Source organism: Azospirillum brasilense (assembly GCF_001315015.1).
In the GTDB taxonomy this organism is placed as follows: domain Bacteria; phylum Pseudomonadota; class Alphaproteobacteria; order Azospirillales; family Azospirillaceae; genus Azospirillum; species Azospirillum brasilense.
Window position 1 is genome coordinate 519,679 of sequence record NZ_CP012917.1, and the last position, 56,745, is coordinate 576,423.

Sequence of the window (56,745 nt, forward strand, 5' to 3'; positions counted from 1 at the left end):
GGCCAACGCCCCCAGCATCATGGCGGTGCCCAGCCGTCCGGTCAGGGTCAGGATGACGACCGTCACGGCCGCCAGCGCGATGCCGCCATAGCGCACCGCCGTGGCCAGCGTGCGCGGGTCCGCGGACACGAAGACGCGGGCCAGCATGGCAAGGCCGGCCACCAGCGCGATGCCCAGGAGGAAAAACCCAAACATCCCGCTCTGCCCCATCTCTAGCCGAATCCTGCCTTATGATGCATGGGTTTGGCCCCCGCGTCCCCCCTGACCACTCCCGAGCTGGCTGGTGAGCAGCCGCACCGCGTCGCCCCGCCCGCGGCTGTAGTGCTCCAGCGCCGCCCGGCCGCCCGCCGCATAGACGGCGACCGCGCTCAGCAGGTCCCGCAATTGCTGGGCGGACGAGCCGTCGAACGGGCAGTAGGCGCCACCGCTCAGCCGCGCGATGGTCTGGAAAGCGCGTTTGGCGATCAGGTCCCCGCGTTCGTGGAAGATGAAGACCGGGACGCCCAGCAGCCCCAACTGGCCCGCCTGATGGGCGAGCTGATCGACGTCCTCCTCCATGCAGTCACCGACGAAGACCAGCGCGTTGACCTTGCGGTCCCGCGTCTGCTTGATGCAGTGACCCAGCACCCGCGCGATCTGGGTCTGGCCGGCCATGCAGGACACCGCGGTCATCCGCCGCAGCAGGTCCTGCGCGTTGCCCACCCAGGGGCTGGCCTGGCATTCGCGGAAGCCACGGTAATAGACGAGCTGGATGTCCAGCCCGCCCAGCGCGGAGGTCGCCTGGAACATCTCTCCCTGAATCTGGCAGGCGCGGTCCCAGGTCGGCTCGCGGCTGGCCGTGGCGTCCATGGCGAACATCAGACGCCCGCGCGGCCCCCCTGTTGCCCGTGGAAGGGCCGCCACACGGCTCAGGAAATCGTCCACCTCGGTCTGGGTGGACCGCTGCTGCGCCGGCAGATTGTCGCGTTCAGCCATCGCCCGTATCCCTTCGCCACGGTGATCCGTCATTCCGTAAAGATGGGCGGCGCGGCGGCATGGGTCCAGACTTGTCCAAGACTTGTCCACGGCGCCGCCCGTTGGGCAACAGGGCGTCCGCCGATGTGGTTCCGCGACGCGGAATCCGCCGGCGGGCTTGCCCCTCTCCCCGCGCCGTGCTTGGGTGGCGCCCATGAGCGACGCCGGTACCACCTTCACTCCCGCCACGCTGCGCGCCCGAATCCTGCACGAGGACGAGGACGTCTTCATCATCGACAAGCCCGCCGGGCTGGCCGTGCACAAGGCCGGGCGGATCACCGACCATCTCGACCTCTACCTGCCCTTCCTGGCGGAGGGGGACGGCACGCCGCCGCGGCTGGCTCACCGGCTGGACCGCGACACGGCGGGCTGCCTCGTGCTCGGGCGGTCCCTCTGGGCGCTGAAGCGGCTGGGCGACATGTTCGCCGCCGGCCATGTCGAGAAGACCTATTGGGCGGTCAGCGAGGGCATTCCGGAGGCGGCGGAGGGGGTCATCGACTACCCCCTGCTGAAGCTGCTGATCCCTGGCGCCTGGAACATCGTGACGCACCCCACTGGCCAGCCCGCCGTCACCGAGTACAAGGTGCTGGGAACCGGCAACGGGCGGGCATGGCTGGAGCTGAGGCCGCGGACCGGGCGCACGCACCAGCTCCGCGTCCACAGCGCGGCCATCGGCTGCCCGCTGGTGGGAGAGCCCTATTACGGCCCGGTGCGCGTGCCGCCGGGGAATCTGCACCTGCTGGCGCGGTCGGTCACCTTCACCATGGCCTTCGACCGCAAACCGGTCACCGCCGTGGCACCGCCCCCGCCGCACATGCGGGACGCGCTGACTGCCTGCGGCTGGACCGAACAAAGCGGGACGTAACAGTCAGCGCCCGACCTCGGTGACGCCGTCGGCCAGCCAGACCATGCGGCCAAGCTCCGCGTCGCCGCCGCGCAGGGCCTTGCCCTTGGCGACCACCGTCCGCCCGGTGTTGTCCTGGATCGGCCCACGGAAGACGGCGGCGTTGCCATTGGCGAGCTGCATCCGCGCCGCGTCGGCGTGGGCCCGCGCCTCCACCCCCACCGCCGGACCATAGGCGGTGTTGCGCACGAAGCCCTGGTCGAAGCCGCCCTGGCGCAGATGCTTCCACGGCTTACCCGCGGCGATCAGCGCGACGGTCTCGGCGTAGGCCTTCTCCCAGGCCCATTCGGCCCCGGTCAGGAAGCCCTGCGGGGCGAAGGCCGACAGGTCGGTGTGCAGGCCGCAGCACAGGATGCCGTGGGCCTCCGCCACCTCGCAAACCGGGCGGGCCCCGTCGAGCTGGGCGGCCAGCACGTCGGCGCCGCCGTCGGCCAGCGCGCGGGCGGCCTCGGCGACCTGCCGCGGCGTCGCCGCCTCGCCGACGAAGGCGACGCGCAGCGCGGTGGCGGAATCGGCGCGCCGGGCGCCCAGCGCGAAGGCGTTCACGCAGCGCAGCACGTCCGGTGCGGGGTGGGAGGCAACGAGGCCGATCGTTTTGCCCCGGCTGGCGTAGCCCGCGACGAGGCCGGAGATGTGCTGCGCTTCCTCCAGATAGCCTTCGAAGAAGCCGGTGTTGATCGGCAGCCGGTCGCGGTCCAGCGGCGCGCCGGAAAACAGGAACACCGCGTCGCGGTGGGCGTCGGCCTGGGCCAGCAGCCCCGGCAGAGCGCCGCCCGCGGCGGTGACGATGACGATCCGGCAGCCCTCGGGGCCGACCAGCTCCTCCGCCGTGGCGGCCAGCGTGTCGGCGGCGTGCTCCCGCTCCTCCAGCCGCAGGCCGGGCAGCCCGGTCAGGGCGCGGGCGGCCTCCGCATGGGCCTGGTTGAAGCCGAAATCCGCGCGGTCGCCGCAGTAGAGGACACCGACGCCCAAGTCGGGCGATCCAAGGGTGGACGATGCCGAGGGTGCCGATTGCCCCAACGCCTGGGGCGCCGTCAGAAGCATGGCCGCGGACCCGAAGGCGCCTCCGAAAGCCCGGAGGATATCCCGGCGGTTATGGGTCAATGTCTTCATGCCCGCCTCCCGATGACGGGGGACTATAACCCTTGGAGGATGGTCAAACCAAGCAATTCGCCTCAATTCCCGCGCCGGAGCCCGTCCGGAGCCTCAAAACGGCACATTGCGCAGCGGAATCGACGCCCCATCCGGCCAATGCAGCAGGTGGCTGACGCAGTGGCGGCAATCGCTGCTGCCGAAGCCGGGGACGGGCACCGGCAGGCCGGACAGCGCCGCGACCAGGGCGCATTCGTCTCCGCCGGGATCGATCCAGGCGCCGAGCATCCGGCCGGCTGCGGTCAGCCGGTCGACGTGCCAGCGCTCCGGCTTGCCGCGACGGAAATGGCGCCCGACCCGCGCCCGCAGGCCCCCCGGCCCCCGCGCGCTGCCGCAATAGAGGTAGCGGCCCGGTGCCAGCACACTTTCCGGCTTGCCGGGCAGGCGAAGGGTCAGCGCACCGTCCAGGGCGATCAGCAGCACATAGGCGCCGGGCTCGGGCGGCAGGGCGTCGGGGCGGTCGTGGAATGGCGGATCGGACGGCATGGCCACGCAGTCTACGCCCGCCGGGGCGCCAGGGCACCTGTGCTATTCGGACCTTTCGCCCCAGCGGCGCGCTCTGCTATCACGCCCGCATCATGTCCCTGCTCGACCCGCTGTTCCGCCAGCATCTCGACCGCCTCACCCAGCGCCACACGCGCCGCACCCTGCTGCCCGTGCGCCCGGAAGGGGCGGGGCGCATCCGGCGCGGCGGGCGGACGCTGCTGAACTTCTCCAGCAACGACTATCTCGGCCTCGCCTCCCACCCCCTGCTGGTGGAGCGCGCCAGCGACTGGGCGCGGCGCTGGGGTGCCGGGGCGACGGCGTCGCGCCTCGTCTGCGGCACGCTGGAGCTTCACACGGAGGTCGAGGCGAAGCTCGCCCGGCTGAAGGGGACGGAGGCGGCGCTTCTGTTCAACTCCGGCTGGCAGGCCAACGCCGCGGTCCTGCCGGCGCTGTTCGACCGCGAGCTTCTGGGCGGTGACGCGCTGGTCTTCACCGACCGGCTGAACCACGCCAGCCTGCACCATGGCTGCGCCGCCGCCGGGGTGCGGCAGATCCGCTTCCGCCACAACGACCTCGACCATCTGGAAACCCTGCTGGCCCAGCGCGCGGGGGAGCCGGGCACGCGCTTCATCGTGACGGAGAGCGTCTTCAGCATGGACGGCGATCGCGCCGACGTGCCGGCGCTGGCCGCGCTGGCGGAGCGGCACGGCGCCTTCCTGTTCCTCGACGAGGCGCACGCGACCGGGGTGCTCGGCCCGCGCGGGATGGGGCTGGCGGCGCTGGGCGAGGGGCGCGTGGACCTTGCCATGGGCACCTTCAGCAAGGCGCTGGGCGGCTTTGGCGCCTATGTGGCGGGGTCGAGGGCGCTCTGCGACTATCTGGTGAACCGCTGCGGCGGGCTGATCTACGCCACCGCCCTGCCGCCCGCCGTGCTGGGGGCGATGGACGCGGCGCTCGACCTCGTGCCGGCGCTGGACGCCGAGCGCGACCGGCTCCAGGCCATGGCCGAGCGGCTGCGCGCCGCCTTCCACGGGCTGGGCATCGCCACGGCGGGGTCGAGCACGCAGATCGTCCCGGCCATCACCGGAGCGGAGGAGGACGCTCTTGCGCTCAGCCGGCGGCTGGAGGAGCGCGGCATCCTGGGCATCGCCATCCGCCCGCCGACCGTGCCGCCGGGCACCAGCCGCCTGCGCTTCGCCCTGTCCGCCGCCCACACGGACGCCGATCTGGAGACGTTGGTGGGTGCGGTGGCCGACGCCTGGACGCCGGCATGACCGCGCCGCTGTTCGTCTTCGTCCATGGCTGGGGATTCGGCCCCGGCGTCTGGGACGGTGTGCGGGAGGCCCTTCCGGAGGGGGAGAGCGTGGCGGTGGATCTCGGCTTCTACGGCCCACCGTCGATTCCTGAGCTTCCCGCCAAGCGCCCCATCGTCGCGGTCGGCCATTCCTTCGGGGCGCTGTGGCTGCTGCACGAGCGGCCCTTCGCCTGGGACGGGCTGGTGCTGGTCAACGGCTTTCCCCGCTTCACCGAGGGCGACGGCTTCGCCCCCGCCACGCCGCGCCGGCTGCTGGACCGCATGATCGCCCGCTTCGACACGGCGCCGGAAGCGGTCACCGCGGACTTCCTGCGCCGCTGCGGCTGCGAGGCCCCGCTGCCTGAGGGCCTGGATGCGGCCCGGTTGGGTGAGGCGTTGCAGGCGTTACGCAATTGGGACGCCCGCGCTATGCTCACCGGCCCGGTGCTGGCCCTGGCCGGCGGGCAGGACCCCATCGTCCCGCCGGCCATGACCGAACAGGCGTTTCGCAACCACTCTGTCCCTCGCCCCTCCGGGGAGAGGGTGGCGCCGAAGGCGCCGGGTGAGGGGGGTCTCGGGGAACCGGACGATCAAGCATTGTGCAACCCCCTCACCCTAACCCTCTCCCCAGGGGGGAGAGGGGATGGCGGATGCGGCCAGATTTCGGTCGAGTGGCACCCGGACGGCGGGCATCTGCTGCCGCTGACCGCGCCGGGCTGGTGCGCGGAGCGGATCGCCGATTTCGCCGCTAGGCAGACGGCATGACCGCCGACCCGCGCAAGGCCGCCATCGCCGCCGCCTTCGGCAAGGCCGCCCCCCGTTACGAGGAGCACGCCGCCGTGCAGCGCATCGCGGCGGAGCGTCTGGCGGAGCGCGTCGCCCGCCTCCCCTTGCCGCCCCGCCCCCGCGTGCTGGAGATCGGTTGCGGCACCGGCTTCCTCAGCCGCGCCTTGCGCGAGCGGATCGGGCCGGCGGACTGGCTGCTCACCGACCTGTCGCCGGACATGCTGGCGCGCTGCCGCGCCGCGCTGGGCGATCCGACCGATTCCGCGTTCCGGATCATGGATGGGGAAAAACCGGACCTCGACGGTCCCTTCGACCTCATCGTCTCCAGCCTCGCCCTGCAATGGTTCCGCGACCCCACCGCCGCTCTGGCGCGCTGGGCGGAAATGCTGGCGCCGGGCGGGCGAATCGCCGTCGCCACGCTCGCCGCCGACAGCTTCCGGGAGTGGCGGGAGGCCCACCACGCGCTGGGGCTTGAGGCCGGAGTGCCCACCTACCCCACCCGCCACGCCCTCGACCGGCTGTGGCCCGCCGGCGGCGCGGGATCGGTCGAGGAGGAGCGGCTGCTCCGCCGTCACGCCGACGGGCTGGAGTTCCTCGCCGAATTGAAAGGCATCGGCGCCCATCTGCCGGCGGAGGGCCGCCGCCCCCTGCCGCCGGGCGCCCTGCGCCGCGTGCTGCGCCGGCTGGAACGGCCGGAAGGACTGACCATGACCCACCACATCGCCTACGGCCTGTTCCGCAAGGACGACGCCCGGCCCCGCGGGGTGTTCGTCACCGGCACCGACACCGGCGTCGGCAAGACGCTGGTCTCCGCGTGCCTCACGCGGGCCTGGGACGCCGCCTATTGGAAGCCGCTGCAAACCGGCCTGAAGGACGAGGCCGGCGATACCCCCACGGTCGCCGCCCTCGCCGCCCTGCCCCCGGAGCGCGTCCACACGCCGGCCTACGCCCTGGCCGAGCCGCTGTCCCCCCACGCCGCGGCGGAGCTGGAGGGCGTCGCCATCGACCCCGACGCCCTGGCCCTGCCCGACACCGACCGTCCGCTGGTGGTGGAGGGGGCCGGCGGGCTGATGGTGCCGGTGACGGAGGACGTCTTCATCATCGACCTGATCGCCCGATTCGGCCTGCCGGTGGTTCTGGTGGCGCGCAGCACGCTCGGCACCATCAACCACACGCTGCTCAGCCTGGAGGCGCTGCGGGCGCGCGGGCTGGCGGTGGCCGGGGTGGTGCTGAACGGCCCGCCCAACCCCGGCAACCGCGCCGCCATCGAGCGGTTCGGCAAGGTCCGCGTTCTGGCCGAGATCCCCACCCTGCCCCGGCTCGACGCCGAAACCGTCGCCGAGGCGGCGGCGCTCCTCCCTTCCTTCGACAGCGTGTTTCCATGACCGACACCATCGCCCTGGATCGCCTTCACGTCTGGCACCCCTTCACCCAGGCGCAGACCGCGCCGGAGCCACTGGCCGTCACCCACGGCAAGGGAGTCAGCCTGTTCACCGGGGACGGGCGGGAAATCCTTGACCTCATCTCCTCCTGGTGGGTGAACCTGCACGGCCACGCCCACCCGGCCATCGCCGGGGCCATCGCGGAGCAGGCGCACAAGCTGGAGCAGGTGATCTTCGCCGATTTCACCCACAGCCCCGCCGCCCGCCTCGCCGCCCGGCTGGCGGAGGTGCTGCCGGGCGGCCTCGACCGCGTCTTCTACTCCGACAACGGCTCGACCGCCGTGGAGGTGGCGCTGAAGCTCGCCTGGCAGTACTGGCGCAACAATGGCGAGGGCCAGCGCCGCCGCTTCCTCGCTTTCGAGGGCAGCTACCATGGCGACACCTTCGGCGCCATGGCGGCAGGGGTCGGCTCCGGCTTCTATGAACCGTTCCAGGAGCTGCTGTTCGCCGTCGATCGCATGCCCTACCCCTCCACCTGGGACGGCGACCCGGAGGTCGAGGCCAAGGAGGCCGCGGCGCTGGACTGGCTCGACCGCTGGCTGGCCGCCAACGGGGCGGAGCTGGTCGCCGTCATCATCGAACCGCTGGTCCAGGGCGCGTCCGGCATGCGCTTCTGCCGGCCGGAGTTCCTGCGGGCCATGGCGGCGCGGGTGCGGGCGGCGGGCGGTCTGGTGATCTTCGACGAGGTGATGACCGGCTTCGGCCGCACCGGCGCCCTGTTCGCCAGCCGGAAGGCCGGAGTCGCCCCGGACCTGATCTGCCTGTCCAAGGGGCTGACCGGCGGTTTCCTGCCGCTGTCGGTCACCGCCTGCGGCGCTTCGATCTACGAGGCGTTCCTCGGCGCCGGTTTCGACCGCGCCTTCGCCCACGGCCACAGCTTCACCGCCAACCCGCTGGGCTGCGCCGCCGCCCTGGCCTCGCTGGAGCTGACCACCTCGGCGGAGACCGCCGCCAACCTTGCGCGCATCGAGGAGCGGCACCGCGCCGCCATCGCCGACCTGTCCGGCCACCCAAAGCTGTCGCGCGGGCGCGTCATGGGCACCATCGCCGCCATCGAGGTGACCGACGCGCAGGGCTACACCGCCGCGGTCGGGCAGACGCTGAAGCGCTTCTTCCTGGAGCGGGGATTGCTGCTGCGCCCGCTCGGCCCCGTGATATACCTGCTGCCGCCCTACTGCGTGACGGACGGGCAGCTGGACCGCGCCTACGCCGCGATCCGCGACGCCGCCGATACCCTTCTCTGATTCGCTTTCCCCCGAGGACCGACCATGCCCGACACCGCCATGCAGACCGCGGATTCCGCCTCCACCACCATCGCCCGGCGCTGGAGCCGCGAGGACATCCTGGCCCTGTTCGAGCTGCCCTTCATGGAGCTGCTGCACCGCGCCCACGAAACGCACCGCCAGCACCATGACCCGAACAAGGTCCAGCTCTCCACCCTGCTGAACATCAAGACCGGCGGCTGTCAGGAGGATTGCAAGTACTGCGCGCAGAGCGTGAAGTACGACACCGGCGTCGAGGCGGAGAAGCTGCTGGACCGGGCCCAGGTGCGCGCCGCCGCGGAGAAGGCCAAGAAGGCGGGCGCCGGCCGCTTCTGCATGGGTGCGGCATGGCGCGAGCTGAAGGACCGCGACGTCGAGAAGCTGGCGAACATTGTCCGCGACGTGAAGGACCTCGGGCTGGAGGCCTGCATGACGCTGGGCATGCTGACCCGCCCGCAGGCCGACGCGCTGAAGGACGCCGGCCTCGACTACTACAACCACAACCTCGACACATCGGAGGAGTTCTACGAGCAGATCGTCTCCACCCACAGCTACCGCGACCGGCTGGACACGCTGGCCAACGTCCGCGACGCCGGGCTGAAGGTCTGCTCGGGCGGCATCGTCGGGCTGGGGGAAAGCCGGGTGGACCGCGCCGGCCTGCTGGAGACCCTGGCGAACCTGTCGCCGCAGCCGGAAAGCGTGCCGATCAACAAGCTGGTGTCGGTCGCCGGCACTCCGCTGGGCGGCGTCGACGCTCTGGACGCCTTCGAGTTCATCCGCACCATCGCGGTCGCACGCATCCTGATGCCGCGCTCCTACGTCCGCCTGTCGGCGGGCCGCCGCTCGCTCAGCGACGAGGGTCAGGCGCTCTGTTTCTACGCCGGCGCGAACTCCATCTTCTATGGGGACAAGCTGCTGACCACCGGCAACCCGGAGCATGAGGCCGACCGGCGGCTGTTCGACCGGCTGGGGCTGGAGGCCGACGGCGGCGCCCACTGACGCGCCGGCGTCCCCGGCCCCTGCGTCAAGAAAAGCCAGGGGGAGGACGCCGAGCATGGACGACATCGCCGCCAAAGCACCCAAGACCCACTACACCTCGGCCGAGGTCACGGCCCTGTCGCATCTCTACAGGGCCGAGATCTACCGAAGCACCGTCTGGCGGACCCGGCTGGACGCCACCACCAACTGGGCGGTGGTCACCACCGGGATCGCCCTGTCGCTGACCTTCAGCAGCGCCACCGCCTCCCCCCTGCCGCTGGTGCTGGTGGGGCTTCTGGTCGCCGTGTTCCTCTACATCGAGGCGCGGCGCTACCGCTTCTTCGACTTCTGGCGAATCCGCGCCCATGTGCTGGAGCTGTATTTCCTGGGGCCCATCCTGCGCGGCCAGGGCGACCAATTCGCCCGGGGCTGGAACGAGACGCTGTTCCAGGACTACCAGAACCCCAACCTTCACATCACCTACCTGGAGGCGGTGGGCCGCCGTCTGCGGCGGAACTACGGCTGGATCTTCCTGATCCAGGTGGTGGCCTATCTGGGCAAGTTGATGATCCACCCGGTCCCGCTGTCGAGCCTGGACGAGCTGTTCGCGCGGGCGACCATCGGGCCGGTGCCGGGGGAGATCGTCCTGCTCTGCGGCATGGTCTTCCACGGCACCTGGATGGCCATCGCCTTCCGGACCTTCCGCAGCCGCCGCGGCGCCGACCGCGAGCGCCCGCCCCCGCCGGCCACCGACGCCGTGCTCGATCTGGCGCGGGGGCCGTGAGGGCCGCGGCGGATTTCCCTTTTCGCGCAAGGGATAAGGGGTAGTTTTCCGTTGGGCCTGCCCCATTCGCGCGCCGTGGCATAAATGGGATCAGCACCGTCGCGCTCACGCTATGCAACGGATCGTCTTGTGTTCTCCTTCCGCGGGGGGCTAGAAGGGGCTCCATCGGATGCGGTTGCGCGGTCATACCAGAAGGACACCCGTTCGCCGGGCTGATCTTCACCGGTTCCCCGCACAGCCGACGGCCGGACGACCATAGAGGTGAACGAGGATTTCACGATGGCGAGCCAGGGCGAGAACAAGTGGGTTTACTGCTTCGGTGCCGATGCCACCGAAGGCCGGGCGGACATGAAGAACCTGCTCGGCGGCAAGGGAGCCAATCTGGCCGAGATGGCCAATCTGGGCCTCCCGGTTCCTCCGGGTTTCACCATCACGACTGGGGTCTGCACCTATTTCTATGCCAACGGCCGCAACTATCCGCCGGAGCTGAAGGCCCAGGTGGAAGCCGCGGTGAAGGGGCTGGAGCAGGCCATGGGCGCCACCTTCGGCGATCCGGCCAACCCGCTGCTGGTCTCGGTGCGCTCCGGCGCCCGCGCCTCCATGCCGGGCATGATGGACACGGTGCTGAATCTCGGGCTGAACGACGCGACCGCCGCCGGCCTCGCCAAGCGCTCGGGCGACGCCCGATTCGCCTACGACAGCTACCGCCGCTTCATCCAGATGTACTCGAACGTGGTGCTGGACGTTGACCACCACCACTTCGAGGAGATCCTGGACAACCACAAGCGCGACAAGAACCACAACCTCGACACCGACCTGAGCGCCGCCGACTGGCAGGCCGTCATCGAGGACTACAAGAAGGCCGTCGAGCACGAACTCGGCAAGCCCTTCCCGCAGGACGTTCAGGAGCAGCTGTGGGGCGCCGTCGGCGCCGTGTTCGGCTCGTGGATGAACGCCCGCGCCATCACCTACCGCAAGCTGCACGACATCCCCGCCGACTGGGGCACCGCCGTCAACGTGCAGTGCATGGTGTTCGGCAACATGGGCAACGACTGCGCGACCGGCGTGGCCTTCACCCGCAACCCGTCCACCGGCGAGAACGCCTTCTACGGCGAGTACCTCGTCAACGCCCAGGGCGAGGACGTGGTGGCCGGCATCCGCACGCCGCAGCACCTGACCATCGCCGGCAAGGAGGCCAACAAGTCCGACCTCCCCGCCATGGAAGAGGTCATGCCGGAGGTCTTCAACCAGCTGAACGAGGTCCGCCTCACGCTGGAGAAGCACTACCGCGACATGCAGGACATCGAGTTCACGGTCCAGCAGAACAAGCTGTTCATGCTGCAGACCCGCAACGGCAAGCGCACCGCCCCGGCGGCGCTGAAGATCGCCGTCGACCTCGCCGAGGAAGGGCTGATCGACAAGGCGGAGGCCGTGCGCCGCATCGATCCGGCCTCGCTCGACCAGCTCCTCCACCCGACGCTGGACCCGAAGGCGGAGCGCAAGGTCATCGCCAAGGGCCTGCCGGCGTCGCCGGGCGCGGCCTCGGGCAAGGTCGTCTTCACCGCCGACGAGGCGGAGACGCTGGCCGGCCAGGGCGAGGCGGTCATCCTCTGCCGCGTGGAGACCTCGCCTGAGGACATCCACGGCATGCACGCCGCCCGCGGCATCCTGACCACCCGCGGCGGCATGACCAGCCACGCCGCCGTGGTGGCCCGCGGCATGGGCCGCGCCTGCGTGTCGGGCGCCGGTGACCTGCGCGTGGACTACAAGTCCAAGATCATGTCGGTCCGCGGCGTCACCATCAAGGAAGGCGACATCGTCACCATCGACGGCTCGACCGGCGAGGTGATGCTGGGCCAGGTGCCGACGATCCAGCCGGAACTGTCGGGCGACTTCGCCACGCTGATGGGCTGGGCCGATTCGCTGCGCCGCATGAAGATCCGCACCAACGCGGAGACCCCGCTGGACGCCCGCACCGCGCGGAAGTTCGGCGCGGAGGGCATCGGCCTGTCGCGCACCGAGCACATGTTCTTCGACCCGGACCGCATCCTGGCGGTGCGCGAGATGATCCTGGCGGAGACCGAGGCCGGCCGCCGCGCCGCGCTGGCCAAGCTGGAGCCCTTCCAGAAGAAGGACTTCGCCGAGCTGTTCACGATCATGTCGGGCCTGCCGGTGACCATCCGCCTGCTCGACCCGCCGCTGCACGAGTTCCTGCCCAACACCGAGGCGGAGATGGCGGAGGTCGCCAAGGCCACCGGCACCGACCAGCTCAAGGTGAACCACCGCGTGGTGCAGCTCCACGAGGCCAACCCGATGCTCGGCCATCGCGGCTGCCGCCTCGGCATCACTTATCCCGAGATCTACGAGATGCAGGCCCGCGCCATCTTCAGCGCGGTCGCCGAGGTCTCCCAGACCACGGGCGAGACGGTGATGCCGGAGGTCATGATCCCGCTCATCGGCACCAAGAAGGAGCTGGACATCCTCAAGGCGGTCGTCGACCGGGTCGCCAAGGAGGTCATGGACTCGACCGGCGTCACCTTCGAGTACATGGTCGGCACCATGATCGAGCTGCCGCGCGCCGCGCTGAAGGCCGGTGAGATCGCCGAGACCGCGGAATTCTTCTCCTACGGCACAAACGACCTGACCCAGACGACCTTCGGCCTGTCGCGCGACGACGCCGGCGCCTTCCTGCCGGAGTACCAGCGCCAGGGCATCCTGGAGCACGACCCGTTCCAGACGCTGGACCAGGACGGTGTGGGCGAGTTGATCGCCATCGCCACGGAGCGCGGCCGCAAGGTCCGCCCGAACATCAAGCTCGGCATCTGCGGCGAGCATGGCGGCGACCCGGCCTCCATCTCCTTCTGCGAGAAGGTCGGGCTGGATTACGTGTCCTGCTCGCCCTACCGCGTGCCGATCGCCCGTCTGGCCGCCGCCCAGGCGGCGCTCGACGCCGACACGGTGAAGCGCGACTGACCGGTACCCGACGACGCGAAGGCCCCCACCCCGGGGGCCTTCGTTTTTTGAGGGATGTGTTCCGTGGACACTGACGCCGCCCTTCCGACCCGGCACATCGACCGGTTGACCGATCGCCTCGTCGCCTGCCTCGACGAGGGCGACGGCCCCGCCGCGGCCCGCGCCGCGGTGGTGGCGGTCCGTTCGGGTCCACGCTCCTGGGCCGCCGGTTTCGCCCGCGGCGGTGCGGCGCCTCCGCCGGTCACCGCCCGCTTCCTCGTCTACAGCATCACCAAGACCCTGACCGCCGCCGCCCTGCTGCGCCTGTGCGGACAAGGCCTGATCGACCCCGACGCCCCGCTGGACCGCTGGCTGCCCGACTTCGTGGCGGCGGACCGGATGACTTTGGCCCAACTGCTCGCCCACCGCGCCGGGCTGCGCAATTACGGCGGCAGCCCCGCCTATCACGCCGCCGTGCGGGCGGGCGAGGCGCCGTGGAGCGAGGACGGGTTCCTGGAGCGCTGCCGCGCCGCCGACCTGTTCGCCCCGCCGGGGCGGGAATTCTCCTACTCCAACATCGGCTATCTTCTGGCGAAGCGGGTGCTGGAGCGGGTTACCGACCTGCCCTTCGCCCAGGCTCTGGACCGTGAGCTGTTCCGCCCGCTGGCCTTGACCGGCTGGTCGGTGCCGACGGAGCGCGGCGACCTGTCCGGCCTGTGGACCGGCCCCAGCCCCTATCTCGGCGGCAAGGACGGGCCGCCCGCCGACGTGGCCGCCCTCTACCATCCCGGCTGGGTGGCCCATGGCGTGGTGGCGGCGACGGCGGCGGACATCGCCGATCTTCTCCACGCGCTGTTCGCCGGCGGCCTGCTGCCCGCCGCCGAGGCGGCGCGCATGCACGACTCCCTGCCGGTTCCCGGCACCATGCGCGGCCGTCCCTGGGTGGAGCCGGGTTACGGCCTTGGCCTGATGGTGGAGCGCGACGCGCAGGCCGGACCTTACTGGGGGCACACCGGCGGCGGGCCGGGCGGGTCGGCCTGCGCCTATCACTTCCCCGTTCGCAAGCCGGGGGAGGAGCCGGTGACCGTCGCCCTCTTCACCGACGGCGAGGACAACGACCAGGCGGAGTGGATGACCGTGGAGACCGCCGAAATCCTGCGCGAGTGATCCTGCACAAGTGACGGCGCTCAGCGCCGCTCGAACAGCTCCATCTCGCCCTCCAGGGGTGAGCGCCGCAGCGCCTGGAGATAGTCCATTTCCTGATGCACCGTCTCCCGCTCCGCCTCGGGACGCAGCAGGCGGCGGAAGGCCCGGCCGGTGGCCGGGAAGAAATGGATGCGCCGCCCCTTGTCCCCGCCCAGATCCTGAACGGCCAGCGCCAGCCCCTCGCGCCGCACATAGTCCACCGCGAAGGCGGCGTTGGCGGCGCCGACGTCCAGGCTGGTGTCAATGACGCGGGCCGCCCCGAACAGCTTGACCTCCATCCGCTCGCGGCGGGCGCCCCGCTCCAGCAGGTCGTTGATCAGCCACTCCATCGCCACGCTGCCGTAGCGGGTCGCCACCCCATACCCCTCGCCGCCGGACGGGGAGCCCGGCAGCAGGAAATGGTTCATGCCGCCGATCTGGGCGACCGGATCGTTGATGCAGGCGGCGACGCAGGAGCCGAGCGTGGTTACCAGCATGTCGTCGTCGCGGCCGGAAATCCGGTGATGGCCGAGCACCACCGGCACCACATAGGCCCCGAACTCACGGTCCAGGTAGCTGCCGTCCGCGCGCGGCCCGTCGACGCCCAAGCCGCGGCGCTCAATTCCGGCGGAGGATTGGAAGTGAAGCGGTCCGGACAGGGGCATCACCGTCAGCCTGAATGAGGCAAAAGCGTCGACGATGGTATCCCGTGGTACTTAAAGAAAATACAACAAGTCCGTATGCCCCGCCGACCTTTCGGCGTCCGCGACCGCGTCACAGCAGAACAACCCAGGAGGCCTCCCGCCCCTTCGGCGCGGCGCGCGCCCGCAACAGCACCCGCTGGCCGGAATCCAGTCCGGTCAGGTTGCAGCGGCGCAGAACGCTCTTGTGGACGAAGACGTCCTTGGCCCCGTCGTCCGCCGTGACGAATCCGAAGCCCTGCTCCGACTTGAACCACTTTACGGTGCCCGTCAGCTCCTCCTCGGGGCCGGACTCCGCGGCGTGGCGCTCGTTGCGGCTTTCAACGTGGGTGCCGGTGCTCAGCACCTCCAGAATGTCGACCACCTGCGGCCCTTTGCCCCCCGGAACGACCCGGCACAGAAGCTCCGCCCCCTCACCGATCTCGTGCAGCCCGGCGCGGTTCAGAACGGAAATGTGCAGGAAGGCATCGGTCGTCCCGTCCTGCGGCGCCACGAAGCCGAAGCCCTTGACCGGATCGAACCACTTCACCGAAGTGCGGAGCGGGGCTGTTTCGCCTGAGGAGAAAACATCCGGAACACCGCTGGGATGCGAATCGGCTGAAGGCAAGGGTCCGATCCTTTCGGTCATGGCACCAAGCGTGGAAAGCGGATCGTCCGCCGAACACGAATTTAGCCACACGAAAAATAGGGTTTCCAGCGTAATTTTTTCTTCACACCCGCCGTTTGCCTCTGGCGGCGGCACCGTCACAGGGACCATTTCTCCGGATGAGGGGTTACAAAAAAGGCTACAATGCGCCAAAGGCCCGCAAATAAGCTCGAACGGGCGCCAGGGCCGAATAAGAACCGAACATGGGAGGGAAAACGATGATGGGGGATGCGGCCCGCACACTGCCGGACCAGAACTGGACCCTGGGCTACCCGCCCGACGTGGACTGGTACGCGCCGATTCCGGTGAAACCGCTGACCGCGCTGCTGGAGGACGCGGCGGCCCGTTTCGCCGAGCGGCCCTTCCTGGACTTCATGGGCAAGCGCTCGACCTACGCGGAGGTCGCGCGGATGGTGGAACGCGCCGCCCGCGGCTTCCAGGCGATCGGCGTCGGCAAGGGCGTGCGCGTCGGGCTGTTCCTGCCCAACACGCCCTATTTCGTGATCTGCTATTTCGCGATCCTGAAGGCCGGCGGGACGGTGGTGAACTTCAACCCCCTCTACGCCGAGCGGGAACTGCACCACCAGATCACCGACAGCGGCGTCGAGCTGATGGTCACGCTCGACCTCAAGGTGCTCTACGGCAAGATGGCGCGGATGCTCGCCGAATCGGGGCTGAAGCGGCTGGTGGTCTGTCCGATGGCCGACATCCTGCCCTTCCCCAAGAACTGGCTGTTCCCCATCGTCAAGCGGGCGGAGCTGGCGCGCGTCCCCGCGGACGACCGCCACCTGTCCTTCCGCCAGCTCGTCACCAACGACGGCGCCCCGAAGCCGGTCGCCATCGACCCGGCGGAGGACGTGGCGGTGCTGCAGTACACCGGCGGCACCACCGGCGTGCCCAAGGGCGCGATGCTGACCCACGCCAACCTCTACGCCAACACCGAACAGTGCAGCCTGTGGTTCGTCGGCGCGCGGCAGGGGGAGGAGCGGATGCTGGGCGTGCTGCCCTTCTTCCATGTCTTCGCCATGACCGTGGTGATGAACTTCAGCATCCGCATCGGGGCCGAGATCGTCATGCTCCCCCGTTTCGAGCTGGATCAGGTGATGGAGACCATCCACGCCAAAAAGCCGACGCTGTTCCCAGCGGTGCCGACCATCTACACCGCGATCAACCACCACAGGCATCTGGAGAAATACGATCTCTCCTCGATCCGCTATTGCCTGTCGGGCGGCGCCCCCCTGCCGGTGGAGGTCAAGGAGGCGTTCGAGCGGAACACCGGCTGCGTCCTGGTGGAGGGCTACGGCCTGTCCGAATCCTCCCCCGTCGCCACGGCGAATCCGATCACCGGACTGAACAAGGCCGGCTCCATCGGCCTCCCCCTGCCCGGCACGCTGATCGAGATCGTCAGCCTGGAGGAGCCGCGCCGCGTCCTGCCGGTCGGCGAGAAGGGTGAGGTGTGCATCCGCGGCCCGCAGGTCATGAAGGGCTATTGGAACAAGCCGTCCGAAACGGCGATGACCCTGGTGGACGGGCGCCTGCACACCGGCGACGTCGGCTACATGGACGAGGACGGCTACACCCACATCGTCGACCGCATCAAGGACATGATCCTGTGCAGCGGCTTCAACGTCTACCCGCGCAACGTGGAGGAGGCGATCTACCTGCACCCCGCCGTCGCGGAATGCGTGGTCGCCGGCCTGCCCGACGAGTACCGCGGCCAGACGGTGAAGGCCTACATCCGCGTCGACGACGGCAAGACCCTGACGCGCGAGGAATTGATCGACTTCCTCAAGGACAAGCTCTCCCCCATCGAGATGCCCAAGGCGGTCGAGTTCCGCGGCGAGTTGCCCAAGACGATGATCGGCAAGCTGTCGCGCAAGGCCCTGCTCGACGAGGAGGCGGAGCGGCGGAAGGGCGCATGAGGGACAGCGTGCCCTTCCGGAACCGCAGGGTGGCCATACGCCCCACCCCACCTTGCGGCCCCGCCCCCCGGACCCTATAAGGACGCTCGTCCTTTCTTTCGGTCCGGCGGCAAGGAAAAGCGCATGATCGTGGTCACCGGTGGGGCCGGTTTCATCGGCTCGAACCTCGTGGCGGCCCTGGCCGCGCGCGGGATCACCAACGTCGCGGTGATCGACCGCTTCGGCGACGGGGAGAAGTGGCAGAATCTCGCCAAGCGGGAACTCGCCACCCTCGTCGCTCCGGAAAACGCGCTCGCCTTCCTCGACCAGCACGCCGCGGAGATCGACGTGATCTTCCACCTCGGCGCCATCTCGGCGACGACGGAACGCGACGTGGACCGGATCGTCGCCAACAACGTGGCGCTGACGCTGGACCTCTGGCGCTGGTCCTCCTGGCGGGGGGCTCGGCTGATCTACGCCTCCTCCGCCGCGACCTACGGCGACGGCTCCGCCGGTTTCGACGACGACGGGTCGCCGGAGGCGCTGGCGACCCTGCGCCCGCTCAACGCCTATGGCTGGTCCAAGCACCTGATCGACCGCCGCGCCGCCCGCGTGGTGAGCGAGGGCGACATCGTGCCGCCGCAGTGGGCGGGCCTGAAGTTCTTCAACGTCTACGGCCCCAATGAGCGGCACAAGGACGACATGATGAGCGTCGTCGCCAAGCTGCACCCCAAGCTCAAGGCCGGGGAGCCGGCGCGCCTGTTCAAGTCGCACCGCCCGGAGTTCGAGGACGGCGGGCAACTCCGCGACTTCATCTTCGTGGACGACTGCGTGGCGGTGATGCTGTGGCTCTACGACAATCCGCAGGTCAGCGGGCTGTTCAACGTCGGCACCGGCAAGGCCCGCAGCTTCAAGGATCTGGCGCTCGCCACCTTCGCCGCTCTCGGGCTGGAGCCGCGCGTCGAGTATTTCGACATGCCGGCCGAGCTTCAGGGCAAGTACCAGTATTTCACCGAGGCGCGCACTGAACGCCTGCGCGCCGCCGGATTCGACCAGCCCTTCACCGAGCTGGAAGAGGGCGTGCGCCGCTACGTCCAGGATTTCCTGTCGCAGCCCGACCCCTACCGCTGACGGTTCCGCCTCCCCCATCGACGGGGGAAACGCCGAAACAACATAAGGCACCCGCCGCGCATGCTCGCCATCGCCTTCCCCGCCATCGACCCCGTGGCGTTCGAACTCGGGCCGATCGTCATCCGCTGGTACGCGCTGGCCTATCTGGCGGGCTTCGTGCTCGGCTGGCGTTACTGCTTGGCGCTGGCCCGCAGCACGCCGGGCCGTCCCTCGGCGGAGGATTACGACGACTTCCTGACCTGGGCCGTGGTCGGAGTCATCCTGGGCGGGCGGATCGGCTACGTGCTGTTCTACAACCTGCCCTTCTACCTCCAGAATCCGCTCGACGCTCTGATGGTCTGGCACGGCGGCATGTCCTTCCACGGCGGGCTGATCGGCGTGCTGGGCGCCATCCTGCTGTTCTGCTGGAAGCGCGGGCTGTCGCCGCTGGCCTTCGGCGACCTGATCGCCGCGGCGGCCCCCATCGGGCTGTTCTTCGGCCGCATCGCCAACTTCATCAACGGCGAGCTGTACGGCCGCCCGGCGCCCGACGTGTCCTGGGCGGTGGTGTTCCCGCGCGACCCGCTGCAGGTGCCGCGGCACCCCAGCCAGCTCTACGAGTCCTTCCTTGAGGGGGCGGTGCTGTTCGTCCTGCTGGCCATCCTGGTGCGGATGCCCGCCGTGCGCGGGCGGGCCGGCATGACGGCGGGCATCTTCTTCATCGGCTACGGCCTGTCGCGAATCATCGCGGAGTTCTTCCGCGAGCCGGACGCCCAGCTCGGATTCCTCTACGCTGGGGCGACGATGGGACAACTTCTGTCGGTGCCGATGGTTCTGTTCGGTGTGTGGCTGGTCGCCCAGGCCCGCCGCCGCCCCGCCGCCATCTGAGGTCGGAAGGTCCCGTCATGAGTGATGCCGCCCCGGACAGCCTCGCCCACCACCTCGCCCGCCGCATCCTGATGGACGGGCCGCTGTCGGTCGCCGCCTTCATGGCGGAGGCGCTGGGGCATCCGCGCTTCGGCTACTACATGCGCCAGGACCCCTTCGGCGTGTCCGGCGACTTCACCACCGCCCCGGAAATCAGCCAGATGTTCGGCGAGCTGGCCGGGCTGTGGTGCGTCGACACCTGGGCGCGGCTGGGCGGCCCCGCCCCCGTCCATCTGGTGGAGCTGGGGCCGGGCCGCGGCACGCTGATGCAGGACGCCCTGCGCGCCGCCGCGCTGGTTCCCGCCTTCCGTGAGGCCACCCGGGTCCATCTCGTGGAGACCAGCCCGACGCTGCGCGCCCGCCAGAAGGAAACCCTGGCCGGCATCCCGGTCGCTTGGCACGACCGGTTGGAGGATGTGCCCGAAGGCCCGACCCTGATCCTCGCCAACGAGTTCTTCGACGCCCTGCCCATCCGTCAGGTCCAGAAGACCAACCACGGCTGGTTCGAGCGGCTGATCGACATCGACAACACGGAATCCATGGACACGCCCCGCTTCCGCTTCGTCCTGGAGGCCTTCGGCAGCGCCGGCGCCCGGCTGATCCCGCCGGCCCTGCGCGACGCCCCGGAGGGCAGCGTGGTCGAGGTCTCCCCGGCGTCCCAGGCGGTGGCGCGGCTGATCGGGGAGCGTCTGGCCGCTCACCCCGGCGCGGCCCTGGTGATCGACTACGGCTACCGCGGCGGCCCGGCGGTCGGCGACACGCTCCAGGCGCTGCGCCGCCACGCCTACGCCCCCGTGCTGGACGCGCCGGGCGAGGCCGACCTGACCGCCCATGTGGATTTCGCCGCCATCGCCGCGGCGGCGCGCGAGGGCGGAGCGGAGAGCTTCGGTCCGGTGGACCAGGGCGACTGGCTGGTCCGGCTGGGCATCCAGCCACGCGCCACCGCCCTGAAGCGCAGCGCCACGACGAAGCAGGCCGCGGACATCGACTCCGCATTGGCCCGCTTGATCGCGCCCGACCAAATGGGCACCCTCTTCAAAGTGTTGGCCCTCGCCTCCCCTGGCCTGGGATCTCCAGCGGGCTTCGAAAGCCCGGAACTGGCATCCTGAACACTGGCATCCTGACAAGAGACCGCGACAGCAAAGGGACGGGTTCGTGATTACGCTTGGCGCGCTGAACGACATTACCCACATCCGACACGCCTTCTTCACCCGCACCGGCGGCGTGTCGACGGGGCTGTACGCCTCGCTGAACGTCGGCTTCGGCTCCGGGGACGCCCCCGCCGCCGTGGCGGAGAACCGCGCGCGCGCCGCGGCCCGCATGGACGTTCCGCCGGAGCGGCTCGTCACCTGCTATCAGGTGCACAGCCCGACCTGCGTCGTGGTCACCGAGCCCTGGACGCCCGATCAGGCGCCTCACGCCGACGCCATGGCGACCGATCGTCCGGGGATCGCGCTGGGCATCCTGACCGCCGACTGCGCCCCGGTGCTGTTCGCCGACGAGAAGGCCCGCGTCATCGGTGCCGCCCACGCCGGCTGGAAGGGCGCCAAGGGCGGCGTTTTGGAGGCGACCATCGCGCGCATGGAGGAGCTGGGCGCCAAGCGCAACCGCATCGTTGCTGCCATCGGCCCCTGCATCGCCCAGCGCTCCTACGAGGTCGGGCCGGAATTCCCCGCCCCCTTCCTGGCCGAGGAGCCGCGCAACCGCGATTATTTCGCGCCGGCCCGCCGCCCGGATCATTTCCTGTTCGATCTGGCCGGCTACATCACCCGTCGCCTGGGCGACGCCGGGGTGCAGATCATCCAGCGCTGCCCCAACGACACGGTGGTCGAGGAGGACCGCTTCTTCAGCTACCGCCGGTCCTGCCTGCGTGGCGAGAAGGACTATGGGCGCGGCCTGTCGGCCATCGTCCTTCAGGGCTGAGTGCGCACGAAAGGATCCTTGCCTGAAATTTGTTCTTACCTCTGACTGATTGCGATACGGCCCATTTCGGGTAAGATCGATTCTCAAAGGTTGGGACATTCCGGAGAGGGGGACGTCGGCATGACGATGGACGCGCACCGGGAGGAGACGCATCGCAGCGATGGACAGGGCGGTGGGCGGAGCGACTGGCGCAACACGCGGATGGTGCTCGACAACGGCGGGCTGGACGCCGACCACCGGATGCAGCACGAGCTGATCCGCCGCTTCGTCGCCCTGCCGGGCGAGGAGTCCGGGCGCAAGCTGGCGCTGGCCCTGCTGAACGAGCTGCGCCGCGTCTCGGTCCGCCATTTCCTGCGGGAGGAGCGGGTCCAGGCCTCGATGCGCTACCCGCATCTGGAGGAACACCGGGCGCAGCACCGCCGGCTCGCCACCCTCCTGGACGACATCATCGGACAGGTGGACGCCGAGGAGTCGGCCTTCGAATACGGCTATGTGAAGGCCAAGGCGGACGAGCTTCTGCAATTCTGGTTCTTCGACCATTTCGTGAAGGCCGACCTGCCCATGAAATCGCACCTTGCGAAGTTCGCCGTGCGGTGATGCGCGAGCGTCCTGCCGCCACGCTTGCGCCATGCGGGAATCGCAGGGCCGGCTGGCTGCGGCGTCTTGAACCGCCCGTCATGGAACGTTTACATAGGTGCGCCCCTTTGTTATGGTCCGCCGCGTTTTCAAGGGGCGGCGTCGGCAAGGGACTGACGGGCGCACCGGAACCTATTCCCTGCAGAGAGAGCCGACTGCGATGAAGGTGCTTGCCGGCAACAGCAACCGTCCGCTGGCCGAGGCCATCTCCACCTGTCTCGGCGTGCCGCTGACCAAAGCGAGCATCCGCCGTTTTTCGGACATGGAGGTGTTCGTCGAAATCCTGGAGAACGTGCGCGGCGAAGACGTGTTCGTGGTCCAGTCGACGTCGTTCCCGGCCAACGACAACCTGATGGAGCTGCTGGTCACCATCGACGCCCTGCGTCGCGGGTCGGCCCGGCGCATCACGGCGGTCCTCCCCTACTACGGCTATGCGCGCCAGGATCGCAAGACCGGCCCGCGCACGCCGATCTCGGCCAAGCTGGTCGCCAACCTGATCACCCAGGCCGGCGCCAACCGCGTGCTGACCATGGACCTGCACGCGGGCCAGATCCAGGGCTTCTTCGACATCCCGACCGACAACCTGATGGCTGCCCCGGTGTTCGAGAAGGACATCCGCGCGACCTTCGAGGACATCGGCGAGGTGACGATGGTGTCGCCCGACGTCGGCGGCGTGGTGCGCGCCCGCTCGCTGGCCAAGCGGCTGGACGCCGATCTCGCCATCATCGACAAGCGGCGTGAACGCGCCGGCGTGTCGGAGGTGATGAACATCATCGGCGACGTCAAGAACCGCCGCTGCATCCTGCTCGATGACATCGTGGATTCGGGCGGCACGCTGTGCAACGCCGCGGTCGCCCTGATGGACGCCGGCGCGAAGTCTGTCCACGCCTATTGCACCCACGGCGTTCTGTCCGGCGGTGCGGTGGCCCGCGTGGCCGTGTCGCCGCTGGAGCAGCTGGTCACCACCGACAGCATCCAGGCGACCGAGGCCGTGCGCGTCTCGCGCAACATCCGCCAGCTCACCATCGCCCCGCTGCTCGCTGACGCGATCACCCGCATCAGCGAAGAGCGTTCGGTGTCGAGCCTGTTCTCCTAAAGCGAACTTCCGTTCGCTTTAGATTCACATTGCCTCATTCGCCGACGGGCTTCGGCCGCATGTGCGGCCGGGACCGCCGTCGCGGTCCAAAGCGGATTGTAATCCGCTTTAACGGCGCCGGACCACACGCGAAAAGCCCTTCCCCTCCACGGGGGAAGGGCTTTTTTCATGGGCGCCATCTTTTCATAAGGGCCATTCGGGAGTTTCCGGACTCTGTCCTTGACGCCGTGCCCCGCATGGCTTAATCACCGCGCCCACGCGTCAGCACCCCTGGAGGCTGGCGCTTTTTTCCGTTCAAGGAGTTCTTCCGATGACGCAGATCGTTCCGCTCAGCGCCGAAGCGCGCGACCGGGCCGGCAAGGGGACCGCCCGCCAGACCCGTCGTGATGGCCGTATCCCGGCCGTGATCTACGGTGGCAAGCAGGCCCCCATCATGATTTCGCTGGAGAAGTTCACGTTCACCCGTGTTCTGAACCAGGCGGGCTTCTTCACGCACCTGTTCGACGTCACCGTCGATGGCGCCACCCACCGGGTCCTGCCGCGCGACGTGCAGTTCCATCCGGTCACCGACGTCCCGCTGCACGTCGACTTCCTGCGCGTCTCCGCCGAAACCCGCACCACCGTGCAGGTTCCGGTCGAGTTCGTCGACCAGGAGAAGTCGCCGGGCCTGAAGCGCGGCGGCGTGCTGAACATCGTCCGCCACGAGCTGGACGTGACCGTCTCCGCCGGCAACATCCCGGAGCAGATCACGATCTCCTGCGAGGGCTACGACGTCGGCGATTCGATCCACATCTCTTCGGTGAAGCTGCCGGAGGGTGTCGCCTCGACCATCACCGACCGCGACTTCACGATCGCCACGATCGTCGCCCCGTCGGGCCTGAAGTCCGAAGAGGGCGAAGCCACCGAGGCCGCCGCTTCCTGATCGGAAGCCGCCTTCGGGGTTGCGACAGGGGGCTTCGGCCCCCTGTTTCGTTTCCGGCCTACGCTGTTTCGAGATGAGGAGAATGCGCCATGCTGCTGCTGGTGGGATTGGGCAACCCTGGCGCCGAATACGCGCGCAACCGGCACAACATCGGCTTCATGGCGGTGGAGGAGATCGCCCGCCGTCACGGCTTCGGCCCCTGGCGCAAGCGCTTCCAGGGCCAGACCGCCGAGGGTACGATTGGCGGCGAGAAAGTGATCGCCCTGGAGCCGCTGACCTTCATGAACCTGTCCGGCCAGTCGGTCACCGCGGCCGTGCAGTTCTTCAAGATGAAGCCCGAGGACGTCGTCGTCATCCATGACGAACTGGACCTGCCGCCCGGCAAGATCCGGGTGAAGAAGGGCGGCGGGCATGGCGGGCACAACGGCCTGCGCTCCATCGACGCGCATCTCGGCAAGGAGTACTGGCGCATCCGCCTGGGCATCGGCCATCCGGGCGACAAGGACCGGGTCAGCGGCTATGTCCTCCACGACTTCGCCAAGGCCGAGCAGAGCTGGCTCGACCCGCTGATTGACGCCGTCGCCGACGCCTTCCCGCTGGTCGTGAAGGGGCAGGCCGAGAATTTCATGAACAAGGTCACCCTGGCGACCGCTCCCGCCAAGTAGGGGGGTCACGCCTCAGCCGGGGCGCCGCCGCGGCCGGTCCAGACCGCCAGCAGGCCCTTCTGCAGAAGGATGAAGACGAACAGCAGGACGCCAATGGCGATCTTCGTCCACCAGCTGCTCAGGCTGCCGTCGAAGGTGATGTAAGTCTGGATCAGCCCCTGGATCAGCACGCCGATGAAGGTGCCGATCACATAGCCGTAGCCGCCGGTCAACTGCGTGCCGCCGATCACCACCGCGGTGATGGTGTCCAGCTCCACTCCCGTCGCCGCCAGCGAGTAGCCGGCCCCGGTGTAGAGCGAGAAGACGATCCCCGCCAGCCCGGCCAGCAGCCCCGACAGGGCGTAGACCGCGACCGTGGTACGGCCCACCGGCACGCCCATCAACTCCGCCGACTGGCGGTTGCCACCCAGCGCGTAGAGGTTGGCGCCGAAGCGCGTCCAATGGGCGCAGACTACCGCGGCGGCCACCACCCCCAGCATCAGCAGCGCCGGCAGCGTCAGCTTGCCCCCGCCGTCGAAACGCAGCGCCAGATCGCCCAGCTCGGCGTAGAGCGGGTGGTTGATCGGAATGGAATCGGTGCTCAGCACGAAGCCGAGGCCGCGGGCGACGAACATGCCGGCCAGCGTGACGATGAAGGGCGGCATCTGGAAGACATGGATCACGGCGCCCATCGCCGCGCCGAAGCCGCCGGCCACCGCCAGCGCCACCACGAAGGCGGAATAGGGATGCCAGCCCCCTTGCTCGATCAGCACCGCCAGCAGGACGGTGGTGAAGCCGATCACCGCCCCTACCGACAGGTCGATGCCGCCCGACAGGATCACGAAGGTCATGCCGACCGCCGTGATGCCGAGGAAGGCGTTGTCGGTCAGCAGGTTGCCGACGACCCGCAGCGAGGCGAAGTTGGGGAACTGCGCGGCGCAGAGCAGGAAGCCGACCACCAGGACGGCGCTGGTCACCAGCAGGGGAAGGAAGCGGTGGATCATGGCGTCACGCTCCCGCGCTCGGGCTTGGGCTCTCGGGCTTGGCCCGTGGCGGGGTCGGCGGCCGGACCGGCGGCTGGGCGGGTCGGTGGCCGGCCGGGCGCGGCAGGAACAGCGTCAGGGTCGGCGATTGCAACAGCAGGACGACCATCAGGACGCCGGCCTTGACGATCAGGTTGAACTCCGGCTTGAAGCCACTCAGCAGGATGCCGGTGTTCATCGCCTGGAGGATCAGCGCCCCGACCACCGACAGCAGCAGCCCGAACCGCCCGCCGAGCAGGGAGGTGCCGCCGACCACCACCGCCAGGATGGCGTCCAGCTCCAGCCACAGGCCGGCGTTGTTGGCGTCGGCGCCGCGGATGTCGGCGGCGACCACCAGACCGGCGACCGCGGCGCACAGGCCGCACCAGACATAGACGGCGATCAGCACGACCGGCGTGTTGACGCCCGCCCCGGCGCTGGACAGGCGGTTGACGCCGACCGCCTCGATCATCAGCCCCAACGCGGTCATCCGGACCAGCAGCGCGGTCACCCCCAGCAGGACGGCGGTGATGACCACCGGCATCGGAACGGTCAGGAAGGACCCGCTGCCGATGAAGGCGAGGCCGGGGCTGGTGAAGGTGACGATCTGCCCTTCGGTGACGAGCTGGGCGATGCCGCGCCCGGCGACCATCAGGATCAGGGTGGCGACGATCGGCTGGATGCGCAGGACCGCCACCAGCAGCCCATTCCACAGCCCGCAGAGCAGGCCGGCCGCCAGCGACGCCGCGAGCACCGGGGCCAAGCCCCAGCCCGCCTGGGTCAGGGTGGCGGCGACCGCGCCGGAGATCGCCATCACCGCGCCCACCGACAGGTCGACGCCGCGGGTGGCGATGACCATGGTCATGCCGATGGCGAGCAGCGCCACCGGGGCGCCACGGTTCAGCACGTCGATCAGGCTGCCGAACAGCCGGCCGTCCTGCAGGCGGATGGAGAAGAAGTCGGGGAAGAGCAGCCAGTTGGCCAGCAGGACGGCGGCCAGCGCGCCGTATTGCGGCAGGTTGCGCGACGGGCCGGGGGCCGACCGCGTCATGGGCGCGGCTCCACGGGAACGGTCTCCGACGCGATGGCGGCGACGATGCGGTCCACGGCGACCTCCCCTCCCCTCAGCTCCGCGACATGGCGGCGGTCGCGCAGCACGACGACGCGGCGGCTGTAGGCGACGATCTCCTCAAGCTCCGACGAGACGACCAGCAGGGCCATGCCGTCGGCGCACAGCCGCTCGATCAGGCGGATGATCTCGGCGTGGGCGCCGACGTCGATGCCGCGCGTCGGCTCGTCGAGGATCAGCAGGCGCGGCTCGGTCGCCAGCCAGCGGGCGAGCAGCGCCTTCTGCTGGTTGCCGCCGGACAGGAGCTGGATCGGCTGCTCGGCGTGCGGCGTGCGGATGTCGAGCAGGCGGATGAAACGGTCGGCGATCTCCTCCTGGCGGCGGCGCGGGATCGGCCGCAGCCAGCCCTGCCGCGCCTGGAGCGCCAGGATGATGTTCTCGCGCACCGACAGCGCGCCGACGATGCCCTCCTTCTTGCGGTCCTCCGGGCAGAAGCCGAAGCCGAGCCGGATGGCGTCGCGCGGCCCGCGCAGCCGCACCGCTTGGCCGTCCACCGCCGCCTCGCCCCGGTCGGCGCGGTCCATGCCGAAGACCAGCCGCGCCGTCTCCGTCCGGCCGGAGCCGAGCAGCCCGGCGAGCCCGACCACCTCGCCGGGGCGGATGTCGAGGTCGAAGGGCTCGACGCTGCGCGCCTTGCCATAGCCGCGGAAGCGGACCAGCGGCGGCCGGGCGTCCTCCTCCCCCTCATCGGCCAGCGGAGCGATGCGGTGGGCCGCCGCTTCCAATTCCCGTCCCAGCATCATGGCGACGAGGTCGAGGCGCGGCAGTTCCGCGGTGCGCCGCTCCCCCACCAGGCGGCCGTTGCGCAGCACGGTGATGCGGTCGCACAGCGCGTAGACCTGATCGAGGAAATGGGTGACGAAGACGATGCCGATGCCGCGCGAGCGCAGGGTGCGCATCACCTTGAAGAGGACCGCCACCTCCTGCGCGTCGAGGCTGGCGGTCGGCTCGTCGAGGATCAGCACCTTGGCCGACATGTCCACCGCGCGGGCGATGGCGACGATCTGCTGCGTCGCCACCGAGAAGCGGCCGAGCGGCGCCGTCACGTCGAGAGTCAGGCCGTAGGGGATCAGCACCGCCCGCGCCCGCCGCCGCATGGCGCCGCGGTCGACCAGACCGAAGCGCATGGGCTGGCGGCCGAGGAACAGGTTCTCCGCCACCGACAGGTTCGGCAGCAGGTTCACCTCCTGATAGACGGTGCCGATGTGCAGGCGCTGCGCCTCCTCCACGCCGCGGGGGGCGATGGCCCGCCCCTCCAGCGTCACGGTGCCGGCGTCGCGCTGGTAGACGCCGGTCAGCGTCTTGATCAGCGTCGATTTGCCGGCGCCGTTCTCACCGAGCAGGGCGTGGATCTCGCCGTGGCGCACGGTGAAATCCACGCCGTCGAGCGCCTGGACGCCCAGGAAGGCCTTGGACAGGCCGCGGATCGCCAGCAGCGGCGGGGACGCGGTGGGGGTGGGGTCCGTCATGCGGGGGGCCTCGCCGGCGGTGCCGTGGGACGGCCGGGTCAGTAGGCGTCCTTGCGGCGTTCGTACTCGGCCTTGGCGGTGTCGGGGGTGAACAGCGCCGATTCCGTCTGGATCCATTTCGGCGGCGCCTTGCCGTCCTTCTTGAAGGCGACCAGCGCGTCGAAGGCGGGGCCGGCCATGTTGGGCGTCAGTTCCACGGTCGCGTTGGCCTCGCCGTCGGCCATCGCCTTGAAGATGTCGGGCACGCCGTCGATGGACACGACCAGGATGTCCTTGCCCGGCTTCAGCCCGGCCTCCTTGATCGCCTGGATGGCGCCGACCGCCATGTCGTCGTTGTGGGCGTAGACCGCGCAGATGCCCTTGCCGCCGTTCTCCGCCTTGATGAAGCTCTCCATCACCTCCTTGCCCTTGGCGCGGGTGAAGTCGCCGGACTGGGTGCGGACGATCTTCATGCCGGGGTTCTTGGCGACGACCTCGTCGAAGCCCTTCTTGCGGTTGATGGCGGGGGAGGAGCCGACGGTGCCCTGGAGTTCGACCACGTTGCAGGTGCCGCCGGTCTGCTTGGCCAGCCATTCGCCGGCAACCCGGCCCTCCAGCACCGTGTCGGAGGTGACGGCGGTCATGTAGAGGCCGGGGTCCCGGGTCTCGATCTGGCGGTCGAGCAGGACGACCGGGATCTTCGCCTCCTTCGCCTCCTTCAGCACCGAATCCCACCCGGTGGCCACCACGGGGGCGATGAAGATGGCGTCCACGCCCTGGGCGACGAAGGAACGCACGGCCTTGATCTGGTTTTCCTGCTTCTGCTGGGCGTCGGAGATCTTCAGGTCGATCCCGCGCTTCTCGGCCTCCGTCTTGGCGGTCTTGGTCTCGGCGGCGCGCCAGCCCGATTCCGAGCCGATCTGCGAGAAGCCGACCACCAGTTTCTTGTCGGCGGCCTGCGCACCGCCGAGCCCGATCAACAAGGCCGCGGCGGCAGCGGCGGAGATCAGCCATGTCCTGGACATACCGTTTCACTCCCCTGGGTGTCTTGTCATCGATTCGGGCGGCGCCCGCTCGCATCTGTTCGTTGAGCCAACATTAGGCATCGAAAACCATATCTGTCCAATACGATTCTCGACCGAAGCGATACCGAAACCGGCATGATCGCCCGATGCGGGCAATGCGTTGCCGGTCCTTCCCTCACTCTTGTCCCGGCACGCCGTCAATCCGCCGCCACAGGTCGAGCGGGTTGCCGTCGCGCAGCGCCTCCGGCAGCAGGGCGGCGGGAATGTCCTGGTAGCAGACCGGGCGCAGAAAGCGCCGGATCGCCAAGGTGCCGACCGAGGTGGTCCGGCTGTCCGAGGTCGCCGGGAAGGGGCCGCCATGGACCATGGCGTGGCAGACCTCCACCCCGGTCGGCCAGCCGTTGGCCAGGATGCGGCCCGCCTTGCGCTCCAGCGTCGGCAGCAGGGCGGCCACGGCGTCGCCGTCCGCCGGCTCCATCTGCACGGTCACGGTGAGCTGGCCCTCCAGCCGCTCGGCGACGGTCCGCATCGCCGCCGCGTCCGGGCAACGGATCAGCAGCGACGCCGCCCCGAACACCTCGTCCTGCAGGGCCGGGTCGGCGAGGAAGGCATCGGCCGTCGTGCCGAACAAAGCGGCTTGCGCCTGGTTGGGACCGCTGCAGGCCAGTCCGCGAGCCAGCGTCGCCACGGCGGCGCTGCCGGACAGCCGTGCCACCCCCGAATCATAGGCGGCGCGGATGGCCGGGGTCAGCATGGTCGAAGCGGCGCTGCCGCCCAGCGCCTCCACCGCGACGGCCACGAAACGGTCGAGGTCCGGCCCGTCGATACCCAGCAGGATGCCGGGGTTGGTGCAGAACTGGCCGGCGCCCATGGTCAACGAGGCCACGAAGCCCTTGCCCAGCGCCTCCGCCCGCGCGGCCAGCGCCGCCGGCATCAGGAAGACCGGATTGATGCTGCTCATCTCCGCATAGACCGGGATCGGCTCGGGCCGGCGGGCCGCCGCCGCCATCAGGGCAAGGCCGCCGCCGCGCGAGCCGGTGAAGCCCACCGCCTTGATGCGCGGGTCGGTGACCAGCGCCGTTCCGATGGGGTTGCCGACGCCGAACAGCAGCGAGAAGACGCCCTCGGGCAATCCGCAGGAGGCCACCGCCGCCTGGATGGCCCGGCCGACCAGCTCCGACGTGCCAGGATGGGCGGAATGGCCCTTGACCACCACCGGGCAGCCGGCGGCAAGAGCCGACGCGGTGTCGCCCCCGGCCACCGAGAAGGCCAGCGGAAAATTCGACGCGCCGAACACCGCGACCGGGCCGAGCGGGATGTGGCGCTGCCGGACATCGGGGCGCGGCAGCGGCTTGCGCTCCGGCTGGGCCGGGTCGATGCGGGCCTCCAGCCAGCCGCCCTCGCGCACCGTCTGGGCGAACAGGCGGAGCTGGCCGACGGTGCGCCCCCGCTCCCCCTCCAGCCGCGGGCGCGGCAGGCCGCTCTCGGCCATGGCGCGGAGGATCAGCGCGTCGCCGAGGTCGAGGATGTTCGCGGCGATGGTTTCCAGGAAGGCGGCCCGCGCCTCCAGCCCGGTCTCGCGGAAGGCGTCGAAGGCGGCCCAGGCCAGCGCACAGGCGCGCTCGACCTCCGCCACCCCGCCGCCGCCGAAGGCCGGCTCCAGCTCCGCGCCGGTGGCGGGATCGACGGCGCGGAACTCGCCGTCGGAGCCGCGGTGGCTCCGCGCGCCGATCAGCATCTCGCCGGTGATGGTCATCTGGGTTCTCCCGGTTTGGCGAGGGGTGGCGCGGTCCTCAGCGCGCCCAGCGCAGGACCAGCGGGTCGAGGCGGCGGGCGGCGTCGAGCAGGCCGGCGCGGCTGGCCGGCTGCGGGTCGGCCAGCGGGTGGCGCACAGCGTCGCAGGCGATGATGCCGCCCTCCTTCATCAGGATCTTGGCGGTGGCGAGCCCACACTGGCGATTCTCGTGGTTGATCAGCGGCAGCCAGCGCCCGTAGGCCGCCACCGCCGCCTCGCGGTCGCCGGCCAGGAAGGGGTCGATGATCTGGCGGATGCCGTCGGGATAGCCGCCGCCGGTCATGGCGCCGGTGGCCCCGGCGTCGAGATCGGCCAGCAGGGTGATCGCCTCCTCGCCGTCCCACGGTCCCTCGATGGCGTCGCCGCCCAGCTCGATCAGCCGGCGCAGCTTGGCGGCGGCCTGCGGCACCTCGACCTTGAAGTAGGCGACGTTGGCGATCTCCCGCGCCATGCGGGCCAGCAGTTCCGCCGACAGCGTGGTGCCGCTGACCGGGGCGTCCTGGATCATGATCGGGATGTCGATGGCGTCGGACACCCGCTGGAAGAAGGAGACGATGCCTGCCTCGGGCACGCGGATGGTGGCGCCGTGGTAGGGCGGCATGACCATCACCATGGCGGCCCCCAGCTCCTGGGCGCGGCGGCTGCGCGCGGCGCAGGCGGCGGTGCTGAAATGGGTGGTGGTGACGATGACCGGCACCCGGCCGGCGACGTGGCCGAGGATGGTCTCCATCAGCAGCTCGCGCTCGGCGTCGGTCAGCACGAACTGCTCGGAGAAGTTGGCGAGGATGCACAGGCCGTCGGAGCCGGCGTCGATCATGAAATCGACGCAGCGCGTCTGCCCGGCGAGGTCAAGGTCCCCCGTCTCGGTGAAGATGGTGGGGACGACCGGGAACACTCCCCGGTAAGGGCGGGCGCTGGGGGCCATGGCCGTTGGGGTCCTTCTGTCGGGTGGATTGCGGGCCGGATCAGCCGGGCGGATGCCCGAAGCGGCCGGGCGGCAGGCCGCGAACGCCGCTGGGATCGCACTCGAACAGCGCGCCGGCCAGCGGTTCGTCCGGCCGGCCATGCGCTGCGGTGGTCACGAACAGCCGGTCGAGGGCGGGGCCGGCGAAGACACAGGAGGTGACCCGCGACACCGGCAGCTTAATCGCGCGGTCGAGCGTGCCGTCGGGCCGGAAGCGGCTGACCCGACCGCCGTCCCAATGGGCCACCCACAGGCCGCCCTCGGCGTCGCAGGTCATGCCGTCGGGATAGCCGTCGGCCTCGGCGAAGCGGATGTGGGCGCGCTTTCCGGACAGTCGCCCTGCGCCGTCCAGATCGAAGGCGTGGATCGTCCGCGCCGCGCTGTCGGTGTGGTAGAGCGTCCGCCCGTCCGGCGACAGGGCCGGTCCGTTGGCGACGGTGTAGCCATCGTCCACACGCGCGATCGAGCCGTCGGGGTCGAGCCGGTGGAAGGCGCCGGACGGCGCTTCCTCCCCGTCGTCCATGCTGCCGATCCACAAGCGCCCCTGCGCGTCGGCCTTGGCGTCGTTCAGCCGGTTGCCCGGCCGGTCGGGGTCGATCCGCGCCAGTTCCCCGGCGATCACCGCGCGGCCCGGCTCCAGCCGCAGGCGGACCACCCGGCGCGAGCGCAGCCCGGCGATGAAGCCGTCGCCATCGGCGCACTCCACCAGCCAGCAGGCGGCGTCCTCCAGCGCCCAGTCCGCTTGGGACCCGTCGTCGAGCCCGTGACGCAGGATCCGCGATCCGTGGATGTCGACGAAGAAGACGGCGCCCTGCCCCGGCGCCCACAGCGGGCCTTCGCCCAAGAGCGCGCGGGCGGGCCAGACGCAACGAACCTCCTGCGGCATGCCGTCTCGCCTCCCCCCCTCGCGGTCCCGTTCTGAATTTTGTTGACCACGCCAACAATAGAGAGCGTTCTGATACGCGTCCAATACGAATATCGGCGCCGGCGATACGAGATTTCGTATGGCGGTGGCGCCGCCAGACCGGAGACCCCGCCCGTGACCCCGCACCGTTTCCCGGCCAACTGGTTCCTCAAGGCCCGGCTGAAGCTGCGCCATCTCCAGCTCTTCGTGGCGCTCGACGAGCACCGCAACCTGCACCGCGCCGCCGCCAGCCTGACCATGTCGCAGCCGGCCGCCTCGAAGCTGCTGGGCGACCTGGAGGAGTCGCTGGGCGTCACCCTGTTCGAGCGCCATGGCCGCGGCGTCGAGCCGAACTGGTACGGCGGCCTGATGATCCGCCACGCACGGACGATCCTCAGCGGCTTGCAGGAGGCGGGGGAGGAGCTGAACGACCTGCTGGCCGGCCACAGCGGCAGCGTTTCCATCGGCACGGTGATGGCCCCGGCGGTGGAACTGGTGGTGCCGGTGATCACCACGCTGACCCGCGATCACCCCGACCTGAAGATCGCCGTGGCGGTGGAGACCAGCGACGTGCTGGCCGAGCGGGTCCGGCAGGGCGTGATGGATTTCGCGATCGGCCGCCTGCCCGACCACGTCGACGCATCGTGCTTCGACTATCAGGAAATCAGCAGCGAGGAGCTGTGCTTCGTCTGCCGCGACGGCCACCCGCTGCTGCGGCTCGGCCGCCCGCTGACCGCGGCCGATCTGGTGGACGCCACCTGGATTCTCCAGCCCCTGGGCAGCCTGCTGCGCAGCCGGGTCGAGGCGCTGTTCCGCGCCGAGGGGGTTCCGCCGCCGCGCAAGGTGATCGAAAGCGCTTCCCCGGTCATCTCCCTGGCGATGGTGGCCGAGAACGATTCGGTCACCGTCTTCGCCCGCGCCCTTGCCCAGGTGTTCTCCCCCACCGGCAGCTGCACCATCGTGCCCTTCCACAAGCGCTTCAGCGTCGAGCCTTACGGCATTTTCTGGCTGAAGGACCGCCCGCTGTCGCCGGGCGCCCGCACCGCCCTGGCCGCTCTGCGCGCGGCGTCCGACACCAAGATGCGCCGCGCGCTGGAAATGCCGCAGCCAAGCTCTTCAAGTGATATCGAAATGTGTATGGATTCCGCCAATAATCGTATTTGACAGTTATGGTTTTTCGGCCGATTGCTAGCCTTACAAACATTGCGCCACCCGACACCCGTTCAAGTGCCGCGGGTGTGGCCAACCCGGTGCCGCAGAAGGGGGAGGAAATCGGCCCATGTCTTCTTCGTTCACGACCACACTGGCCGGGATGGCCGTCGGTATGCTGGTCCTCGCCACCGGCACCAATCCGACTCTGGCGCAGGACAAGCCCACCGTCGGCATCGCGATGCCCACCAAGTCCTCGGCCCGCTGGATCGACGACGGCAACAACATGGTCAAGCAGTTCCAAGCCAAGGGCTACAAGACCGACCTGCAATACGCCGAGGACGACATCCCCAACCAGCTCGCCCAGATCGAGACGATGGTCGCCAAGAACAGCAAGGTCCTGGTGATTGCCGCCATCGACGGCACGACGCTGACCGACGTGCTCCAGCAGGCCAAGGACCGCGGCGTGAAGGTCATCGCCTACGACCGGCTGATCCGCGGGTCGGAGAATGTGGACTATTACGCGACCTTCGACAATTTCCAGGTCGGCGTGCTGCAGGGCAGCTACATCGTCGACGCGCTGGGCCTGAAGGACGGCAAAGGTCCCTTCAATATCGAGCTGTTCGGCGGCTCTCCCGACGACAACAACGCCTATTTCTTCTACAACGGCGCCATGTCGGTGCTGCAGCCCTACATTGACAGCGGCAAGCTGACGGTGGGCAGCGGTCAGGTGGGCATGGACAAGGTGTCCACCCTGCGCTGGGACGGCGCCACCGCCCAGGCCCGCATGGACAATCTGCTGAGCGCCTTTTACGGCAACCGCCGCGTCGACGCCGTGCTGTCGCCCTACGACGGGATCAGCATCGGCATCATCTCCTCGCTGAAGGGGGTCGGCTACGGCTCGCCGTCGCAGCCGATGCCGGTGGTGACCGGCCAGGACGCCGAGGTCCCCTCGATCAAGTCGATCCTGGCGGGCGAGCAGCGCGCCACCGTCTTCAAGGACACCCGCGAGCTTGCCCGGATCACGGTGGAGATGGTCGACGCGGTGCTGGGCGGCGGCACGCCGCCGGTCAACGACACCAAGACCTACGACAACGGCAAGAAGGTCGTCCCGGCCTATCTGCTCAAGCCGGTCAGCGTGGACGCCTCCAACTGGAAGGGCACGCTGGTCGACAGCGGCTACTACACCGAAGCCCAGTTCAAGTGACGCAACGGCGCGGGGCGGGCGCACTTGGCTTTCATAACCCTCTCCCCTCTGGGGAGAGGGTGGCCCGGAGGGCCGGTGAGGGGGATGCGCGTGACGGTGCGTCCGGCAAAAGCGCAACCCCCTCACCCTAACCCTCTCCCCAGAGGGGAGAGGGGATTGAAAATGCGAGCGACCCGCCACCGGCCTGAGGTGCGCTCGGACGATCGCAGGTTCCTCGGAGGATTCTCATGGACTCCATCCTGGAGCGGTCCAGTCTGGCGATGCCGATCCTGGAGATGAAGGGCATCACCAAGACGTTTCCCGGCGTGAAGGCGCTGGATGACGTCAACCTGTCGGTTCGCGAGGGCGAGATCCACGCGCTGATCGGCGAGAACGGCGCCGGCAAGTCGACGCTGATGAAGGTGCTGAGCGGGGTCTACCCACAAGGCAGCTTTGACGGCGAAATCCGCTTCCGCGGCCAGCCGCAGGCCTTCCGCGGCATCGCCGACAGCGAGCGGCTGGGCATCATCATCATCCACCAGGAGCTGGCGCTCGTCCCCCTGCTGTCGATCACCGAGAACCTCTTCCTCGGCAACGAGCAGGCAAGCCGCGGCGTGATCGACTGGGACGCCGCCACCCTGCGGGCGCGGGAGCTGCTGCGGCTGGTCGGGCTGCACGACCCGCCGGAGACCCTGATCACCGACATCGGCGTCGGCAAGCAGCAGCTCGTGGAGATCGCCAAGGCGCTGTCCAAGGAGGTCAAGCTGCTGATCCTGGACGAGCCGACCGCCAGCCTGAACGAGAGCGACAGCGACGCCCTGCTGGACCTGCTGCTGCAATTCAAGGCGCGCGGCATCGCCTCCATCCTCATCTCGCACAAGCTGAACGAGATCGCCAAGGTCGCCGACCGGGTAACCATCCTGCGCGACGGCACGACGGTGGAGACGCTGGACTGCCGCGAGGCCGCGGTCAGCCAGGACCGCATCATCCGCGGCATGGTCGGGCGCGCCCTGTCAGACCGCTACCCCAAACGGACCACCGTGCCCGGCGACGTGCTGTTCGAGGTGAAGGGGTGGAGCGCCGACCACCCGGCCCATCCCGGCCGGCGCGTCGTCCGCGACGTGAACCTGACCGTCCGCCGCGGCGAGGTGGTGGGCATCGCCGGGCTGATGGGCGCCGGCCGCACCGAGTTCGCGATGAGCCTGTTCGGCCGCTCCTACGGCCGGAACATCCGCGGGCAGGCCTTCCTCGACGGGCGGGCGATCGACGTCTCGACCATCAGCCGGGCCATGGCGAACGGCCTCGCCTACGCGACGGAGGACCGCAAGCATCTCGGCCTCGTGCTCGACAACGACATCCGCCACAACGTCACGCTGGCGAACCTCAGGGGGGTGGCGAAACGCTGGGTCATCGACCATGAGCGCGAGGTCCAGGTGGCCGAGGAGTTCCGGCGCCGGCTGCGCATCCGCTGCCCCGACGTGTTCCAGGAGACGGTCAACCTGTCGGGCGGCAACCAGCAGAAGGTCGTGCTCAGCAAGTGGCTGTTCGCCGACCCGAAGGTGCTGATCCTCGACGAACCGACCCGCGGCATCGACGTCGGCGCCAAGTACGAGATCTACACCATCATCAACCAGTTGGTCGCCGAGGGCCGGGGCGTCGTCCTGATCTCCTCGGAGATGCCGGAGCTGCTGGGCGTCGCCGACCGCATCTGCGTGATGAACGCCGGCGAAATGGTCGCCGAGATGCCGGCGGCCGAGGCCAGCCAGGAGAAAATCATGCGGGCGATCATGCGCTCCGGCGAGACGCTGATGTCCGGGGAGGCTCTGCCATGAGTGCCGAACTCAACCTTCCGGCGCGCGGCCCGCGGGTGTCCATGGGACGGTTCGTGAAGGCGCACATGCGCGAGTACGGCATGCTGCTGTCGCTGGTCGCCATCGTCCTGTTCTTCCAGTACATGACCGACGGCACGCTGCTGCAGCCGCTGAACCTGACCAACCTCGTGCTGCAGAACAGCTACATCGTCATCATGGCGCTGGGCATGCTGCTGGTGATCGTCGCTGGGCACATCGACCTGTCGGTGGGCTCGGTCGTCGCCCTCATCGGCGCGCTGGCGGCGACGCTGATGGTGCGGCTCCACCTGGACTTCGTCACCACGACGCTGCTGTGCCTGCTGGCCGGGGCGGCGATCGGGGCGGTGCAGGGCTTCTGGGTCGCCTATCTGCGCATCCCCTCCTTCATCGTGACGCTGGCCGGCATGCTGGTCTTCCGCGGCCTGTGCCTGATCCTGCTGGCCGGCCAGTCGGTCGGCCCCTTCCCGGTGGAGTTCCAGCGCCTCAGCTCCGGCTTCATCCCGGACTTCCTGGCGCTCGACGCCCTCAACCTGGGCAAGTTCCACCTGACCAGCCTGCTGCTCTGCGCGGCGGTGGCCGCCGCGCTGGTGGCGATGAACACCCGGGCGCGCCTGCGCCGGCAGAGTGTCGCCATCGAGCAGGAGCCGCTGCCGCTGTTCGTGGCGAAGAACGTCGCGCTGGCCGCCGTGCTGATCTATGTCGGGCAGTTGATGGCCTCCTACCGCGGCCTGCCCAACGTGTTGATCATCATGAGCGTACTGATCGCGCTCTACAGCTTCGTCACCCGCAACACCACGGTGGGGCGGCGCGTCTACGCGCTGGGCGGCAACGAGAAGGCGGCCAAGCTGTCCGGCATCGACACCCGGCGGCTCAGCTTCTACACCTTCGTCAACATGGGGGTGCTGGCGGCGCTGGCCGGGCTGATCTTCGCCGCAAGGCTGAACACCGCCACGCCGAAGGCCGGCGTCTCGTTCGAGCTGGACGTGATCGCCGCCTGCTTCATCGGCGGCGCCTCGGCGTCGGGCGGCGTGGGCCGGGTCACCGGGGCGGTGATCGGCGCCTTCATCATGGGCGTGATGAACAACGGCATGTCGATCCTGGGGATCGGCATCGACTGGCAGCAGGTCATCAAGGGCATGGTGCTGCTCGCCGCCGTCACCATCGACGTCTACAACAAGAACAAGGCGTGAGGACCGTCATGACCCGTCCCACCCCGATTACCCCCGCCCCCCTCACCCTCGGCATCGTCGGCTTCGGCAAGATCGCCCGCGACCAGCATGTCCCGGCCATCGCCGCCACCGGCCTGTTCCGCCTCGCCGCGGTGGTCAGCCCGCACGGCGACCCAGCGGAGGAAACCGGGCTCGGCGACGTGGCGGTCTTCCGCAGCCAGGGGGAGATGCTGGCCGCCCTGCCCGGCCTCGACGCCGTGGCGATCTGCACGCCGCCCGCCGTCCGGCACGTCCTGACGGTGGAGGCGCTGCGCGCCGGCAAGCATGTCCTGATCGAGAAGCCGCCGGCCGCCACCCTGACCGAGCTGCGCCTGTTGCTCGACGCGGCGGAGGACGCCAAGCGCACGCTGTTCGCCGCCTGGCACTCCCGCTTCAACGCGGCGGTCGAGGAGACGCGGCGGCGGCTGGCCGGCGCCACCGTCCGCAACGTTGCCATCATCTGGAAGGAGGACGTGCGGCGCTGGCATCCCGGCCAGGACTGGATTTTCGCGGCGGGAGGCTTCGGCGTCTTCGATCCGGGCATCAACGCCCTGTCGATCCTGACCGAGATTCTGCCGGCCCCCGTCGTCGTCCGCGACGCCGAGCTGCGGGTGCCCGCCAACCGCGACACGCCCATCGCCGCGACGCTGAGGATGGAGGGTGCTGTGGACTCCGCCATCGGGACGGTGACGGCTGCCTTCGACTTCCTCCAGGAAGGCGAGCAGACCTGGACCATCGCCATCGAAACAGAGGGCGGACGGCTCGACCTCACCCACGGCGGCACGCGGCTGAGCGTGGACGGCGTGCCGGCGCTGGCCGAGCCCGACGCCGAGTACCAGGGCATCTACCGCCGCTTCCACCATCTGATCGCGGACGCGGCCGGCGACGTCGATGCCCGTCCGCTGCAACTGGTCGCCGACGCCTGTCTGGTCGGGCGCTGGCGCACCACCGACGCCTTCCACTGGTAAAGCGCCGGGCACACCGCCCGGCCGACTCCCAACGACGCCCGAACGAGGCTCCGAACGACCCCGGCGCCGGCCGACCCCGGTCCGCGCCCCCAACCCGAATTGGTGCCGACATGTCCGATACGAAGACCTCCCCCCAGCACCCGGAAATCGGCTCCGCCCGGCGGCTGCGGTCGCGCGCGTGGTTCGACAACCCCGACAACCCCGACATGACCGCGCTCTATCTGGAGCGCTACCTGAATTTCGGGCTGACGCGGGAGGAGCTGCAATCGGGCGCGCCGATCATTGGCATCGCCCAGACCGGCTCCGACCTCAGCCCCTGCAACCGGCACCATCTGGTCCTGGCCGAACGCCTGCGCGAGGGCATCCGCACCGCCGGCGGCATCGCCATCGAGTTCCCCGTCCACCCGATCCAGGAGACCGGCAAGCGGCCGACCGCCTCGCTCGACCGCAACCTCGCCTATCTCGGCCTCGTCGAGGTGCTGCACGGCTACCCGCTCGATGGGGTGGTGCTGACCATCGGCTGCGACAAGACCACCCCCGCCTGCCTGATGGCGGCGGCCACCGTGAACATCCCGGCCATCGCCCTGTCGGTCGGCCCGATGCTGAACGGCTGGTTCCGCGGCGAGCGCACCGGCTCGGGCACCATCGTGTGGAAGGCCCGACAGATGATGGCGGCCGGCGAGATCGACTATCAGGGCTTCATCGAGCTGGTGGCGTCGTCGGCCCCCTCGACCGGCTACTGCAACACGATGGGCACGGCCTCCACGATGAACTCGCTGGCCGAGGTGCTGGGCATGCAGCTTCCCGGCTCCGCCGCCATCCCCGCCCCCTACCGCGAGCGCCAGCAGGCCGCCTACGAGACCGGCAAGCGCATCGTGGAGATGGTCCGCGAGGATCTCAAGCCCTCCGACATCCTGACCCGCGACGCCTTCCTCAACGCCATCGTCGTCAACTCCGCCATCGGCGGCTCGACCAACGCGCCGATCCACATCAACGCCATCGCCAAGCACATCGGCGTGCCGCTGACGGTCGAGGACTGGCAGACCCACGGGCACGACGTGCCGCTGCTGGTCAACCTCCAGCCGGCCGGCGAGTATCTGGGCGAGGATTTCCACCGCGCCGGCGGCGTGCCCGCGGTCGTCGCCCAGCTCATGGGCAAGGGGCTGATCCGCGAGGGGGCGCCCACCGTCAACGGCCGGACCATCGGCGAGAACTGCCGCCACCAGCCGATCCTCGACACGCGGGTGATCCACCCCATCGACGAGCCGCTGATGCCCAACGCCGGCTTCGTGGTGCTGCGCGGCAACCTGTTCGGCGCCGCCATCATGAAAACGAGCGTCATCTCCGACGAGTTCCGCGAACGCTACCTGTCCAACCCCCAGGACCCGGAGGCATTCGAGGGCAAGGTCGTCGTCTTCGACGGGCCTGAGGACTACCATCACCGCATCGACGACCCCGGCCTGGGCATCGACGCCTACACCATCCTGGTCATCCGCGGCACCGGCCCCATCGGCTATCCGGGGGCGGCGGAGGTGGTCAACATGCGCCCCCCCGCCACGCTGATCCGGCAGGGCGTCCATTCCCTTCCCTGCATCGGCGACGGCCGCCAGTCCGGCACCTCGGGGTCGCCCTCCATCCTCAACGCGTCCCCGGAGGCGGCGGCGGGCGGCGGGTTGGCCCTGCTGCGCAGCGGCGACCGGGTGCGCATCGACTTGCGCCGCGGCAGCGCCGATATCCTGATTTCGGAGGGCGAGCTGGCCGACCGCCGCGCCGCTCTGGACGCCGCGGGCGGCTACCCGATCCCGCCATCGCAGACCCCTTGGCAGGAGATCCAGCGCGGCATCGTCGATCAGCTCGACGAGGGGATGGTGCTGAAACCCGCCGTCAAGTACCAGCGCGTCGCCCAGACCATGGGCATCCCGCGCGACAACCACTGACGGAAAGGCCGTGCGGCGCGTCAGCCCCCCACCTTGAACCGGTCATCCAGCCAATCGAGGACGCGGAGGTTCAGGAGGGAGCGGTTGCCCATCTCGCAATGCCCGTCGGCGCCCTCGGCGGCGGTGAAGCGCATCAGCGTCTTCGGTCCGGTGAGCGCGTCGAAGAAGGCGCCCGCACCGGCCGACAGGGCGTCACCCTCCGCCTGGGTGATCAGGGTGGGGCAGGCGATGAGATGCGCCCGCCCCCGCATGGTGAACAACTCCGCGGAGGCGAGGTAGGAGCGCAGATCACTGACGCCATGCACCCAGAAGCCGCGCTGAACGACCTTCCAGTTCAGTTGGCGGTTGCCGCGGATGAGGGCGTCCATGCGGTCGATGACGGCTTGGTCCAGGGTGCCGAGATCGGCCGCCGCCTCCGGCGCGACGCCGAGCCTGTGCACCACCATGTCGCGGAAGCCGTCGGCAATGCTCCAGGTGCCGGGATCGGCGATCAGCGCCGCGATGCGCGGCTCGCCCGACGCGGCGCGCGGGGCGAGATGCCCGCCCAGGCTCCAGCCGCTGAGCGCGATGCGCGCCGCATCGACGAGCGGCAGGGTTTCGGCGAAATCGACCACCGCCCCGATCACCGTTTCCCAGTCCGGGCGCAGCGGCACGCCGTGCTCGTAGAGCATGGCCCCCTGGCCGGGGCCGTCGAACAGCAGGCTGTGATAGCCCCGCCGCGAGGCCGCCACCGCCGACGCGAAATACATGTCGGTGATGGTGCCGTCGTAGCCGTTGGTGAAGACGATCAGCGGGCGGACGCGGGTCTCGAAGCCCTCCGCCGGGATGAAGCGTCCGGGCATCGCCATCCCGCCGAAGGGAATGGCCAGCGGGATGGCCGGGCGCGGTCCAAGCGAGAGCCCCTTGTCGAGCGCCGCCGTCCCCTTGTGGAAGGCGGCGATCAGGCGCGGATCGACGGGCGCGCCGTAGAGCGGGTGGAAGGAGGCGTTGTGGAAGGCGCTCGCCCGCAGATAAAGGGCGCGGGCGGTCGCCTTGTGGCCCTTGGACAAAGCGATGTCGGCCTCGTGCGCCAGCCGGTCGCCCGCGGCGGTCCAGGCGTCGTAATAGGCGCCGTCGTCACCGTCGCCGATGGCCTCGGCGACCGCCTTGATCTCGCCGAACTCCGCCCCGCCATAGGGGATGTAGGCGATAGGCCAAGTGCCGAAGTCCTCGTGCAGAGCGTCGTGAAAGAGGGTGGTCACGGCTGTCCTCCTCATTCCCGCCCGCCGGTTCACGGAGCCCCGGCAACCCTCAATTGTCACCTTGCCGGCATCATCACGCCATCGCGCAGAAGGTGAGACGCCCGAACGGACATGACGCTCCCCGGCTGACAATTGCCCATCTCGTCAGGTGCGGCAAAAGCGCCCGGTCCGGCGGCGGGCGCTTTTCTCCTTCCGCCCCCCATAACTGATATATTAATATATCCAATATCCTTCCGGCATCCTTCCGGTCCAAGGGGCACCCACGCCATGACGCCTTATGCCGACCTCCGGCGCGAGGATTTCCGCGCCACCATCGATGGCACGCCGACCGACCTGTTCACCCTGCGCAACCGCCGGGGCATGGCCGTCCGCATCACCAATTACGGCTGCAAGATCGTCCAGATCCTGGCGCCCGACCGCGACGGCGCCCTCGGCGATGTGGTGCAGGGCTACGAGACGCTGGAGCGGACCATGGCCGGCCAGCCCTCCATGGGCTCCTTCATCGGGCGCTATTGCGGGCGCATCGGCGGCGGACGCTTCACGCTGGACGGGGTGGAGCACCGCACCGCGGTCAACGCGCCGCCCAACACCCTGCACGGCGGCCAGCGCGGCTCGCGCTTCCGCACCTTCGCCGCGCGGCAACTGGACGAGGCGAGCCTGGAGCTGACCTACGTCTTCCAGGACGGGGAGGAGGGCTTCCCCGGCACCCTTCCCGTCCGGCTCGTCTATACGCTGGACGAGGACAACGCCCTGACCATCGCCTGGACCGCCGTGGCGGCGGACAAGGCGACCGTGGCGAACTTCACCGACCACACCTTCTTCAACCTGTCGGGCGACGCCGGGTCCTCGATCCTCGACCATGTGGCGACGGTCAACGGTAGCCGCTATCTGGCGCTGGACGCCACCGCCGTCCCCACCGGGGAGCTGGTGGACGTGACCGGCACCCCCCTCGATTTCCGCAACCCCGTCGCCTTCGGCGCGCGGATCGCCGCCGACCATCCGATGCTGGCGCTCGGCAAGGGCTACGACCTGCATTACGCAGTGGACAAGCCGGCGGGCGCGCTGGGGCTGCACGCCCGCGTCGTCCATCCCGGCAGCGGGCGGGTGCTGGAGGTCCTGTCCACTGAACCCGGCGTGCAGGTCTACACCGGCAATTTCCTCGACGGCCAGACGCCGCGCGACCTCGGCAAGGGCGGCACGCTCTACACCCGGCACAGCGCCTTCTGCCTGGAGCCGTCGCACTTCCCCAACGCCGTCAACATCCCGTCCTTCCCCTCCACCACGCTGGCCCCCGGCCAGTGGTATGCGGGCCGCATCGTCTACCGCTTCGGCGTCGCCTGAATCCCCGGCCAGCGCATTCCGATTCTCAGAGGACCTTCCGTCATGCCTCTTCTCTCCCGTGAATCGCTCGCCGCCGGCGCCTTCGACGTGGCGCACACGGCGGGTGCCCCGCGGCTGCCCGTCACCATCCTTCAGATCGGCGACGGCAACTTCCTGCGCGGCTTCGTCGATTGGATGGTGGACGTCGCCAACGGCGCCGGGCTGATGAGCGCCGGGGTCGCCGTCGCCCAGCCGCTGGATCAGGGCGTCGCCGGCCTGCTGACCGCTCAGGAAGGACTCTACACCGTCCTGCTGCGCGGCATCGAGCAGGGCGCGGCGGTCGAATCCCGGCGGGTGGTGAGCTGCGTGTCCGAGGCGCTGAACCCCTATGCGGAGTGGGACCGCATGCTGGCCCTCGCCACATCCCCGGCGCTGCGCTTTCTGGTGTCCAACACGACGGAGGCCGGCATCGCCGACGTGGCGGAACCCTACACCCCCGGCGCCTGTCCGCAGAGCTTCCCGGCCAAGGTCGCGGCGCTGCTGCACGCCCGCTTCACCGCGCTGGGCGGCACGCCGGAGAGCGGCCTCGTCCTGCTGCCCTGCGAGCTAATCGAGGCCAACGGCGCCAAGCTGAAGCGGATCGTCCTCGCCCACGCCAAGCGCTGGGGCCTGGAGTCCGGCTTCGCCGCCTGGGTCGAGGCGCACAACCACTTCCTGAACACGCTGGTCGACCGCATCGTCCCCGGCTACCCGCGCGACGAGGCCGCGGCACTCGCTACAACGTGGGGCTACGAGGACCCGCTGGCCGTGGCCGGCGAGCCCTTCCACGTCTGGGTCATCGAAGGCCCCGCGGCCCTGGCTGAGGAGTTCCCGCTGCACAAGGCCGGGCTGAACGTGGTCTGGACCGACGACCTGCAGCCCTACCGCACGCGCAAGGTGCGCATCCTCAACGGCGCCCACACCGCCGGCGCGCTCGCCGCCTTCGTGGCGGGGGTGGACACGGTGAAAGGCATGATGGACGACCCCACCCTGTCCGCCTATTTGAACACGGTGATGTTCGGGGAGATCGTCCCCTTCGTGCCCCTGCCGGACGCCGAGCGCCAGGACTACGCCCGCACCATCATGGAACGCTTCGGCAACCCCTACATCCGGCACGAGCTGATCGCCATCTCGCTGAATTCGGTGTCGAAGTGGCAGGTGCGCGTCCTGCCGAGCCTGAAGGACTACGCGGCCGCCCATGGCGAGGCGCCGGATGGCCTGTCCTTCTCGCTGGCCGCCCTGCTGCGCTTCTACAAGGGCACGCTGGCGGCGGACGGCGCCTGCACCGGCAGCCGCGACGCCGGCCCTTATCCCATCCGCGACGACGCGGCGGTGCTGGCGGCGCTGTCGGGCGCATGGGCCGCGCATGGCGGCGACCCGGCGGCGCTGGTGGACGCCGTGCTGTCCAACGCCGCCCTGTGGGGCGAGGATCTGACCCGCATCCCCGGTCTGGCCCATCGCACCGCCGCCCATCTGGCGGTGATCGAGGAGCGCGGCATGCGCGGCGCCCTGGAAGCGCTGGTGAGTTGAGCTAAGCTACACGGCCTCATCATAACCCTCTCCCCTCTGGGGAGAGGATGGCCCGCAGGGCCGGTGAGGGGGATGCGCGTGGCGCTACGTCCGGCACACGTGCAACCCCCTCACCCTAACCCTCTCCCCGGAGGAGAGAGGGGAACGCACACTGCCCCGCAACCGCTATATACCTTCGCGTACAACGGCCTGTTGACAGCGCCCCACCAGCGCAGTATCCGAATCGATACAGCGTCGGGCGAGTCGTCATTCCGCAACGAATCGAAGGAACTGTGTCCATGCGTTTGAAAGCCCTCGCCCTCGCCCTCACCTTCGGGTTGCTGGCCCTCCAGACCGCCGCGGCGGCCCAGGACCTCCACGCTTATGTCGGCGCCGGTCTCCGCCCGCCGGTGGATGCGTTGATCGAGGACTTCCGCAGGGAGACCGGGATCACCGTGACGGCCGAGTATGGCGGGTCGGGCCAGCTTCTCGCCCGCTTTGCCGAGACGAAGGCCGGCGACCTGTTCATCCCCGGCACGACCTTCTACACCGACAAGCTGAAGGAGTTGGACGCCGTCGCCGACCTGACGGTGCTGGTGGTGCACGGCCCCGTGCTGGCCGTGGCGCCGGGCAAGGCCGAGGCGATCCGCGGTTTCGCCGATCTCGCCAAGCCGGGCGTCCGCGTCGGGCTCGGCGACCCGCAGGCGATGGCTCTGGGCCGCACGGCGGAGGACATCCTGGACAAGTCCGGCCAGGGCGAGGCGATCCGCCGGAATGTCACCGTCCGTGCCGCGACCGTGAAGCAGCTCGCCCTCTATGTGCTGGACGGCAACGTGGACGCCGCGATCATCGGCGCGTCGGAGGCGGCGCAGAATCCCGGCAAGCTGTCCGTCCTCGCCATCCCGCCGGACTGGTACGAGGCCGAATACGCCCCCGTCGCCGTGCTGACGACCAGCGCCGCGCCGGACGCCGCCAAGCGCTTCGCCGACTTCCTGGCCTCGGACGCCGGCCTTGCCACCTTCCAGCGCTTCGGCTTCCCGCCCGCCCCGAAGATGTGACGGATGGGCTTCGCCGTCCTGCTGGCCCTGCCGCTCGCCATCGTCGCGCTGACGATCGCGGGCGTGCTGGGCGCCCTGCTGGCCCGCCTGCCCCCGGACGATCTCTGGGCCGCCCTGAGCGCGGCGGAGACACTGTTCGCGCTGCGGCTGTCGGCGCTGACCTCCATCGCGGCGCTGGGGATCGCACTGGTCCTCGGCCTGCCGGCCGCCTACCTGATGGCGCGGCGGCGCTTTCTGGGGAAGGTCCTGCTCGACACGCTGCTCGACGTCCCGCTGGTCATGCCGCCGCTGGTCGCCGGGCTGGGACTGCTGTTCCTGCTCGGGCGCAACGGACCGGTCCCGGCCCTGGGGATGGAGTTGCTGTTCTCCCCCGCGGGCGTGGTGGTGGCCCTGGCCTTCGTGTCCACCGCGGTGGTGGTGCGCACCGCCACGGCGGCCTTCCGGTCCGTCGACCCCGGCTATGCCGTCGCGGCGCAGTCGCTGGGCGCCGCCCCCTGGGCGGTGTTCTGGCGGGTGGAGCTGCCGCTGGCCGCCAAGGGCATCGCGGCGGGCGCCGTGCTGGCCTGGGCGCGGGCGCTCGGCGAATTCGGCGCCACGCTGATGGTCGCCGGAGCCACCCGCCTGAAGACCGAGACGCTGCCCATGGCCGTCTTCCTCAACATCGCCACCGGGGAAACCGGCATCGCCGTGGCTTGCGCCATCCTGCTTCTGGCGGCGGCTCTGCTGATGCTGGTGGCGATGCGGCTGCTCGGCACGCGGCGGGACGACAGGGTCAGCCGCGGGTCCGCAGCCGGTTGCGGACCCGCTTGAGCGGCTGCTTCAGCTCCATGGCGTCGAGCAGTCCCACCGCCGCCTGCCGCAGCGAGGCGGCGGCGCCCTTCATCGCCCGGACAGGACGGGGCTCGGAACGATCAATATCCGGCTGGATGGCGCCCACCCGCTCCTTCAGCCGCTCCAGCCATGCCCCCTCGACCGCGTGCTGGCGAGCGTAGTCGAGGATGGAGCGGAGTTCCGCCGCCTGCGGCTCGTTGCGCACGGGGATGCCGCCGATGCGCGCGGGGTCCAGCGGCCCGTCGAAGCACTCCGGGGCAGCCACCCCGGCGGCGGCGAAGTTCATCCGGGTGCGCACGCATTTCTCGCAGACGCCGCAGTTCCGGAACTGCTCCGCCCCCTCCCAGCAGACGCGCAGAGAGCGCACCGCCTCCGGATAGGCGGCGACCGCCGCGGCCTTCTCCGTGCGGGAATAGGCGGCCCCGTCATGGACGATCGAGAAGCCGTCGCCGGACAGCAGATGGTCGGCGATGGGCGTGGTGCCGTAGGGGATGACCAGCGCGTCGTAGGGCTTGGTGCTGCCGATCAGCCCGAATTCGAACTCCGCTTCGTGGAGGTGCAGGCAGGCCGCCAGCTCCGCCGCGTGGGAATCCTGCCAGTTCTGGAGGTGCAACTCCTTGCTGTTGGTGCGCACCACGCGCAGCTCCAGCCCGACCAGTTCGCGGAAGGGCCGGGTGCGCTCGACCAGCCGCTCGAAATCCTCGGCCCGGTCCAATTCCACGTCGAAGCCATGCACCATCAGCAGCGCGCCGACGGTGTGGCGCCGCTCCGGCGGCAGGAGAAGCCGGTGGCGCAGGATGGTGAAGGTGCTGTCCAGCCCGCTGGAGTAGGCGGCGATGGCCCGGCGCCCCGGCTTGGGCGCGTTGCGGTCGACGACCGTCTCCGGGATGATCTCCACCGTCCGGTAGCGGTCGGGACGCCAGCGCCGCCACACCCCCTGGAGCGTGTCGATGTTGTGCATCGCGGTGCGGGTCAGCGGCCCGTGCACATGGACGGGAAGGCCCCGTTGCATGGCGTGGAACAGGACCGCCATGACCGCCCCGTCCATCGGCCGGTCCGCCGCGGTCCCGGCCGGATCCTCGAACTCGTAAACCACGCGGTCCCGGCGGCGGGCGCCGTCCTCGGACAGCAGGACGGTGCGGCGGACCAGACCGCCGCTCGCCGTCTCCTCGAATCCGATGTGCAGCCCTTTGCCCGCCATACGTCCCGACGCCCTCTTCAGCCCATGTTCCGGGATGACAGACGGATGCGGGGCGCAAACGTTCCCGGGGTCCTCAGCGTTTCCAATCCGCAAGCCAGCTGTCGATGTAGTTGGTCAGCTTGCCGTAGGAGTTGTCGCGCACCTGCACCGGCAGCCCCATCATCAGGGCCAGCAGCATTCCATGCAGGCGGTTGGTGACCACGGCGTTGGCCGCGCCGAAATGGGCGACGGCCTTGCGGACCAGCCGGTCGCGGATGGGATACCAGCCGCGCAGCGGGTCGGCGGGCAGCGGAAACGCGTCGTCCAGCCGGATCAGCCGGGCGGCCAGCGCGAAACCGGCGAAATCCTCCGGCCCGCACAGATCCTCCCAGTCGAAGACCGGCGAGTCCTGGCGCAGCCAATGGCGCCCCGCGCATTCCTGGTCGCGCCGGGCCATCACAAGCAGGGTCGTGTCGTGTGCGGGGCGCACCGGCGTCAGCCGCGTCGGGTAGCGGGTCAGGTAATGGGCGAGGTCCGGCACTTGGATCGCCCGCTCCCCCAGAAAGGGCCGCACCAGATCGAGCGACGGTGCGTCGCGCACCATGAAGACCAGATTGCGGTGGGCCGACCAGCGCTTCATGTCGTGGCGCAGCCGGTCGTGGTCGCGGTAGTAGACGGTCTGCGGCAGCAGCACGATGCGGCTGGACGGGAAGCTCTCCAGCACCTTCTGCCGGAACGTCTCGTGATGGGGGTAGAGGTCGCCGAAATTGCCGCCGCCGTGCAGGAGGATCGCCGCCTGCCCGTCGCGCTGGCGGCGCAGCAGGCGCCGGGCGTTGCCCAGCGTCACCCGCTCGCGGATCTCGACGCCGCCGTCGGCGAACAGCGTCTCCGCCCCCTGGTTGATCAGCAGGTCCCCGACGTTCAGATGGACCGGGATGTCCGCATAGACGGCCGGCCCGCTGCCCAGATGCGGAAGCACCAGATCCCGCACCCGCAGCGACAGCGCTTCCAGGGCCGCAAGGTCCGGGTCCAGCCAGAGGTCCGCCGCACCGGCGGCAGCCCCGCCGGCAGCTCCTCCATCACCAGATCCGGCGGCCGCGCGCCCCCCGGCACCGCCGTCATAACACCAGGTATCCATGGCCAATGGCCGCCCCCGCAGAAGATTGGTCCCGGAACATTGGTTGCCGGCCCCGGAGATGGAAGAGAAGTGACACGCCCCGGTCCAATGTGAATGGGGGTGATGCGTGAAAGTTCGCGCCCAAAGGAATGCGCCTGGATGCGCCGGTTCCACCCCTCCGAATCGGCGAGGGACTTTTGCGGTACCCGTTCCGGCGCGGTCGGACCGCGCCGGAATCTTCGTGTTCATATGGTTTGTTCACACACCAATTCGGTCATCATGCCCGTCGCCATGTGCAGAAGGTTGTGACAGTGCAACGGCCAGCGCCCGGGATTGTCGGCGTCGAAGGCGATGGTGGCAGACCCGTTCATCGGCACCAGCACCGTGTCGCGCACCGCCCCGGCCAGCGCCGTCCCATTGAGCGCGGTCACCTGGAAATGCTGGCCGTGCAGGTGCATCGGGTGGGCCATCGGGCTTTCGTTGACCATGGTGATGCTGACCCGCTGCCCCTTGCGGACGGTGAGCGGCCGATGCTCGCCGAAGGGACGGTCGTCGATGGTCCAGACATAGGGGGCCATGCCGCCGGTCAGCCGGATGGTGAAAGCCGCCCCCACCGGACGCTCTGACAGTGGGTCGAGCGCCGTCAGCCGCCGTTCCAGCGACAGGTCCACCGGTCCGGCCGCGGCGTCCGCAAGGCCAGCGGTCCTGCCCACCGCGGCGCCGGCGGTGGCGAGGATGATGCCGGTGCGCTGGCGCTCCCCTTCCCGCTGCGCAAGGATGGGGAAGGCGCCGCCATCGGCGGGAAGCTGGAGGAGGATGTCCAGCCGCTGCCCCATAACCATGCCGAAGCGCCGCCCGGTCACCGGCTGCACCGGGTTGCCGTCCGCCGCGACCACCGTGCCGTCGAGGGCGCCGAGGTCGATGTGGAAGGCCGTCGAGGTCGCCCCGTTGATCAGCCGCAGCCGGACCCGCCCGCCGCGCTCCACCCGCACCACCTCCGGGTCGTCGAGCGTGCGGTCGTTGGCGAGGTAGGCGTCGTATTCCACGTCGTTGAGGTCCATGGCGGCCATGGTCATGCCGCCCATGCCCTTCATGTTCGTGTGGTCCATCATCGGCATGGCGCCGCCATGCCCGCTGCCATGGCCTCCGTGGCCGCTTCCATGCCCGCCACCGTGATTCATGCCACCACCGGTCAACCCGGCGAGGACCTCGGCGGGGTCCTTGAAGGTGAAATCATGCAGCAGCACGGTGACCTCCTGCGCGTCCGCCCGCCGGTCTTCGGCGGTGCGGACGATCAGCGGGGCCGCCATCAGAAGCTGTTCCTGGAGACCGTGGTGCGAGTGCATCCAATGCGTGCCGGGGCGCGGTTCGAAGTCGTAGCCCTGGCTGGCGCCGTCGCGGATCAGCGGGCGGTTCGCGTCGGCCACGCCGTCCTGGGCGTAGGGCGGAGTCATGCCGTGCCAGTGGATGATTGCGTCCTCCCCGGCCCGGTTCGCCAGATCGACCAGGAAACGCTGCCCCGGATCGAGGAACAGGCCGGAGGTGCCGTCCGGCTGGCGGATGCCGAAGACGGAGGCGGGCTTGCCCATCACCTCCAGCACGCGCCGCTCGACGGCGAGGCGGAGGGGTGCCGCGGCCCATGCGGAGCGCACGGTCGCGGGAAGAAGGGTGGACAGGCCGCCCAGCGCAGCGGTCGAAGCCGCGGACGCCAGGAAACGGCGGCGGGTCTGAAGAATCGTCATGATGCGATGGTCCGTTTTTGCGAAATGCCGGCCCGGAGCGCGCGGTGAAGGCGCACCTCGGGCATGGAGTCCGGTCAAACGGCCAAGCGCGGTGGTCTGAGGGCCGGCGGCGGGCCGATTCCCTCCGGCAACAGGCCGGCGGGCCGGAAGGGTGCGGACGCGCGGAGCGGCGGCGTCGGAAAGGCCCCCGTGGTGGCGATGCCCGACAGCATCATCGGACAGGCGCCGCCGCAGGTCAGCCCGTTCCTGCCCGCGCAGGCGTCGTCCGCCGGCGGCGCGTGGTCGGCATCGCCCACCCAGACGGTTCCGGCCGGCGTTGGAGCCGAGGATGCGGCATGGCCTTGAGAATGGGCGCCGGCATGGACATGCGCCCGCGCGGAGGACGGGGCGAACAGCGCCAGCGCGGCCAGCATCAGCAGCCCCGCCAGCAGCCGCCTGATCGACACCGTCCCGCCAAGGGTGCACTCACCCCGCGCCATCGCCGTTTCCCATTCCTGCATCGGCATCACGGTTCACAGTCTCCACCTTCCAGCGGCGGGAAGGTCAAGCGCAAATTCGCGCTGACGCCAGCGGTTGCAGGGAGCCCGCTCTGGACAGCCTAGCCGCGCCGTGGTATTTCCGGCCCAGCAAAGTGAGTTAGTGCTCACTTATGGAATAGGGTTAATCATGGGACGGCTGGACAACTCGGCCCGGCGCGCGGCGATTATCGACGCGGCCCTTCCGCTGTTTGCGCGCAAGGGGTTCGCCGCCACCACGACGAAGGAGATCGCGCAGGCCGCCGGCGTGTCGGAGGCGCTGATCTTCAAGCATTTCCCCAGCAAGGCCGCCCTCTACGAGGCGATCTTCCGCTCCTGCGTGGACGGGGACGAGGATCTGGCGAAGCTGCTGGCGATGCCGCCGAGCACGGAGACGCTCGCCGCCTATGTTCAGGCGATGGTGAGTTGCTACGCCTGCGAACTGCCGAGCGAGCGCGACACCATACTTCCCCGCTTCCGGCTCTACTTCATGAGCCTGCTGGAGGACGGGGAGTTCGCCCACATGGTGCGCCGCTGGATGTCGGAGCACATCGCGCCGCCCTTCGTGGCCTCGCTGCGCGCCGCCCGCGACTCAGGCGACCTCATTCCCTCGGCCCCGGTGACCGAGAACGCCTTCTGGCTGGCGGAGATGCTGGGCTCGACCCTCGCCACCATTCACCTCCCGCCGACGCCGCTCGTCCCTTCCCTGGCCGAGCCGCGGCGCACCATCCGCGACGCGGTCGCCTTCATCCTGCGCGGCCTCGGCCTGCGGGAGGAGGCGGTCGCCCTTTACACGCCTTTATTGCATTGCACCCAATCAACAGAATCAGAACCGACCTGTTCGAGAGAGGCTGATCGTGACGAGTGACATCGACCATTCCGCTCGCGCGCCGGAGCGGACCACCGCACGCCGTCCGGTCACCCGCGGGCGGCTGGCGTTCCGCATCATCATCATGGCCGTCATCCTGGCCGTGCTGTTCGGCGGCCTGTATGCCTTCAACAACTTCCGCAACAAGGCCATCGCCGAATTCTTCGCCGGCAACAAGCCGCCGCCGACCCCCGTTTCGGTCGCCGAGGCGACGGCGCAGTCCGTTCCCAAATACACCACCGCCATCGGCACCCTGACCGCCAGCCGGCAGGTCACCGTGGCGCCGGAGGTGGTCGGGCGCGTGACCCAGATCTTCTTCGAATCGGGCGCCAGCGTGAAGGCCGGCGCGCCGCTGGTGCAGCTCAACGACGCTCCGGACCAGGCCGACCTGCTGGCCTTCCGCGCCCAGGCGAAGCTGGCCGAGAACAACCTGCAGCGCGCCCGCAACCTGCTGCGCAACCAGGCCGGCCCGCAGGTCACCGTGGACCAGAACCAGGCCCAGCTCGACGAGGCCAACGCCAACATCAAGAAGACCGAGGCGCTGATCGCCCAGAAGCTGATCCGCGCCCCCTTCGACGGCGAACTGGGCATCCGGCAGGTCAATGTCGGCGAGTATGTCAGCGCCGGCGGCCCCGTCGTCACGCTGACCGATCTCGCCAACCTGTTCGTCGACTTCACCCTGCCCGAGCAGGCGCTGAGCCAGATCCGCGTCGGCCAGCCGGTGCTGATCTCCGCCGACGCCGCCCCCGGCGCCAACTTCGACGCGGCGATCTCGACCATCGAGCCGCAGGTCAGCCCGGACACCCGCGCCATCAAGGTGCGCGCCACGCTGAAGAATCCGGAGCGCAAGCTGCTGCCCGGCATGTTCGCCAACATCCGCGTCGTCCAGCCGCCGGCCCGGAACCGCATCGTCATCCCGGAAACCGCGGTGGACTACACGGTCTACGGCGACAGCGTCTTCGTCGTCGCCGCCGAGAAGGACGCCGAGGGCAAGGACGGCCATGTCGCCAAGCGCGTCCCGGTCAAGACCGGCGACCGCTTCGACGGCAAGGTGGAGATCCTCGACGGTGTGAAGCCCGGCGACCGGGTGGTGTCCTCCGGCCAGCTCAAGCTGAACAACGGCGCCGCCGTGGTGCCGACGGAAGCGAGCGCGCTGGTGCCGCCGCAGACCGTTCCGCGCAACTGAGGACCCGGCCATGTCATTCACCGACATCTTCATCCGACGGCCGGTCCTGGCGTTGGTGGTCAGCCTGCTGATCCTGCTGGTCGGCGTCCGGTCGCTGACGGATCTGCCGATCCGGCAGTATCCGGAGTTGCAGAACACCGTCATCACCATCACCACCTCCTACCCCGGCGCCTCCCCCGACCTGATGCAGGGCTTCATCACGACGCCCATCGAGCAGGCGGTGGCGACGGCGGAAGGCATCGACTACATCACCTCCTCCTCCACCCAGGGGGTGAGCCTCGTCACCGCCTACATCCGGCTGAACTTCAACCCCAACGTCGCGATGACCGACGTGATGTCGAAGGTGCAGCAGGTCAAATACCAGCTCCCGCGCGAGGCCAACGACCCCGTGATCCTGAAGTCCACGGGCGAGACGACCTCCATCCTCTACATGGGCTTCGCCAGCCCGGAGCTGTCCGGGGCGGCCATCTCCGACTATCTGACGCGCGTCGTACAGCCTCTGCTGTCCACCGTGCCCGGCGTGGCCGAGGCGCAGATCCTGGGCGGCCAGACCTTCGCCATGCGCGTCTGGCTGGACCCCGACCGGATGGCCGCGCGCAACATCGCCGCCGCCGACGTGCGGGCGGCGATCCAGGCCAACAACTACCAGTCCGCCCCCGGGCAGGCGAAGGGCGTCTTCGTCATCTCCAACATCACCACCAACACCGGCCTGACCGACGTCGAGCAGTTCCGGCAGATGGTGGTGAAGTCCAAGGACGGCGCCCTGGTCCGCATGAAGGACATCGCCGAGATCGAGCTGGGCGCGCAAAGTTCCAACGCCAGCGTGTCGATGAACGGCCAGCAGGCGATCTTCATCGGCATCAACTCCACGCCGACCGGCAACCCGCTGACCATCGTGGAGGACATCCGCAAGCTGGTGCCGGAGCTGGAGCGCAACCTGCCGCCGTCGCTGAAGATGGAGATCGTCTACGACTCCACCCGCTTCATCCAGGCCTCCATCGACGAGGTGCAGAAGACGCTGCTGGAGGCGGTCGGCATCGTCATCGTGGTGATCTTCCTGTTCCTGGGCTCCTTCCGCTCGGTGCTGATCCCCATCGTGACCATCCCGCTGTCCATCGTGGGTGCGGCGACGATCATGCTGGCGATGGGCTTCAGCCTGAACCTGCTGACGCTGCTCGCCATGGTGCTGGCCATCGGCCTGGTGGTGGACGACGCCATCGTGGTGGTGGAGAATGTCCACCGCCACCTGGAGGAGGGAAAGTCGCCCGTCGAATCCGCGCTGATCGGCGCGCGGGAGATCATCGGGCCGATCATCTCCATGACCATCACGCTGGCCGCCGTGTACGCCCCCATCGGCTTCCTCGGCGGGCTGACCGGCGCGCTGTTCCGCGAGTTCGCCTTCACCCTGGCGGGGTCGGTCATCATCTCCGGCGTGGTGGCGCTGACGCTGTCGCCGATGATGTGCTCGCTCCTGCTGACCCGCGACATGAACGAGGGCCGCTTCGCCCGCTTCGTCGACCGGACCTTCGACAAGCTGTCCGGCTGGTACGGGCGGCGGCTGGGCGGCGCGCTGGACTACCGGGCGGCGACCCTGCTGTTCGGCTTCGGCGTTCTGCTGAGCGTCGGCTTCCTCTTCGCCAACACCATGTCGGAGCTGGCGCCGGAGGAGGACCAGGGCATCCTGTTCGGCATCACCAAGGGGCCGCAGTACGCCAACCTCGACTACATGGACGCCTACGGGCGCGAGATGGACGAGGTGTTCACCCACTATCCGGAGACCGACACCCGCTTCGTGCTGAACGGCCTGCCGACCCTGACCCAGGGCTTCGCCGGCATGATCCTGAAGCCGTGGGACGAGCGCACCCGCAGTGCCAAGGAGCTTCAGCCGCTGGTCCAGGCCGATCTCGGCAAGGTGGCCGGCACGCAGGTGTTCCTGGTGTCGCCGCCGGCCCTGCCCGGCTCCACCGGCGGCCTGCCGGTGCAGATGGTCATCAACAGCCCCGGCGACTACCAGACCATCTTCAACGCCATGGAGCGCATCAAGACCGCCGCCATGGAAAGCGGCATGTTCATCGTCACCGACAGCGACCTGCAGTTCAACAGCCCGGTCGTCCGGCTGCACGTCGACCGGTCCAAGGCGGCGGACCTCGGCCTGTCCATGCAGTCGATCGGCGACACGCTGGCGGTCCTGGTCGGCGGCAACTACGTCAACCGCTTCAACCTGAACGGCCGCTCCTACGAGGTCATCCCGCAGGTGCCGCGCGACAAGCGCCTGACGCCGGAGACGCTGACCCGCTACTACGTCACGTCGGGCAACGGGGCGCAGATCCCGCTGTCCACCGTCGTCTCGATCGAGATGGCGACGGAGCCGAACGCCCTGACCAAGTACAACCAGCTTCCCTCCGCGACCTTCTCCGCGGTGCCGATGCCGGGCGTGACGATGGGCCAGGCCGTGGAGTTCCTGGAGCGGCAGGCCCGCGAGGTCCTGCCCGCCGGCTTCGGCCACTCCTACCTGTCGGAGTCGCGCCAGTACGTGACCGAGGGCAACCAGCTCATGGTCACCTTCGTCTTCGCGCTGGTGGTCATCTATCTGGTGCTGGCCGCGCAGTTCGAATCGCTGCGCGACCCGCTGGTGATCCTGATCTCGGTGCCGATGTCGATCTGCGGCGCGCTGCTGCCGCTGTTCTTCGGCCTGTCCACCATGAACATCTACACCCAGGTGGGTCTGGTGACTCTGATCGGCCTGATCAGCAAGCACGGCATCCTGATGGTGGAGTTCGCCCGCGAGATGCAGATCAACGAGCGGGTG

49 protein-coding genes (2 of these 49 cut by a window edge) are annotated in these 56,745 nt (G+C 69.6%); 31 read left to right on the top strand and 18 right to left on the bottom strand.

The features are described from left to right. Positions 1-195, bottom strand: the 5' portion of a protein-coding gene (locus AMK58_RS27240) for a DnaJ domain-containing protein (RefSeq protein WP_035681008.1). It extends 543 nt beyond the left edge of the window; the window shows 195 of its 738 coding nt (coding positions 1-195); its start codon is at positions 193-195; the stop codon falls past the left edge of the window. 33 nt (positions 196-228) lie between these two features. Continuing rightward, complete coding sequence (locus tag AMK58_RS27245) at positions 229-975, bottom strand: hypothetical protein (protein ID WP_035680876.1); 747 nt, start codon at positions 973-975, stop codon at positions 229-231. Positions 976-1,168: 193 nt separating this feature from the next. Between AMK58_RS27245 and AMK58_RS27250 the strand changes: the two genes are divergently transcribed. Continuing rightward, complete coding sequence (locus AMK58_RS27250) at positions 1,169-1,879, top strand: RluA family pseudouridine synthase (RefSeq protein WP_035680873.1); 711 nt, start codon at positions 1,169-1,171, stop codon at positions 1,877-1,879. Positions 1,880-1,882: 3 nt separating this feature from the next. On the opposite strand, the gene AMK58_RS27255 is transcribed toward AMK58_RS27250, so the two are convergent. Together AMK58_RS27255 and AMK58_RS27260 are read right to left on the bottom strand one after the other, a co-directional pair. Next, entirely contained in the window at positions 1,883-2,890 is a 1,008-nt protein-coding gene (locus tag AMK58_RS27255) for a BMP family ABC transporter substrate-binding protein (RefSeq protein WP_059399691.1), read from the bottom strand. A gap of 234 nt (positions 2,891-3,124) precedes the next feature. Next, entirely contained in the window at positions 3,125-3,556 is a 432-nt protein-coding gene (locus tag AMK58_RS27260) for a GIY-YIG nuclease family protein (protein ID WP_059399737.1), read from the bottom strand. Positions 3,557-3,648: 92 nt separating this feature from the next. On the opposite strand from AMK58_RS27260, the gene bioF reads away from it, so the two are divergent. The 8 genes from bioF to AMK58_RS27300 all read left to right on the top strand — a co-directional run bounded on the left by bioF (position 3,649) and on the right by AMK58_RS27300 (position 14,221). Next, positions 3,649-4,830 carry an 8-amino-7-oxononanoate synthase gene (gene bioF, locus AMK58_RS27265; RefSeq protein ID WP_035682568.1) on the top strand — a complete coding sequence of 394 codons (1,182 nt, stop codon included), beginning with the start codon at positions 3,649-3,651 and terminating at the stop codon, positions 4,828-4,830. Continuing rightward, positions 4,827-5,615: an alpha/beta fold hydrolase gene (locus tag AMK58_RS27270; protein WP_059399692.1), complete on the top strand. Its 789-nt coding sequence runs from the start codon at positions 4,827-4,829 to the stop codon at positions 5,613-5,615. The genes bioF and AMK58_RS27270 overlap by 4 nt, the downstream gene beginning before the upstream one ends. Then, entirely contained in the window at positions 5,612-7,021 is a 1,410-nt protein-coding gene (gene bioD / locus AMK58_RS27275; RefSeq protein WP_035682570.1) for a dethiobiotin synthase, read from the top strand. Before AMK58_RS27270 ends, bioD begins: the two co-directional genes overlap by 4 nt. Then, positions 7,018-8,322: an adenosylmethionine--8-amino-7-oxononanoate transaminase gene (gene bioA, locus AMK58_RS27280; RefSeq protein ID WP_035682572.1), complete on the top strand. Its 1,305-nt coding sequence runs from the start codon at positions 7,018-7,020 to the stop codon at positions 8,320-8,322. The genes bioD and bioA overlap by 4 nt, the downstream gene beginning before the upstream one ends. Positions 8,323-8,346: 24 nt before the next feature. Next, positions 8,347-9,339 carry a biotin synthase BioB gene (bioB, locus tag AMK58_RS27285; RefSeq protein WP_051140945.1) on the top strand — a complete coding sequence of 331 codons (993 nt, stop codon included), beginning with the start codon at positions 8,347-8,349 and terminating at the stop codon, positions 9,337-9,339. A gap of 55 nt (positions 9,340-9,394) precedes the next feature. After that, a complete protein-coding gene (locus AMK58_RS27290; protein WP_035682574.1) occupies positions 9,395-10,102 on the top strand; it encodes a DUF2270 domain-containing protein in 708 nt (235 codons plus the stop codon). Positions 10,103-10,381: 279 nt separating this feature from the next. Beyond that, positions 10,382-13,075: a pyruvate, phosphate dikinase gene (gene ppdK / locus AMK58_RS27295; RefSeq protein WP_035682612.1), complete on the top strand. Its 2,694-nt coding sequence runs from the start codon at positions 10,382-10,384 to the stop codon at positions 13,073-13,075. 54 nt (positions 13,076-13,129) lie between these two features. Continuing rightward, the gene (locus AMK58_RS27300) at positions 13,130-14,221 is read left to right on the top strand and encodes a serine hydrolase domain-containing protein (RefSeq protein WP_236778359.1); all 1,092 of its coding nucleotides are present in this window, start codon (positions 13,130-13,132) and stop codon (positions 14,219-14,221) included. Between the two features lie 20 nt (positions 14,222-14,241). Here AMK58_RS27300 and AMK58_RS27305 read toward each other — a convergent pair whose 3' ends face one another. Together AMK58_RS27305 and AMK58_RS31860 are read right to left on the bottom strand one after the other, a co-directional pair. Next, on the bottom strand, positions 14,242-14,904 hold the full coding sequence (locus AMK58_RS27305; protein WP_059399738.1) for a chemotaxis protein: 663 nt from the start codon (positions 14,902-14,904) through the stop codon (positions 14,242-14,244). Between the two features lie 109 nt (positions 14,905-15,013). Beyond that, positions 15,014-15,469, bottom strand: coding sequence for a cold-shock protein (locus AMK58_RS31860; RefSeq protein WP_035682576.1), 456 nt, complete (start codon positions 15,467-15,469; stop codon positions 15,014-15,016). 338 nt (positions 15,470-15,807) lie between these two features. Between AMK58_RS31860 and AMK58_RS27315 the strand changes: the two genes are divergently transcribed. The 9 genes from AMK58_RS27315 to pth all read left to right on the top strand — a co-directional run bounded on the left by AMK58_RS27315 (position 15,808) and on the right by pth (position 24,766). Beyond that, positions 15,808-17,508, top strand: a complete 1,701-nt coding sequence (locus AMK58_RS27315; RefSeq protein WP_236778382.1) for a long-chain-fatty-acid--CoA ligase — start codon at positions 15,808-15,810, stop codon at positions 17,506-17,508. A 123-nt stretch (positions 17,509-17,631) separates the two neighbouring features. Beyond that, positions 17,632-18,618, top strand: coding sequence for an ADP-glyceromanno-heptose 6-epimerase (gene rfaD / locus AMK58_RS27320; protein ID WP_035682581.1), 987 nt, complete (start codon positions 17,632-17,634; stop codon positions 18,616-18,618). 60 nt (positions 18,619-18,678) lie between these two features. Beyond that, entirely contained in the window at positions 18,679-19,485 is an 807-nt protein-coding gene (gene lgt / locus AMK58_RS27325; RefSeq protein ID WP_035682583.1) for a prolipoprotein diacylglyceryl transferase, read from the top strand. A 17-nt stretch (positions 19,486-19,502) separates the two neighbouring features. Then, complete coding sequence (locus AMK58_RS27330; protein WP_035682586.1) at positions 19,503-20,633, top strand: class I SAM-dependent methyltransferase; 1,131 nt, start codon at positions 19,503-19,505, stop codon at positions 20,631-20,633. Positions 20,634-20,679: 46 nt separating this feature from the next. Next, positions 20,680-21,447, top strand: a complete 768-nt coding sequence (pgeF, locus tag AMK58_RS27335; protein ID WP_035682588.1) for a peptidoglycan editing factor PgeF — start codon at positions 20,680-20,682, stop codon at positions 21,445-21,447. A 120-nt stretch (positions 21,448-21,567) separates the two neighbouring features. Next, entirely contained in the window at positions 21,568-22,044 is a 477-nt protein-coding gene (locus AMK58_RS27340; protein WP_035682590.1) for a bacteriohemerythrin, read from the top strand. A 199-nt stretch (positions 22,045-22,243) separates the two neighbouring features. Further along, complete coding sequence (locus AMK58_RS27345) at positions 22,244-23,179, top strand: ribose-phosphate pyrophosphokinase (RefSeq protein WP_014199935.1); 936 nt, start codon at positions 22,244-22,246, stop codon at positions 23,177-23,179. A 310-nt stretch (positions 23,180-23,489) separates the two neighbouring features. Beyond that, positions 23,490-24,101, top strand: coding sequence for a 50S ribosomal protein L25/general stress protein Ctc (locus AMK58_RS27350; RefSeq protein ID WP_014199936.1), 612 nt, complete (start codon positions 23,490-23,492; stop codon positions 24,099-24,101). A gap of 89 nt (positions 24,102-24,190) precedes the next feature. Further along, entirely contained in the window at positions 24,191-24,766 is a 576-nt protein-coding gene (gene pth / locus AMK58_RS27355) for an aminoacyl-tRNA hydrolase (RefSeq protein WP_035682595.1), read from the top strand. Positions 24,767-24,771: 5 nt separating this feature from the next. On the opposite strand, the gene yjfF is transcribed toward pth, so the two are convergent. The 7 genes from yjfF to AMK58_RS27390 form a co-directional block, all read right to left on the bottom strand. Next, positions 24,772-25,749, bottom strand: coding sequence for a galactofuranose ABC transporter, permease protein YjfF (yjfF, locus tag AMK58_RS27360; protein WP_035682598.1), 978 nt, complete (start codon positions 25,747-25,749; stop codon positions 24,772-24,774). A 4-nt stretch (positions 25,750-25,753) separates the two neighbouring features. After that, positions 25,754-26,818: an ABC transporter permease gene (locus tag AMK58_RS27365; protein WP_035682600.1), complete on the bottom strand. Its 1,065-nt coding sequence runs from the start codon at positions 26,816-26,818 to the stop codon at positions 25,754-25,756. Further along, positions 26,815-28,365: a galactofuranose ABC transporter, ATP-binding protein YtfR gene (gene ytfR / locus AMK58_RS27370; protein ID WP_059399693.1), complete on the bottom strand. Its 1,551-nt coding sequence runs from the start codon at positions 28,363-28,365 to the stop codon at positions 26,815-26,817. Before ytfR ends, AMK58_RS27365 begins: the two co-directional genes overlap by 4 nt. A gap of 38 nt (positions 28,366-28,403) precedes the next feature. Further along, a complete protein-coding gene (gene ytfQ / locus AMK58_RS27375) occupies positions 28,404-29,369 on the bottom strand; it encodes a galactofuranose ABC transporter, galactofuranose-binding protein YtfQ (protein WP_035682605.1) in 966 nt (321 codons plus the stop codon). Between the two features lie 175 nt (positions 29,370-29,544). Continuing rightward, on the bottom strand, positions 29,545-31,125 hold the full coding sequence (locus AMK58_RS27380; protein WP_059399694.1) for an aldehyde dehydrogenase (NADP(+)): 1,581 nt from the start codon (positions 31,123-31,125) through the stop codon (positions 29,545-29,547). A gap of 37 nt (positions 31,126-31,162) precedes the next feature. Then, positions 31,163-32,089: a dihydrodipicolinate synthase family protein gene (locus tag AMK58_RS27385; protein ID WP_059399695.1), complete on the bottom strand. Its 927-nt coding sequence runs from the start codon at positions 32,087-32,089 to the stop codon at positions 31,163-31,165. 40 nt (positions 32,090-32,129) lie between these two features. Continuing rightward, positions 32,130-33,014, bottom strand: coding sequence for an SMP-30/gluconolactonase/LRE family protein (locus AMK58_RS27390; protein ID WP_035682501.1), 885 nt, complete (start codon positions 33,012-33,014; stop codon positions 32,130-32,132). Positions 33,015-33,167: 153 nt separating this feature from the next. Between AMK58_RS27390 and AMK58_RS27395 the strand changes: the two genes are divergently transcribed. From AMK58_RS27395 to AMK58_RS27420, 6 genes are all read left to right on the top strand, one after another. Next, on the top strand, positions 33,168-34,196 hold the full coding sequence (locus AMK58_RS27395; RefSeq protein WP_059399696.1) for a LysR family transcriptional regulator: 1,029 nt from the start codon (positions 33,168-33,170) through the stop codon (positions 34,194-34,196). Positions 34,197-34,344: 148 nt separating this feature from the next. Further along, on the top strand, positions 34,345-35,388 hold the full coding sequence (chvE, locus tag AMK58_RS27400; RefSeq protein WP_236778383.1) for a multiple monosaccharide ABC transporter substrate-binding protein: 1,044 nt from the start codon (positions 34,345-34,347) through the stop codon (positions 35,386-35,388). A gap of 227 nt (positions 35,389-35,615) precedes the next feature. After that, the gene (gene mmsA / locus AMK58_RS27405) at positions 35,616-37,199 is read left to right on the top strand and encodes a multiple monosaccharide ABC transporter ATP-binding protein (RefSeq protein WP_104675456.1); all 1,584 of its coding nucleotides are present in this window, start codon (positions 35,616-35,618) and stop codon (positions 37,197-37,199) included. Continuing rightward, positions 37,196-38,407 (top strand): multiple monosaccharide ABC transporter permease, encoded by a 1,212-nt coding sequence (gene mmsB / locus AMK58_RS27410; RefSeq protein ID WP_035682624.1) that lies wholly within the window; start codon positions 37,196-37,198, stop codon positions 38,405-38,407. Before mmsA ends, mmsB begins: the two co-directional genes overlap by 4 nt. A gap of 8 nt (positions 38,408-38,415) precedes the next feature. Next, positions 38,416-39,393, top strand: coding sequence for a Gfo/Idh/MocA family protein (locus tag AMK58_RS27415; protein ID WP_059399697.1), 978 nt, complete (start codon positions 38,416-38,418; stop codon positions 39,391-39,393). 110 nt (positions 39,394-39,503) lie between these two features. Continuing rightward, positions 39,504-41,330, top strand: coding sequence for an IlvD/Edd family dehydratase (locus AMK58_RS27420; protein WP_059399698.1), 1,827 nt, complete (start codon positions 39,504-39,506; stop codon positions 41,328-41,330). 20 nt (positions 41,331-41,350) lie between these two features. Here AMK58_RS27420 and AMK58_RS27425 read toward each other — a convergent pair whose 3' ends face one another. Then, a complete protein-coding gene (locus tag AMK58_RS27425; protein WP_104675455.1) occupies positions 41,351-42,571 on the bottom strand; it encodes an alpha/beta hydrolase family protein in 1,221 nt (406 codons plus the stop codon). A gap of 267 nt (positions 42,572-42,838) precedes the next feature. Here AMK58_RS27425 and AMK58_RS27430 point away from each other — a divergent pair, with 267 nt between their 5' ends. The 4 genes from AMK58_RS27430 (at position 42,839) to AMK58_RS27445 (ending at position 47,307) form a co-directional block, all read left to right on the top strand. Next, positions 42,839-43,912 carry an aldose epimerase family protein gene (locus AMK58_RS27430; RefSeq protein ID WP_035682629.1) on the top strand — a complete coding sequence of 358 codons (1,074 nt, stop codon included), beginning with the start codon at positions 42,839-42,841 and terminating at the stop codon, positions 43,910-43,912. A 42-nt stretch (positions 43,913-43,954) separates the two neighbouring features. Further along, complete coding sequence (locus AMK58_RS27435) at positions 43,955-45,460, top strand: tagaturonate reductase (protein ID WP_059399699.1); 1,506 nt, start codon at positions 43,955-43,957, stop codon at positions 45,458-45,460. 278 nt (positions 45,461-45,738) lie between these two features. Next, positions 45,739-46,497, top strand: coding sequence for a molybdate ABC transporter substrate-binding protein (modA, locus tag AMK58_RS27440; protein ID WP_035682643.1), 759 nt, complete (start codon positions 45,739-45,741; stop codon positions 46,495-46,497). 3 nt (positions 46,498-46,500) lie between these two features. Next, on the top strand, positions 46,501-47,307 hold the full coding sequence (locus AMK58_RS27445) for an ABC transporter permease (RefSeq protein WP_059399700.1): 807 nt from the start codon (positions 46,501-46,503) through the stop codon (positions 47,305-47,307). On the opposite strand, the gene AMK58_RS27450 is transcribed toward AMK58_RS27445, so the two are convergent. The 4 genes from AMK58_RS27450 to AMK58_RS27465 all read right to left on the bottom strand — a co-directional run bounded on the left by AMK58_RS27450 (position 47,270) and on the right by AMK58_RS27465 (position 51,873). Then, a complete protein-coding gene (locus AMK58_RS27450; protein WP_035682648.1) occupies positions 47,270-48,529 on the bottom strand; it encodes a hypothetical protein in 1,260 nt (419 codons plus the stop codon). The genes AMK58_RS27445 and AMK58_RS27450 overlap by 38 nt on opposite strands. Positions 48,530-48,602: 73 nt before the next feature. Next, entirely contained in the window at positions 48,603-49,646 is a 1,044-nt protein-coding gene (locus AMK58_RS27455; protein ID WP_035682650.1) for a polysaccharide pyruvyl transferase family protein, read from the bottom strand. A gap of 224 nt (positions 49,647-49,870) precedes the next feature. Then, positions 49,871-51,367 (bottom strand): multicopper oxidase family protein, encoded by a 1,497-nt coding sequence (locus tag AMK58_RS27460; protein WP_035682652.1) that lies wholly within the window; start codon positions 51,365-51,367, stop codon positions 49,871-49,873. Positions 51,368-51,441: 74 nt separating this feature from the next. Continuing rightward, positions 51,442-51,873, bottom strand: a complete 432-nt coding sequence (locus AMK58_RS27465) for a hypothetical protein (RefSeq protein WP_035682655.1) — start codon at positions 51,871-51,873, stop codon at positions 51,442-51,444. A 160-nt stretch (positions 51,874-52,033) separates the two neighbouring features. On the opposite strand from AMK58_RS27465, the gene AMK58_RS27470 reads away from it, so the two are divergent. The 3 genes in view from AMK58_RS27470 to AMK58_RS27480 are tightly spaced (at most 10 nt apart) and all read left to right on the top strand, a layout consistent with a single transcriptional unit that may run on beyond the window. Then, a complete protein-coding gene (locus AMK58_RS27470) occupies positions 52,034-52,750 on the top strand; it encodes a TetR/AcrR family transcriptional regulator (protein ID WP_035682657.1) in 717 nt (238 codons plus the stop codon). Beyond that, a complete protein-coding gene (locus AMK58_RS27475; RefSeq protein ID WP_035682660.1) occupies positions 52,734-53,936 on the top strand; it encodes an efflux RND transporter periplasmic adaptor subunit in 1,203 nt (400 codons plus the stop codon). Before AMK58_RS27470 ends, AMK58_RS27475 begins: the two co-directional genes overlap by 17 nt. A gap of 10 nt (positions 53,937-53,946) precedes the next feature. Then, positions 53,947-56,745: the 5' portion of a MexW/MexI family multidrug efflux RND transporter permease subunit gene (locus tag AMK58_RS27480; protein WP_059399702.1), read on the top strand. It continues 279 nt past the right edge of the window; only the first 2,799 of its 3,078 coding nucleotides appear in the window; its start codon is at positions 53,947-53,949; its stop codon lies off the right edge, out of view.

What these genes read in the sequence shown, in the direction of transcription:
- AMK58_RS27245 (WP_035680876.1), bottom strand. Translation starts at nt 975, where the DNA reads ATGGCTGAACGCGACAATCTGCCGGCGCAGCAGCGGTCCACCCAGACC.
- AMK58_RS27250 (WP_035680873.1), top strand. Translation starts at nt 1,169, where the DNA reads ATGAGCGACGCCGGTACCACCTTCACTCCCGCCACGCTGCGCGCCCGA.
- AMK58_RS27260 (WP_059399737.1), bottom strand. Translation starts at nt 3,556, where the DNA reads ATGCCGTCCGATCCGCCATTCCACGACCGCCCCGACGCCCTGCCGCCC.
- bioF (WP_035682568.1), top strand. Translation starts at nt 3,649, where the DNA reads ATGTCCCTGCTCGACCCGCTGTTCCGCCAGCATCTCGACCGCCTCACC.
- AMK58_RS27270 (WP_059399692.1), top strand. Translation starts at nt 4,827, where the DNA reads ATGACCGCGCCGCTGTTCGTCTTCGTCCATGGCTGGGGATTCGGCCCC.
- bioD (WP_035682570.1), top strand. Translation starts at nt 5,612, where the DNA reads ATGACCGCCGACCCGCGCAAGGCCGCCATCGCCGCCGCCTTCGGCAAG.
- bioA (WP_035682572.1), top strand. Translation starts at nt 7,018, where the DNA reads ATGACCGACACCATCGCCCTGGATCGCCTTCACGTCTGGCACCCCTTC.
- bioB (WP_051140945.1), top strand. Translation starts at nt 8,347, where the DNA reads ATGCCCGACACCGCCATGCAGACCGCGGATTCCGCCTCCACCACCATC.
- AMK58_RS27290 (WP_035682574.1), top strand. Translation starts at nt 9,395, where the DNA reads ATGGACGACATCGCCGCCAAAGCACCCAAGACCCACTACACCTCGGCC.
- ppdK (WP_035682612.1), top strand. Translation starts at nt 10,382, where the DNA reads ATGGCGAGCCAGGGCGAGAACAAGTGGGTTTACTGCTTCGGTGCCGAT.
- AMK58_RS27300 (WP_236778359.1), top strand. Translation starts at nt 13,130, where the DNA reads ATGTGTTCCGTGGACACTGACGCCGCCCTTCCGACCCGGCACATCGAC.
- AMK58_RS27305 (WP_059399738.1), bottom strand. Translation starts at nt 14,904, where the DNA reads ATGCCCCTGTCCGGACCGCTTCACTTCCAATCCTCCGCCGGAATTGAG.
- AMK58_RS27315 (WP_236778382.1), top strand. Translation starts at nt 15,808, where the DNA reads ATGGGGGATGCGGCCCGCACACTGCCGGACCAGAACTGGACCCTGGGC.
- rfaD (WP_035682581.1), top strand. Translation starts at nt 17,632, where the DNA reads ATGATCGTGGTCACCGGTGGGGCCGGTTTCATCGGCTCGAACCTCGTG.
- lgt (WP_035682583.1), top strand. Translation starts at nt 18,679, where the DNA reads ATGCTCGCCATCGCCTTCCCCGCCATCGACCCCGTGGCGTTCGAACTC.
- AMK58_RS27330 (WP_035682586.1), top strand. Translation starts at nt 19,503, where the DNA reads ATGAGTGATGCCGCCCCGGACAGCCTCGCCCACCACCTCGCCCGCCGC.
- AMK58_RS27340 (WP_035682590.1), top strand. Translation starts at nt 21,568, where the DNA reads ATGACGATGGACGCGCACCGGGAGGAGACGCATCGCAGCGATGGACAG.
- AMK58_RS27345 (WP_014199935.1), top strand. Translation starts at nt 22,244, where the DNA reads ATGAAGGTGCTTGCCGGCAACAGCAACCGTCCGCTGGCCGAGGCCATC.
- AMK58_RS27350 (WP_014199936.1), top strand. Translation starts at nt 23,490, where the DNA reads ATGACGCAGATCGTTCCGCTCAGCGCCGAAGCGCGCGACCGGGCCGGC.
- pth (WP_035682595.1), top strand. Translation starts at nt 24,191, where the DNA reads ATGCTGCTGCTGGTGGGATTGGGCAACCCTGGCGCCGAATACGCGCGC.
- yjfF (WP_035682598.1), bottom strand. Translation starts at nt 25,749, where the DNA reads ATGATCCACCGCTTCCTTCCCCTGCTGGTGACCAGCGCCGTCCTGGTG.
- AMK58_RS27365 (WP_035682600.1), bottom strand. Translation starts at nt 26,818, where the DNA reads ATGACGCGGTCGGCCCCCGGCCCGTCGCGCAACCTGCCGCAATACGGC.
- ytfR (WP_059399693.1), bottom strand. Translation starts at nt 28,365, where the DNA reads ATGACGGACCCCACCCCCACCGCGTCCCCGCCGCTGCTGGCGATCCGC.
- ytfQ (WP_035682605.1), bottom strand. Translation starts at nt 29,369, where the DNA reads ATGTCCAGGACATGGCTGATCTCCGCCGCTGCCGCCGCGGCCTTGTTG.
- AMK58_RS27380 (WP_059399694.1), bottom strand. Translation starts at nt 31,125, where the DNA reads ATGACCATCACCGGCGAGATGCTGATCGGCGCGCGGAGCCACCGCGGC.
- AMK58_RS27385 (WP_059399695.1), bottom strand. Translation starts at nt 32,089, where the DNA reads ATGGCCCCCAGCGCCCGCCCTTACCGGGGAGTGTTCCCGGTCGTCCCC.
- AMK58_RS27390 (WP_035682501.1), bottom strand. Translation starts at nt 33,014, where the DNA reads ATGCCGCAGGAGGTTCGTTGCGTCTGGCCCGCCCGCGCGCTCTTGGGC.
- chvE (WP_236778383.1), top strand. Translation starts at nt 34,345, where the DNA reads ATGGCCGTCGGTATGCTGGTCCTCGCCACCGGCACCAATCCGACTCTG.
- mmsA (WP_104675456.1), top strand. Translation starts at nt 35,616, where the DNA reads ATGGACTCCATCCTGGAGCGGTCCAGTCTGGCGATGCCGATCCTGGAG.
- mmsB (WP_035682624.1), top strand. Translation starts at nt 37,196, where the DNA reads ATGAGTGCCGAACTCAACCTTCCGGCGCGCGGCCCGCGGGTGTCCATG.
- AMK58_RS27415 (WP_059399697.1), top strand. Translation starts at nt 38,416, where the DNA reads ATGACCCGTCCCACCCCGATTACCCCCGCCCCCCTCACCCTCGGCATC.
- AMK58_RS27420 (WP_059399698.1), top strand. Translation starts at nt 39,504, where the DNA reads ATGTCCGATACGAAGACCTCCCCCCAGCACCCGGAAATCGGCTCCGCC.
- AMK58_RS27430 (WP_035682629.1), top strand. Translation starts at nt 42,839, where the DNA reads ATGACGCCTTATGCCGACCTCCGGCGCGAGGATTTCCGCGCCACCATC.
- AMK58_RS27435 (WP_059399699.1), top strand. Translation starts at nt 43,955, where the DNA reads ATGCCTCTTCTCTCCCGTGAATCGCTCGCCGCCGGCGCCTTCGACGTG.
- modA (WP_035682643.1), top strand. Translation starts at nt 45,739, where the DNA reads ATGCGTTTGAAAGCCCTCGCCCTCGCCCTCACCTTCGGGTTGCTGGCC.
- AMK58_RS27445 (WP_059399700.1), top strand. Translation starts at nt 46,501, where the DNA reads ATGGGCTTCGCCGTCCTGCTGGCCCTGCCGCTCGCCATCGTCGCGCTG.
- AMK58_RS27450 (WP_035682648.1), bottom strand. Translation starts at nt 48,529, where the DNA reads ATGGCGGGCAAAGGGCTGCACATCGGATTCGAGGAGACGGCGAGCGGC.
- AMK58_RS27455 (WP_035682650.1), bottom strand. Translation starts at nt 49,646, where the DNA reads ATGGATACCTGGTGTTATGACGGCGGTGCCGGGGGGCGCGCGGCCGCC.
- AMK58_RS27460 (WP_035682652.1), bottom strand. Translation starts at nt 51,367, where the DNA reads ATGACGATTCTTCAGACCCGCCGCCGTTTCCTGGCGTCCGCGGCTTCG.
- AMK58_RS27465 (WP_035682655.1), bottom strand. Translation starts at nt 51,873, where the DNA reads ATGCCGATGCAGGAATGGGAAACGGCGATGGCGCGGGGTGAGTGCACC.
- AMK58_RS27470 (WP_035682657.1), top strand. Translation starts at nt 52,034, where the DNA reads ATGGGACGGCTGGACAACTCGGCCCGGCGCGCGGCGATTATCGACGCG.